The organism is Hyphomicrobium methylovorum, assembly GCF_013626205.1.
In the GTDB taxonomy this organism is placed as follows: Bacteria; Pseudomonadota; Alphaproteobacteria; order Rhizobiales; family Hyphomicrobiaceae; genus Hyphomicrobium_B; species Hyphomicrobium_B methylovorum.
The window spans coordinates 1,819,495-1,877,165 of sequence record NZ_QHJE01000001.1 but is presented as its reverse complement, the minus strand read 5'-3'; the positions used below and the strand labels follow the sequence as shown (position 1 = coordinate 1,877,165).

Sequence of the window (57,671 nt, the reverse complement as noted above, 5' to 3'; positions counted from 1 at the left end):
GTCAATCGCGCGACAGTCTTTTTCTCTGGTTCTCCGTTTCGTTCGCAACCGACGCGTGCACACGCTTGATGCTGGGGCTCGGGCACATTGCCGACGAACAGCAACCGTTTTTCTATCTCGCCCGCCTCGCGACGTTCTGCTTCATCATCATCGCGATCGTTCAGAAGAATTGGCCCCGCCGCAACGGCTCTTGAAAAAGCGCCTTGCCGCGAATTCAGCGCCGTAACTCGCGCCAGGACGGTGGAAAATCGTCCTTTTTAATGCTGCGGCCCGCCCAAATCACTTACATCTCGAAAGTACAGTTGCCCCTCAAACCCGGCGTTCCGCAATGACGGCTGTCCTAAACCCCGCCACTGAAGTGTTGCAGGAATTGGCCCGGCGTATTCGCGAGGGGGACTTACGTTCAGCGATCGATGCTGGCCAGCTCGCGAAACTCGCTCACGAACTGAAAACGCCGCTGACTGCAATTGTCGCCGCTGCCGAAGTCATGCGCGACGAGCGGCTCGGCGCCATGGGAAACAGCCACTATCTCGGCTACGCGGCAGACATCCACGAAAGCGCAACCCACGCGCTTGACGTCATCGCCGCATTGCTTGCGGAAGGAAGCCGCCCCGCATCGGTATCGCCGCAACCGCGCAGCATCGATCTTGGTACGCTCGTCGAAAGGACGGTTTCGACGGTACGCGCATTGGCCGAATCGCGCGGCCTCGCGCTTGTCTTCGACCGGCCGCCGAACGAGACACACGTCGCAGCCGAACCGACCGCGCTCCGCCAAATTCTCCTCAACCTGTTGACGAACGCGATCAAGTTCACGCCACGCGGCGGCGAGGTTCGCGTAATTGTCGAAACCCATGCAGACGGACGAGCGCTGCTACAGGTGCGCGACACGGGTTGCGGAATGGATGGCGGCGACAGGGCAATCGCGCTCAATCTTCCCAGCTCCGAGCTTTGGCTCACCAGCAATGGAATCGGCCTGCCCCTCGTCGAACAGCTCATTGACGAAATGGGCGCTGAGTTCGCTTTGGACAGCACACCCTACGAAGGCACAACGGCCTCGATCACGTTCGCGTGCCCGCCGCGCGAGCCATCTAAAACGGCGCTGTAGGGCGAGATCAGCGACTGCAGCTACCCAATTGAAACTTATTAAAATTCTAATGTGAAGATCCTGCTTCGCAAACTGTTGACCACTCCATTGCGATCGCGGTAGCTCATTCAACGGCGCTCATTCGGCGCCCACGCCGATTGCGGCGTTAACCGATACCGGGGCCTTGAACCTCGCTTATTGGAGCTGAGAATGACTCGAACCTGCACCGCGCTTTCCCGCGTTGACGCCCGAAGTGACGCCGCCTCTCAGGAGGGTCGCTTCCATGGCTAATTCTCAACCGGCCACTCGCCGCGAAACATCTCGCCCATCCGCTGAAGTTGTACCGTTGCCCGCGAAGGCGCCGGAGCGCCTCGTCGGTATCGGTTTCCGTTGCTGGCTGGCTGGCCTCTCCACCGGCGACATCAAGTGCTGGGAAGATGCCTGGAACTCGTTCTCTGGCATTCTTGGTCCTGACCAGGCGAAGGCGCTGCTGCTCGATCTTTCGAAGTTCGTGCGCGCCGTAAAAGCCAACGCTCAGCGCGATATCGAAATCTCTCCCTCTGGCTGCCGCAGCTTCTGTCGCGACGAATGCCTCGCGATTTCAATTATCGCGGCTTGCCAGCATGACGAGCGTCAGGCTCTGACGGCTTCCGCCGCTGCTCTGATTGGCTCGGAAGATATCGGCGACACGCTCAACGGCGCACAAGCGCTTGCGGCGACGCTGAGACAAGCAAATCAAATGCTCTGCGCCGAGTCCGTTTGCCCGGCAACGTGCGGTCTACGCGCAAAGCGCCGCCGCCTGATGTAGTTGGCGGGCGCGGCAACGCGCCCAACACACTTCACTTCAATTGCGATCCAGATACGCCTGCACCTCTTCAGCCGTACGCATCCGAGCGTCGGACGAAAGATGCAGGCCCGTTTTCGTACGCCGCCAAAGAACGTCTTCGGCCTGCGTAGCCCATTCATCGGCCTTGAGATACGAAATCTCCCGAGCGGTCAGCCCGGCACCGAAGTCTGGTCCTAAGTCAGCAAACGATTGTGCGCCGTCGAGCACGCGCACACTGCGCGTTCCGTAGCGGCGTGCGAGCCGCGCAAGATAGGCCCGCTCGAAACCGCTATTCGCCGTCACGAACGTGTCGAACCAGCTATCGAATGTATCGCACTGCAAGTCTCCGCCCGGTAATGGCGTCGACGCCGTCGTGCTAGCGCGCGCGCTCGGGAAGTAACGAACGAGCATGTTCAGAACTGCTTCGGATAGCCGCCTGTATGTCGTGATCTTCCCGCCGATGACATGCACGACGGGCGCGCCAGCCTCATCTATCAGCTCCAAACGGTAGTCACGCGTAACAGACGACGCATCCGAACTGCCATCGTCATCAAGCGGACGCACACCGGCAAATCGCCAGACGATATCCGCCTCACAAAGGGGCACACGGAGAAACCGGTTTACCGCTGCAATCAGATACCGGTCTTCCTCGACGGTTGCCCGAGCGGCGTCAGGCTCGCCCGCAATCGCCTCCTCCGTCGTCCCGATAAGCGTGAATGACTCTTCAAACGGCATCATGAAAACAACGCGGCCGTCGTCGTTCTGCAATGTGTAAGCAGCCTCACCCGTGCCGATGCGCGGAACAACGATGTGACTGCCCTTCACCAATCGCAGCTTTTTGCGCTCACGCGCCGCAACCGGAAACAAGTGCGCAACGTCTTCGACCCAAGGTCCCGCTGCATTGACAACCGCACGCGCCGCCACGCGTCGGCTATCCGCTCCAAGCGTAACGATCCAGACGCCATTTTTCTGACTGAGCGCCCGAACCGGACAGCGCGTTTCGATACGTGCACCCGCTTCCCGCGCAGCAATTGCGTTGAGAACGACGAGCCGCGCATCATCAACCGAGCAATCCCAATAAGAAAATCCGTTCGTGAATTTATCGCTGAGGACCGAGCCAGCCGGATCGCACGCCAGCTTGATTGCACGCGAACCACCGAGCGCCTTTCGCGCCGCCAAATGATCGTAGAGAAACAGCCCCGCACGGATCACCGCCCGATGGCGCATACCGGGAACGTGAGGAAGAACGAAACGCAACGGACGAATAATATGCGGCGCTTTTTCTAAAAGGACCTCGCGCTCCGCGAGCGCTTTCCGCACCAGGCCGAATTCATTGTGTTCGAGATATCGCAGACCGCCGTGAATGAGTTTGGAGCTTGCCGACGACGTCGCGCCGCCGAGATCACGTGCCTCCGCAAGCAGTACACTCAGCCCGCGGGTTGCAGCATCCGCGGCGATGCCTGCACCGTTGATCCCGCCGCCGATTACAACCAGATCGAAGATGTCATCGGGCATGCGTCGCCACCGCTCCTATCGATCGGGTGGCAACAATAGGTGAATCGCGAAGCAACGCGAAGGCTTAGACCGGGTTTGAAGCCCGCCTCGGATCGCGCGCGAGCAGGCTTGCCAGAATTCCAGCTACGATGGCGGCCGGAACGGCAATGAGGACGATCGCGGCGGATCGCAATCCCCACCAATTCGCGATCGTGTACGCATGCTTCATCAGCGCATCGTTTGCCTTCGCCGCAGCCAGCGGATCGGCAGCCTGCAGAACCGCCGCTTCCAGATTGGCCAGTCGTTGCGCCGCCTCCGGCGCAGCGTCAGACCAGAAGCCAGCGACCTTGAAGAACTGAACCGGCATGAGTTCAACGCCAATCAGATAGAGCGCCGCGATGCCACCGCCGACGACCATGGCCGCGAGCGCGCCCGACCGATTCATATGCCGCCAATGAAGACCCATCACGACCGGCGCGAACAACCCGGCCGCCAGCAGCGCGAACCCCTGCGCCGCCAGAATTCCGCTGCTCGTCGTCGACACAGCCGCAACGATCGACGCAGAAATCACGACCAGCGCGCCGACCAGCAATGCGCGAAAATCAACATCGATCTCGTCGGCACTTCCGTTGACGCGGCTCTCCGCTTCGGCCGTCATCAACCCAGCCAACAGCGCGTTGCCCACAAGGAGCGACGCGAGAAGCGCCGCCAGCGCCATCGGCATCTGAAGGTAGGATGAAACTCCGCCGAGCATCGGCGCAGCACCCACAAATCCATCCGTCGCGACTGCAATATCCTGAAGCCGGAGGAAGCCGCGATGACCGGAGGCGCTGCCGCAAGCCGCAACGATATCCGCTGCAACGGACGTCGTCTTTCCGCAAATCTGAACCCAGCCGAGGCCGCTTGCATCCGCAAAGGATTGCGGCAAAGCGGCCGTTTCGATCGCCTTCCCCAGCGCGCTTTCGATCGCCGTGTGATCGTAGATCGCAAGAAGCGGCAAGCTAAGCCCGACGATTGCAACAATCACCAAAGTCGTCGCGCTTCGCCGCACCGCATCTCCGGGCCCCACAACCGATTGCGACAGGTGCCGGCCGAGGAGATATGGCGCCACCGCGAGGCCAAGCGCCACCGCGAGAAGCAGCCCGGCAAAGTTCTTCATCGGCAATTGCAGAAACGGTGATGCCATCGGCGTCAGCGATTTGACGTCCGACAGGCGATCGATGATGAGCGTTTGGCTGAGATTGGCGAGGTGCTCCAACGCCGCCCCAATGCCGAGATGAAGCAGGGGCGAACCTACCGCAACGGCAAGCCCAACGAACGAGAGCAAAAACCCAGCGAGTACAGTCAAAAATCCGAGGCCCGCGAGCCGTTTCACCGAAAGCACGCTGCCCAGCAGCCAGACACCGGCAACCGCAAGCGAGACGAGCGTGACCGCCGACATGTACGCGGTCCAGGTCACGCCCTGCAGCGCATAAGCGCCAGCCTTGATATCCGCCGCCAGAATAAGAACGGTCGCGGCAGCCATGAAAATGAGGGCGAGCTTTCTTGGCGCACCGCCGCCGTAGCGAACCGTGAAAAACCCGCTGATGGATCGAACTGGGTAAAGGACGAAACGGGGTGCCGCCAGAATGGCGAGAAGCGCCACGCCGCCGACGAGACCCAGTGGCAAAGCCAGCCCGTCATATCCAACGGCGGCGACGTACCCGGTATATCCGATGAGAACCGCCGCGCCGACGATCTCACCAGCAAACACAAGCGCAGGCCGAATGCCTTCGCCCTCTGGCTTTCCGCCTGCCAGCCGCGAGTACACCAGCACAAGCGCGACGAGCCCCAGCGCTGCACCTTGCGCGGTAATCCAATAGCCAACCGGAGCGCCACCGACGCGGAAGAGATTAAAACTGAGAGCAAGGAGCGGCAGCCCAACAACAAGAACCAGCCAGACCGCTACACTGATCAAGATCAACCGGCGCGACGGTCGACTCGCGCCGGAAATGTCCCCTTGCCCCATATCTTCCATTCCTCCCGCCGTAGGGGCGCTTTTCAGCGAGAAACGCGGTGCGATCAAGGCAAGGCGTTGTCTAACCACTGGGAGCTTAGGCGCGCCGGACGACGGACACTATGGAGAAAACCATGAAGCCATAGACCGCGACCTTGCTTGATCGCTCTACCGCAACCGTGACCCTTCCCCAGAAACACATTTGGGGTGGCACGACGAAGCGCACCACCCCAATTGTTTCGTCCCTAGACTTGGACCTTTATTTTTGTTTTTTGTCTGCTGGCGACCGGTCCGCCGTCACAAGCGCGGGCACCATGGACTATCGCGACTTATGCGTCAAGTCACCGCGCGACATAAAAAATTTGAGATTTTACGACATCCAATTGTCACTCAATCCCGGCGCAAGGCATCAGTGATCGTGGGTGTGTTGCGCCGTATCGCCGCTTCCCGGCTGACCCTTAAATCCATGCGGACCCATCGCCCCCATCGGCTCAACCGTTGCCTTTACAGAAACCGGTCCGGCTTTCTCAAAATTGAGCGTTAGGTCTACCGAATCGCCTTCCTTCAGCGGCTGTTTGAGATTGAACAGCATGATGTGATCACCCATCGGCTTGAGCATATGCGACGAGCCCGCCGCGATGTCTAGCCCCTCCAGGCGGCGCATCTTCATGACGCCATTGTCCATAATGTGCGTGTGAATTTCGACCCGTTCGGCAGCCGGCGACGACGCGCTTGTCAGCCTGTCCGACGTCGATGCGTCTGTCTTGATTTCGAGGAAAGCTGCACCGACATTTGCGCCTGTCGGCGTTGCCCTCACCCACGGGTGCGAGATCGTTACGCCTTTGCTCGACACCTCGTGAGCCGAGGCGGCGGCTGGGACAGCCAGCAAAAGACCGAAAGCTAGGACTAGTGCGCGCATAGAATTCCTCCTGCCAGCATGTTCGGAAAACTTACAGGTTATCTTCCTCCTAAGGCATGCGGCACGAGGCGCTTTCCTACGGGACCTGCCTTAATCGCGAGGCTCTTAACCTAACGAAAGCGGGATTTGTGCTAGGACTCTCGCGGCGCAATCGGCATCGGGTCTGAACTCTTGTCCTCCCCCAAACGCATTCTTCTCATCGTCTCGGGCGGCATCGCAGCCTACAAAGCCCTCGAACTGGTTCGGCGTCTGCAGGACCGCCGGTATCGGGTGCGCGTTGTCATGACCAAAGCCGCAACCGAATTCGTTACGCCGCTGTCGTTCTCCGCGCTGACGAACGACCGCGTCTTCACGGATCTTTTCGATCTCGATGACGAGCGCGAGATCGGCCATATCCGCCTCGCGCGCGACCATGACGCAATCGTTATTGCTCCGGCGACGGCTGACCTCATCGCGAAAATGGCAGGCGGCCACGCGAACGATCTCGCAACAGCCATCCTCCTCGCAACCGACAAGCCCGTCCTCGTCGCCCCGGCGATGAACCCGCACATGTGGCAGCACCAGGCGACGCGCCGCAACGTCGAACAGCTCAAGCGTGACGGCGTCCGCTTCATCGGTCCGGCAGAAGGCGAGATGGCCGAAAAAGGTGAAGCAGGCCCCGGCCGCCTTGTCGAAGTTCCTGAGCTTGTCGCCGCCATCGAGTCTCTGCTCTCAACGGCGAGCCCGATCGAACCGCAGTCTCTCGCGGGTCGGCACGTCATCGTGACAAGCGGACCGACGCACGAGCAGATCGATCCTGTCCGCTATCTTGCCAATCGCTCGTCTGGCAAACAGGGCTATGAACTTGCTACAGCCGCGGCACGGCTTGGCGCACGCGTTACGCTCGTCTCAGGGCCCGTCACGCTGGCGGATCCAGCGGGTGTCACCGTTGTCCGCGTTACGGAAGCCGCAGAGATGCAGCGCGCGGTTGAGGCGGCACTGCCCGCGGACATTGCAATATTTGCAGCCGCCGTCGCCGACTGGCGGATCGCCTCGCCGAGCACGGCAAAAATCAAAAAAAATGCGGACGCCGCGCCGCCGACACTCGTTCTCGCTGAGAACGCCGACATTCTGAAAGAAATCGCTCACCGCAAAACGAAGCGCCCTGCGCTCGTCATCGGCTTTGCCGCGGAAACGAACGACGTGCTTGAGCACGCCAAACGAAAATTGAAAACAAAAGGCGCCGATTGGATTGTTGCAAATGACGTCTCGCCCCAGACCGGCATCATGGGCGGTGATCGCAATACCGTACATCTACTCACGGGCGCCGGTATTGAAAGCTGGCCAGACATGAGCAAGGCCGACGTCGCCCGCCAGCTCATCGCAATGGCCGCTAAACACCTTGCAGCAAAGCGAGCTGCCGCCGAATGACACCACGTAAATCGCCGTCACGACGACGCGCTGCCATCGTCAATATCCTTCGACTTAAGCATGCCGAAGGCCTGCCGCTTCCCGCGTACCAAACCGCCGATGCCGCCGGATTCGATCTGCTCGCGGCATTGCCAGCGAAAGAACCCCTCGTCCTCGATCCCGGCAAGCGCGCGCTCATCCCCACCGGCCTGGCTTTCGAACTGCCGCCGGAGATGGAAGCACAAATACGTCCGCGCTCGGGCCTCGCCGCCAAATTCGGCATCACCGTCTTGAATAGCCCTGGCACGATCGATGCGGACTATCGTGGCGAAGTCGCTGTCATTCTCATCAATCTCGGCGAAGCTCCGTTTACGGTCGAACGCGGCGAGCGCATCGCGCAAATGATCGTCGCGCCGGTATCTCGCATCGCGCTTCGCGAACGTGCGATACTTTCGCCTACGAAACGCGGCGCAGGAGGATTTGGCTCGACTGGCACAGCCACCAGATCCTCTCCGGAACCGAAAAGAGAGAACGCAGTTTCAAAGCGAGCTCGAACATCGCAATCAAAATCCCGCATTGCACCCGCGCCGCGAAAGCGCAAAGGCAAAAAAGTGCAATAGTTATTGGAATTTATGCGGTCAGCGCCTCTTGAGGCGCGCACGTGAACCTGCCAAAAACAGGCTTGGCCTTCCATCGCACCGAAACCCTAAGAAGTGCACATCGAGACATCCATGACAAAAACTTCTGAGATAAAAACTCTCGCCGCCACAAGTACCTGGGGCCGCGGTCGAGTTTACGAGAACATCGCCGAAACCATCGGCCACACGCCGCTTGTGCGGCTCTCGCGCATCAAAGCTGCAGCGAACCTCAAAGCCGATATTCTTCTCAAACTGGAATTCTTCAATCCGCTGTCGTCGGTGAAGGATCGCATCGGCGTCGCGATGATCGACGTTCTCGAAGCTGAAGGGCGCATCAAGCCGGGTAAAACGGTTCTTGTCGAACCAACGTCTGGTAATACGGGCGTCGGCCTTGCGTTCGTCGCCGCTGCGCGCGGGTATCGGCTCATTCTCGTGATGCCCGAAACGATGTCGATCGAGCGCCGCAAAATTCTCACGCATCTCGGCGCAGAGCTGGAACTGACTCCGGGCGCGGGCGGCATGCCGTTCGCTTTGGAACGCGCCGCGGAAATCGCGAAATCGCTTCCGGACGCAGTCATTCCCTCACAGTTCGAAAATCCGGCCAACCCGCTCGTGCATGAATTGACCACGGGCGAGGAAATCTACAACGACACCGGCGGCAAGATTGATGCACTCGTTGTCGGCGTTGGCACGGGCGGCACGCTGACGGGCGTCGGCCGCGTTCTCAAAAAGCGCGTTCCGGGCGTGAAGATCATCGCCGTCGAACCGACGACGAGCGCGGTGATTTCCGGTCAGCCGAAGGGTCCGCACAAAATCCAGGGTCTGGGCGCGGGCTTCATCCCCAAGAACCTCGACACAGACTTGATCGACGAAGTCGTGACCGTCTCAAGCGAAACGGCATTCGAGGTTTCCCGCCAGGTTGCAAAGCTCGAAGGCATTCCGGGTGGCATATCCACCGGCGCCAACGTGGCGGCCGCAATTGCGATCGCCGAACGTCCCGAGTACGCCGGCAAAACCATCGTTACGGTTGCGCCGTCGTCCGCTGAGCGTTACTTTTCAAGTGAACTTTTTGTAGAACCGCCGGCCAAAACCTAGGGCCGAGTTTGAGGAGCCCATGGCGACACTCACTGCCGAGGAGGTGCAACGGTATAAGCGCCACCTCGCGCTGCGAGACGTCGGTGCTCCCGGGCAGCAAAAACTCAAGGCGGCTCGCGTCCTCGTCGTAGGCGCGGGCGGCCTTGGTTCCCCAGTCGCCATGTATCTCGCCGCGGCCGGCGTCGGCACCATCGGCATCATCGACGATGATCGCGTCGCAGTAGATAATCTGCAGCGCCAGATCGCCCACACTGTCAGCGATACGGGCCGGTTGAAGGTGGAAAGCGCGCAGGACGCAATCCATCGCATCAATCCGCTCGTAAAGGTCGAAACGTTCGCAGAGCGCCTCAACGCCGCGAATGCCATGAGTGTCATCCAGAGCTTCGACATCGTTGCGGACGGCTCCGACAACTTCGCGACGCGCTATCTTGTGGCTGACGCCTGCTACTTTGCGAAACGGCCATTGGCTTACGCGGCACTCGGATCGTTCGACGGTTACATCTCGCTCTTCAAGCCGCACGAGACGGATCCTTCCGGAACTCGCTACCCGACGCTCCGGTGTCTCTTCCCCGAACCGCCACCCGCGGGCCTTGTCGCAAATTGCTCGGAAGTCGGCGTGCTTGGCCCCATCGCCGGAGTCATCGGCACGCTTCAGGCGACGGAAGTTGTAAAGGAAATCCTTGGGCTGGGAGAAAGCCTCGCCGGACGCCTTTTGATCTACGACGGACTAGCGACCCGCTTCGAGACCGTGGGAATCGCCTGGGACCCCGAGAATCCTCTTTCAGGCGCGAATCCAACGATCTTCGATCTTTCCGCCCATCAGACCCCTGACGGCCGAACCTGCGCCGCTGAGTAGCCACGGCAAGAATCCCTATTTCGCTACCCGCCCTCCGCTGAATGCTCGATTTCGTGCGACGTTCAGTGCATATCTTTCGCCTCTACGCCTGAAATACCGCAGGAGCGTCTGTGCCGCCGCTGTTCGCGAATATCTGGTTCCTGCTGAAGGAATTGCTGCGCGTGCCAGTCGACATCCTCCTGGGCACGGCGAGGCGCAGCTACGTTGTCTCCGCATACGTCGCCGCGCCAAAAGACATTTGTTGGGACGTCATCTCCGCCCACAAGATCCGCCTTGAGGGCTCGCCGTCCGTAGAACTCGATACCGAGCCCGATGCATCCCGCCCAGGCGTGTACGTCGGCGTCTGCAAATTCGACGGCCGGTCCATTCCATTCGCCTACCAGATTGTAGACGAGCGCGATGGCGAAGCCCTGACGGTGCGGCTACTGACGGACGAATCCGACCCGATCTATCACCTCGGCGAAGATTACCTCGCCGCCGTCGCGCTCGTGGGCGATGAGCGGAACGCGATGATTACGAACACCTGCGAGCTGACGCACACGCGCTTCTTCACGCGGCTCATCATGCCGCTCACCGTGCTCCGCAACATCAGCGCTCTCAAGCGCACAGCCGAAGCCCGGGCGGGCACAAGCGAGGCCATAGGCGGTAAGCAGATCAAGAACGCATTGATCACCGGAGCACTCACCTTCGCGAGCTTTTTCGCTTTGTTCGGCGGTTCCATCGCAATCAGTCTTCTAATCGTCATTCTGCTCCACGAGATCGGCCACGTGATCGCCATGCGATGGGCGGGCATCACCGTTCGCGGAATCTATTTCTTGCCCTTCTTCGGTGGCGTCGCCGTTGGCGAAAGTGCTGGCTCAAACCAGCTGACGCGCGGCCTCGTCGCCCTGATGGGGCCGGGCTTCAGCATGCTACCGACCAGTGTTTTCCTGCTGCTCAGCCTGCAAAATGGCGACCCGACGCTCACAAACCTTGCGTTGATCAGCGCGCTTCTGAACGGCTTCAACCTTCTGCCGATCATGCCGTTAGACGGCGGCCGCGTGCTCGAAGCTCTGATGTCGCGGATCGGCAATGCAGCAGCGCGAGCCGTCCACGCCATAACGATGTCGGCAGGCATCGGGCTCGCTGCAGTCTTTGGGGATTATCTGCTGGTGGGGCTGCTTCTCATCATCGCGCCCTCAATCCTCAGAACGCCGGGAAACTCGGACACGGACTGCGCGCCGCTCAACCGCTCCGAGTTGGCGTGGCTCACGATAGCCTACATCGCAGTATTCGTATTCTACATCGCAGTGACGATGCAGATCTGGGCGGGAACACCGCTGCCCGCCGACTGATCGGCGGGCCAGACATTGTTTTAGAACATCGCCGGATGAACGCGGTCAGGCGGAGCATGACCGTCGGCAAATGCCTTGATGTTGATGATCACCTTCTCGCCCATGTCGATCCGGCCTTCAATCGTCGCCGAACTCATGTGCGGAAGAGCTACCACCCGATTGGAAGCCAGCAAGCGCGGATTGACCGCCGGCTCGTGCTCGAACACGTCGAGTCCGGCGCCTGCGATCGCGCCCGTTTCCAGCAGACGCGCCAGCGCGTTCTCATCGACGACCTCACCGCGCGCGGTGTTGACGAGATACGCCGTCGGCTTCAGCAGCTTCAAACGCCGCGCCGATAGGAGATGATACGTCCCCGGTGTGTGCGGGCAGTTGATCGAAACAATGTCGACACGCGTCAACATCTGATCGAGGCTCTCCCAGAAGGTTGCCTCGAGTTCCTCCTCGATCTCTTCACCGAGCCGGCGGCGGTTGTGATAGTGGATCTGCAGCCCGAAAGCTTTCGCGCGCCGCGCAACGGCCTGACCGATGCGGCCCATGCCGACGATCCCAAGCCGCTTGTTATAAATCCGACGCCCAAGCATCCAGGTGGGCGACCATCCCTGCCACTTCGTAGCCGGGTCGCGCATATAGGCGGCGCCCTCTGCGAGACGACGCGGCACGGCCAGGATAAGCGCCATCGTCATATCGGCCGTGTCTTCCGTAAGAACACCCGGCGTATTGGTGACGAGAATACCGCGGTTGCGAGCGGTATCGAGATCGACGTTGTCGACGCCCGTTCCAAAGTTCGCGATCAAGCGCAGCTTCGGTCCAGCCTGCGTCAGCACCGAGCGATCCACGCGGTCCGTGACAGTCGGCACCAGAACGTCGGCAACGCCCGCCGCTTCGATCAGCTGGGCTTGTGTAAACGGCTTGTCGTCGGCGTTCAGCCGGGTATCGAACAGCTCACACATGCGCGTTTCCACGACGTCGGGAAGCTTGCGCGTGACGATGACGACCGGTTTCTTCTGTGCTGCTGGCATTCGCTTTCCATCGGGGGAGGGCATTGCAGGGCCGCCACAGGGCGTCTCCGCTTGAGATTGTGCGGCCCCGTGTCTATCAGATGGCCTTTGCGAAGACAAAGTCCTGTTTCAATCAGCATTGCCAATGAGACCGTTCGTCATGCCTTGGCGAACCAAGAGGCCTCCGAATCGTCGCCAATGACCACTTCTCCTCTTCCGTGCCTGAAAATTGTGCCATGGGCATTTCGCTGGGCTCGGGTTCTAACACTTTTCGCTTTAATAGCGACGAGCACAGCTCTGCTTACGCCCTCTCAAGTGCGCGCGCAAAATACGGACAGCGCCGCTCCCGTGGGAAGCGGCCTGCCACTGCCCCGCTTCGTGAGCCTCAAATCCGATCGCGTGAACCTGCGAAATGGTCCCGGCACGGATTATCCAACCGGCTGGGTCTTTCGCAGGGCAGGTCTGCCGCTTGAAATCGTCAAGGAATTCGAAGGCTGGCGCAAAGTCCGCGATGCAGAAGGCGCGACGGGCTGGGTGCTTCAGTCGTTCCTATCAGGCCGCCGAACGGGCCTCGTCGTGCCGTGGGACCGCAAAGCAGGCGCGCCGCCCGCAATCGTGCCGATCATGGCAACCGATAGCGACCGCGCTGGCGTCGTTGCAAATGTTGAAGCAGGTGTGATCGCCGACATCCATTCGTGCGACGGCCGCTGGTGCCGTGTCACAGTGGGGAAATACGTCGGCTATATTCTTCAAAAGAAGTTATGGGGCGTCTACGAAGGCGAGACGATCAAATAGAACCGCAGCCAGCAAAACCGGCTGCGCTGAACGTAACGTGCGATCGTTATTCCTTCGACGCGTCTTTCGTGAGCCGCACAACAACGTCGACATGCGTGATGCGCATGCCCGCGGGCGGCTGCGGCAGGCCCTCGACGCGGATCGCATCGCCGGGAATATCCATAAGCTCGCCGTTGTTTTCGATCAGGAAGTGGTTGTGGTTCGACGTGTTGGTATCGAAATAAGCTTTCGAGCCCTCGATCGCCAACTCACGCACGAGACCCGCCCGCTTGAACTGGTGCAGCGTATTGTAGACGGTGGCCAGAGAGACATGCTCTCCCAGCGCCGCAACTTCGGCATGCAGCTGCTCTGCGGTCACGTGACGATCACCATTGCCGAACAGGAGCCGCCCTAAAGCAAGGCGCTGCCGTGTCGGGCGCAAACCGGACTGGCGCAGCAAATCGGGAACGACCGCGTTCATTGTCACATCAGGCTCTGTCGATGGGTTATCGTGCATTTCCGTTTGAACTACCGCGTTGAAAGTCCCACGTTCACTCCGGTCAATCGTATGTAAGAACTGTACCGGTCTCAAGAAAGTATACTGTGATGCGGCAAAACCCGCAACTTGCGACAAAAATCCCAGATCTTTCAGCGGGCGCGCTACCTACAAAGGGGAATCTGCCGATGCTAGGCGTCAGCCATGGTGTGTGTTAGGAGCCCTTGCTGACGCGCGGGCAGCGTCAAAAATCAATCGAAACGCCGTCGCGCCGCCGAGCGCAAGACGAGGGATTACATGGCGGAACGCCGCTCAAGCTACGAATTCGAAGACCTTTTGGCCTGCGGCCGCGGCGAGCTATTCGGCCCCGGAAACGCGCAGTTGCCTCTTCCGCCGATGCTGATGTTCGACCGCATTTCCGCGATTTCGGACACCGGCGGAGCTCATGGCAAAGGCCAGATTGTTGCTGAGCTAAAGGTCGCAGGCAATGAACGGCTCGATTGGCTTTTCGCCTGCCACTTTCAGGGCGATCCCGTCATGCCGGGATGCCTCGGTCTGGATGCGCTGTGGCAGCTCACGGGCTTCTTTTTGGGCTGGACGGGTTTGACGGGCCAGGGCCGTGCGTCCGGCGTCGGCGAGGTCAAATTCATGCGCGAAGTCACGCCCGACGTGCAGCGTCTCGAATATGTCATAGATGTGAAGCGAGTCATTGCCCGGAAGCTGAAACTCGCGGAAGCAGATGGCGTCCTGAAAGCTGACGGCGAGATTATATACACAGCCAAAGATCTGAGGGTCCTACTCAAGTCGAGTGAAGGCACTTAAGCGTTGCGCGTTGCCCCGATTGCCTCGCGGGCTATGCACAAACCGCAGGAGATTAGGAGCGCATGCGGCGCGTTGTTGTTACGGGAATGGGCATCGTTTCCTCGATTGGAAACAACACCCAAGAAGTTCTGGCTTCGCTGAGGGAAGCGAAATCAGGAATTTCGCGTGCCGAGAAGTACGCTGAACTCGGCTTCAAATGCCAGGTCCACGGTGCTCCCCACATTGAGTGGGAAAGCATGGTGCCGCGGAAACCGCGCCGCTTCATGAATCCGGGCGTGGGCTGGAATTGGATCGCGATGGATCAAGCGATCCGCGATGCCGGTCTCGAACAGACGGACGTCGTCAACGAACGCACCGGCGTCATTGTCGGCTCCGGTGGCCCGTCCACGCGCGCCATCGTCGAAGCCGCCGAAACAACGCTCAAGAACACGAGCCCGAAAAAGATCGGACCGTTCGAAGTTCCAAAGGGCATGTCCTCCGGACCTTCCGCGGCGTTGGCGACCGCCTTCCAAATCAAGGGCGTCAATTATTCGATCTCGTCTGCATGCGCGACGAGCGCGCACTGCATCGGGAACGCCACCGAACTCATTCAGTGGGGCAAGCAGGACATCATGCTTGCTGGCGGCTGTGAGGAACTCGACTGGACGCTGTCCGATCTGTTTGACGCCATGGGCGCAATGTCGACCGGCTTCAATGAGGCTCCGGAAAAAGCAAGCCGCCCCTACGATAAGGATCGCGACGGCTTCGTCATCGCGGGCGGAGCTGGCGTTCTCGTGCTCGAAGAGCTTGAGCATGCGAAAGCACGCGGCGCAAAAATCTACGCTGAAGTCACCGGCTACGGCGCAACGTCTGACGGCTTCGATATGGTCGCGCCCTCCGGCGAAGGTGCGGAGCGCTGCATGCGCCTCGCCATGAAGGGCTTCAACGACAAGCCGCTTCCGAAGATCGATTATATTAACCCACACGGAACCGGCACGCCGGTTGGCGACGCCCGCGAGATCGATGCAATCCGCGCCGTATTCGGAATTGACGGCCCGCCGATTTCCGCCACCAAGTCGCTGACTGGGCATTCGCTCGGCGCAATTGGCGTGCAGGAAGCAATTTTTTCAATGCTTATGATGAATAGCGGGTTTATTTGCGAAAGCGCGAATATCGAAGAAATCGATCCAGCCTTTGCAAATATGCCAATTGTGCGTAGTCGTATCGACAACGCCCAGCTTAACTGTGTCATGTCGAATAGTTTCGGATTTGGCGGAACTAATGCCACGCTAATATTTGGCCGGTACGACGTCTGAAGACACATCGCATCGTCTGGCCCTGGCCGGACATTGCGGAGCGGCAGGCGTTTAATGAGTATGAGAGTTTATAAGCGCGGCAGCGGCTGGTATGACGTGCGCGGCCGCACATTCGGTGACAAAGCGAGGCTTCCTATGACCGATTTCGATATCGCTAAACCCGGTCCTCTAATGGCGGGGAAACGCGGTCTCGTAATGGGCGTCGCCAACGATCGATCGATCGCTTGGGGTATTGCTCGCGTACTCGCGGGACAAGGCGCCGAATTGGCATTCACATATCAAGGCGGTGCATTCGGCCGACGCGCTGCGCCGCTCGCCCAATCGCTCGGTTCGAAAATTATCGAGGAATGCAACGTCCTCGATCTCGCGAGTGTCGATAACGTCTTCAAGCGCATCCAGGAAGAATGGGGCGGCATTGATTTCGTCGTTCACGCGCTCGCCTATTCCGATCCAAAAGAATTGGCTGGCCGCTACGCCGACACCACGCGCGAGAACTTCATCAACTCGATGGTGATTTCGTGCTTCTCGTTCACCGAGATCGCGAAACGCGCTGCTGCGTTGATGCCGAACGGCGGTTCGTTGATCACGTTGTCTTACGGCGGCGCAACCCGTTGGGTGCCGTCTTACAACGTCATGGGCGTCGCCAAGGCAGCCCTCGAAGCATCCGTGCGGTATCTCGCGGCGGATCTCGGCCCGCAGGGCATCCGCGTCAACGCGCTGTCTGCCGGACCGATGCGCACGCTCTCCGGAGCCGGTGTTTCCGATGCGCGCGCCATCTTTAATTTCCAGCGCAACAACTCGCCGCTTCAGCGCACGCCGACACTCGATGACGTCGGCGGCTCCGCCCTCTACCTACTCTCACCGATGTCGGGTGCGGTTACGGGCGAAGTGCACTTCGTCGACTGCGGTTACAATACCGTATCGATGCCGTCGCTGGAGAGCCTGAAAGAGCTCGACGCCGAAACGCCCGCAAGCCGCTCGCCGTCAGCCGCTGCCGAGTAACTGGCAAGGCCCGAGCGGTGCCGTTGACGTCCGTCCTCGGGCGTCGCAAACACTCGGGCCATGATCGGCGTTTTTGATTCTGGCCTCGGCGGACTGACGGTCCTGCGCGCACTCGTTGAGCGGTTCAAAGCCGCTGACTTCGTTTATCTCGCTGACCACGCGCATGTGCCGTACGGCGACCGGCCGTCTGAAGACATAGTCGAATATACCCGCGCCTGCTCCGAAGACCTGTTCGAGCGGGGCGCAAAGCTCGTCCTGCTAGGCTGCAATACGGCCACGGCCGTCGCCCTCCGGCGGCTGCAGCAGGAATGGCTTCCAACAAGCCCGTGGGCCGGCTCGCACAACATCCTGGGTATCGTCGCCCCGACGGTCGAAGCGGCCACGCAGACGCCCTGGGCGGTCACCGCGCCCCAATACCCGCAGAAGTACAACACCGACACGATCGCCGTCTTCGGAACGACGCGCACCGTCACGGCAGGCGTCTATCCGGATGAAATCGGCAAGCGCTGCCCGAAGGTCACGGTCGTCCAGCAAATCTGCTCGGAACTGGCAGGCGCCATCGAGCTAAAGCGGCCGGAGCAGGAGCTGGACGCCCTCGTGCGCGCTGGCGTGGATGCCCTCCTCGGCCAGACGAGGCAGGTGCCGCCGCATCGCGCCATACTCGGCTGCACGCATTTCCCGCTCGTCGAGCATATGTTCCGGAAATACCTGCCGCCGTTCACCCGCATTCTCTCGCAGCCGGAGGTCGTGGCCGACAGCTTCGAAGATTATCTCGCGCGCCATCCAAGCTATCTCGGCAACGGCAAGGAACGGGGAACCCTGACGCTTCTCACCACAGGTGACCCCGCCGAAGTCAGCGAACTGGCCCGCGTCTTCTGGCCGGACGTGCCACCCTTCGCCAAAGCGTGACGCGCTTTCAACGCTCATCCTCCCATCTGCGAACCGGAGCCAATCCTCGATTGGCTGCCCGATGAGAGCTGACTAGGTTGCCCATGCAGTGTTTTCCCATGGGAGAAAGTCATGAAACACGTGTTCTCGTTTGCGGCGGCGGGCGTCGCCGCCGGTCTTATGATGGCAGCGATGACCGGCCCGGCCGCTGCCGCAGCCAGCCTCGCACCGTTGAAGACGATCAATCTCGAAAGCCAGTCGATGGTCGATCAGGCGCACTTCTGGCACCGCACATGCCGCCGCGGTCTCAACGGTTGGCATAAGCACGTGAAAGGCGTCGGGCGCGTTCAGTGCACGAACCAAAAATGCAGACACGGCAAATGCTACTGGTACTGACATCGTCAGCCAGCACAAATGAAAAGGCCACCGAGATCCGGTGGCCTTTTTTATTTCTGACGTGAATGCAGCGCGCGTTAGTTGCGATCGCGACGAGGACCACCGCGGCCACGACCACCACCGTCACGGCGCGGCGGACGGCTCTCGAACACTTCTTCCGGCTCGCCCTCGGCGCGCGGAATTTCCTGTCCAGTAGCCTGATCGACGATCTTCATCGACAAACGCGTCTTGCCGCGATCATCAAAGCCGAGCAGCTTCACGTAGACTTCCTGGCCTTCCTGCACCACTTCGCCCACCGTCTCGGGACGGCCCTGCGAAAGCTGCGAGATATGAACCAGACCGTCCTTCGCGCCGAAGAAGTTCACGAACGCGCCGAACTCCATCACCTTGACGACCTTACCCTTGTAGATCTGGCCGACTTCCGGTTCCGACGTAATGCCGCGAATACGAGCCAGCGCCTTGTCGATCGACTCGCGATTGGCCGACGCGATCTTCACCGTGCCGTCGTCTTCGATATCGATCTTAGCGCCCGATTCCGCAACGATTTCGCGGATGACCGAACCGCCCGAACCGATCACTTCGCGGATCTTGTCGACCGGAATTTTGATCGTTTCGATGCGCGGTGCGTATTCGCCGAGTTCTTCGCGAGCACCCGTCAGCGCCTTCGACATCTCGTTGAGGATGTGAATACGTCCGTCATGCGCCTGATCGAGCGCGATGCGCATGATCTCTTCGGTGATGCCCGTGATCTTGATGTCCATCTGCAGCGACGTGACACCGTTTGCGGTGCCGGCCACCTTGAAGTCCATGTCGCCGAGATGATCCTCGTCGCCGAGAATATCCGACAGCACGACGTAGTCGTCGCCTTCCTTGATGAGACCCATCGCGATACCTGCGACCGGCGCCTTCAGAGGAACGCCCGCATCCATCAGCGCGAGAGACGATCCGCAAACCGTCGCCATCGATGAGGAACCGTTCGACTCGGTGATCTCCGAAACGACGCGCAGCGTGTACGGAAACTCTTCCTGGCTCGGCAGCATCGGATGGATCGCGCGCCAAGCGAGCTTGCCGTGACCGATTTCGCGACGACCGGGCGAACCCATGCGGCCCACTTCGCCAACCGAGTAAGGCGGGAAGTTGTAGTGCAGCAGGAAGCGCTCTTTCTTCGTGCCTTCCAGGCTATCGATGTACTGCTCGTCTTCGCCGGTGCCGAGTGTTGCAACGACGAGCGCCTGCGTTTCACCGCGCGTGAAGAGCGCCGAACCATGCGTGCGCGGCAGAACGCGAACTTCCGAAAGGATCGGACGAACCGTCTTCAGATCGCGTCCATCGATACGCTGCTTCGTCTTCAAGACGTCGCCACGCATGATGTCCATTTCGAGTGCCTTGAAGGCGTCCGAAAGAAGAACCTTCTCATCCGGGCTGTCGCCAACGGTTGCAGCGAGACCTTCGGTGATCGCCTTTTTCGCGGTGCCGATGAGATCCTGACGCTTGCCCTTCTCCTTAGTGGAGAAAGCTTCTCTGAGCGTTTTCTCGCCCAGCTTCTTGACGTCAGCTTCATACTTCGTCTTGTCGGGAATCTTGATGTCCCACGGCTCTTTCGCGGCTTTTTCGGCAAGGCCGATAATCGCCTGAATGACCGGCTGCATGTGCTTGTGGCCGAACATCACGGCTTCGAGCATCTGCGATTCCGGAAGCTCTTTCGCTTCCGATTCAACCATCATCACTGCGTCCGTCGTACCGGCGACGACGAGATCCAGCACGCTGTCCTTCATCTCGTCGATCATCGGGTTCAGCACGAATTCGCCGTTAATGACACCAACGCGTGCCGCCGCGATCGGGCCGAGGAACGGCAGACCGGAAAGCGTGAGCGCAGCAGAAGCGGCAACCATGCCGAGAATATCGGGATCGTTTTCGAGGTCATGCGACATGACCGTGACGACGACCTGAGTTTCGTTCTTGAAACCCTGGACGAAGAGCGGACGAATGGGGCGATCGATGAGGCGCGACGTCAGCGTCTCCTTCTCGGTCGGGCGTCCCTCGCGCTTGAAATATCCGCCCGGAATCTTACCCGCGGCGTAGGTGCGTTCCTGATAGTTTACGGTCAGCGGGAAAAAATCGATGCCGGGTTTTGCGGAGCGTGCGCCGACGACGGTGGCAAGTACCGTCGTGTCACCGTACTGGGCCATGACGGCTGCATCGGCCTGCCGGGCATAACGGCCCGTCTCCAGCTTCAGCTTGCGGCCACCCCAATCAACTTCGACACGATGAATATCAAACATGTTCATTCTTTCGTTTTCGCTATTTCTGTTCGGTCGGACATGCGCATCGACCTCGTGCCGAATGCGCGACGGCCGCCGGCACTGAGAGCGCCGACGGTTCTGCAGGTCTGAAAGGTCTGGGCCTTGGCCATAACTTCCGCCCGTGCTTCGAGCAGTGGCGGCGAGGCGGATTAGCGCCGGATGCCGTTCTTCTCGATGATCTTCTGATACCGTGCGTTATCGCGCGCCTTGACGTAGTCGAGGAGCTGACGGCGCTGGCTGACAAGCTTCAACAGACCACGACGCGAGTGGTTGTCTTTCTTGTGCTGCTTGAAGTGATCTGTGAGTTCGTTGATGCGGTGCGTAAGAACCGCAATTTGAACCTCGGGCGAACCCGTATCGTTGGCCTTCGTCGCGTTGTCCTTGATGACGGCCGTCTTCGCCACACGTCTGTGCGGTGCAATCTGCGACATCGGTTCTCCTTTCGGAATTGGAGTTGAGAAAAGCGGCCACGGCCGGGATGTCGTCCAGCAGGGTCGCAAACGAAATCCGCGCGGGAACTGGCCCGCGCGAAGTGCGCTACTTATACATGAAAACCCTTAGGTTGCGAGGCTTCGCGGACTTTTTATTTATATAGAAACATCAAATACTTAGATCTATGGCTAGTACGCCAGCGCGAGGGAAAGAACCTCAAGGTCGACTTTCGCGTCGTCGCCGTCCGCGATCAACCAACTGGCCGACAGGCCGGTCCAGGCCACGATCCAATCGATCAAGCGGAACGGCTCGATGCCCGCGAGTTCGGCGACGGTCTCAATACGCTCGGCAAATATCTCCTTCCGCACGGCAACAGGCGGCGTAGGCCACTCGATGTCCGGATTGCAGAAAATGTTTGCATAGTCGAACCCACGTTCGCCGATGAGGCCTTTGGGATCGATCGCGAGCCAGCCTCGCGTGCCGAAGTCGAGAATGTTTCCGTGATGGACATCGCCGTGCAACGCCACGACGTCGCGCGGCTCATTCAGAAGCCTAGTTGCCGTAGCGGCTGAACGAGCGAGGGTATCATTCAACGCGGCTGCGGCACGGAGTGGCTCGAACCACGCGTCCAGCGATGTCAATTCCGGCAATGCATCCTGGCGCGGCGCATGAAGAGCTTCCAGCACTCCGCAGATAATGCGCGTCGCCTCAAGATCCTGGCCGCCCTGAGACATCGCCAAAAGAGAACGCGATCCGGTCGCCCGCTCGAGAAGCAGAGCTTTATGATCGAAGGCAAAAACGCGCGCCGCGCCCTGGCCATTCCACCAGAGCATCATCGACGCGCCTTCGGCTGCTTCTTCCGTCATCGCAACGCGCAGCATTGCTGGCTGTTGAGATTGCAAAACCGGAAGAAGTTTCGCCGTGCGCGTTACGATCGCCTCGCCATCCGGAACAAGGTTCCATTCCCGGACGTAGCGTTCGAACTCTTCATTCAAGATCGGCAGAGACGTTGCTGATCGCGGCGCAGACAATCCACGTCAACCCAGGTTGAAGACGCGCGTCGGATGCAGCGCACCCTGAGCCAACTCGCCGAGCGCGATCAGACGACCCTTCGATGTTGCATAAGCAGGGCCGGAAAGAACGGGCGCATCTCGACCGCGGATCAAAACCGTCTGCCCGCGCGTCAAGCTGGCGGCATCACTCTGCGAGACCAGCAGTTCCGGCAACGCCGACAATGCAGCTTCTACCGGCTGCAACAAACTCAAAGGATCAGCGCCGTCTTCGCTGTTCGCGGCCGCTTGCAGCGTTTCCAGCGACACCGCCGCAGCTTCGTGGAATGGACCAACCCGCGTCCGGCGCAAAGAGATCACGTGCCCGAAGCAACCAAGCAGCCGGCCGAGATCACGCGCAAGCGCACGCACATACGTTCCCTTGCCGCAGCGCGCTTCGAAGACGCTCGTCAAAGCATCCGGCATATCGACGAGATCGAGACTATCGATGAAAACCGGTCGCGCATCGAGAACCACGGTCTCGCCGTCCCGCGCCAGATCGTATGCCCGAGCACCATCGACCTTGATGGCCGAATAGCACGGAGGCACCTGCATGATCTCACCGCGGAACTGCGGCAGCAGCGCTTCGATTTCGGAAACCAGCGGGGCCTTGTCGCTCGTCTGCGTAACCGCGCCTTCCGTGTCGTCCGTTTCGGTCTCGGCTCCCCAGCGCACCGTAAAGCGGTAAGCTTTTTCGCCATCGACCGCGAAGGATACAGTCTTCGTCGCCTCACCAAGCGCGATCGGCAAAATGCCCGTCGCCAGCGGATCGAGCGTGCCCGAGTGTCCAGCCTTCTGCGCATTGAGCAGACGGCGCACCGCACCAACAGCCTGCGTCGACGTCATGTTGATAGGCTTATCGAGCACCAGCCAACCATGGACTGGCGCTCCCTTCTTGCGGCGTGCCATTCTTTTATCTTCCTGTGTCTTGCCGCACTTTGGGACTGTCGAGCAGGCGATCGATGCGCGTCGCTTCCTCGAACGTTTCGTCCTCGCGGAATCTGATATCGGGCGCGTAACGCAGATTGAGCGTGTGCGCGACTTCGGCCCGAATGTATTTGCGGTTCCGCGTCAAGGCTTCAACGACCGGACCGATATCGGTGCCGCCAAGGGGCATCACATACGCGGTCGCGAGTTTCAGATCAGGCGAAACGCGCACCTCCGAAATGGTGATGACATGCCCGGCCAGAACGTCGTCGTGAATTTCGCCCCGCGAAAGCATCTCCGCCATTTTGTGTCGGATCAGTTCGCCGATACGCAACATGCGCTGCGACGGCGCTTTCGCGCTTGAGCGTGATGATTTTCTAGTCATTTCGCACCCGCCGCGGATTCGGACCGCGCTCGGCCTCTTAATTCAATCATTGAACCTTCGGCTCAAAGCCGGGCGGCCATTACGCGGCCACCGCGGCGAGCCCTGTCCTAGCGTTTCCGCGCGAATGAATCCGCGCGGAATAGATCGCGAGGACGACTAGAGACTTCTCGCGATCGTCTCGACCTGGAAGCACTCGATCTGGTCGCCTTCGCGGATGTCCTGGTAGTTCGCGAACGACATACCGCATTCCTGACCGGAGACAACTTCCTTCACGTCGTCCTTGAAGCGTTTCAGGACAGCAAGCGTACCTTCGTGAATGACGACGTTGTCTCGCAGCAAGCGCACCTTCGCGCCGCGCTCGACCTTGCCTTCGGTCACGATGCAGCCCGCAACCTTGCCCGCCTTGGACATGGTGAAGACCTGCTTGATCGTCGCGTAACCAAGGAAAACTTCGCGCTTCGTCGGCGCAAGCAATCCGGACATCGCCGCTTTCACTTCATCGACGAGATCGTAGATGATGTTGTAATAGCGAATTTCGACGCCCTGAGTTTCGGCCGCCTGCTTCGCCTGCACATTGGCACGCACGTTAAAGCCAACGACGATGGCCTTCGCAGCAGCGGCGAGCGCAATATCCGATTCCGTGATACCGCCGACGCCAGAGTGCACGATCCGCGCTTCCACTTCATCGTTGCCGATCTTCTTGAGCGAACCGGCAATCGCTTCGACGGACCCCTGCACGTCGCCCTTGACCACAAGCACAAATTCCTTGCGACCCGCATCCTTGAGCTGCTGCATCATCTGCTCGAGCGAGCTCTTGATGCCGGCCGATCCAAGCGTCTCCCGACGCTTGCGCATACGGTAATCCGTGAGTTCGCGTGCGCGAGCCTCGTTCTCGACGACGGCAAACTGATCGCCTGCTTCCGGTGCCGAGTCGAAGCCCAGCACCTCTGCCGGAACCGACGGCCCCGCCAAGGCGATGTTCGAACCGAGATCGTTGAGCAGCGCACGAACGCGTCCCCACGCCGTACCCGCAACGATGATATCACCGACCTTCAGAGTACCGCGCTGAACGAGCACCGTGCCGACAGGACCGCGGCCGCGCTCAAGCTTCGCTTCAATCACGATACCCTCGGCGCTGCGGTCTGCATTCGCCTTGAGATCGAGAATTTCTGCCTGGAGGTGAATAGCCTCCAGAAGCTTGTCGAGGTTGGTCCGCTTCAAAGCAGAAACCGGCACTTCGAGCGTTTCACCGCCCATGCTTTCGACAACGATCTCCTGCGAGAGAAGATCGGTGCGAACGCGGTTCGGATCAGACTGTGGCTTGTCGATCTTGTTGATCGCCACGATCATCGGAACGTTGCCCGCCTTGGCGTGATTGATGGCCTCGATCGTCTGCGGCATGACGCCGTCATCCGCCGCAACCACGAGCACGACGATGTCCGTCACCTTCGCGCCGCGCGCACGCATAGCCGTAAAGGCTTCGTGGCCTGGCGTATCGATGAACGTGATCTTGTCGCCATTCGAGGTCTGCACCTGATAGGCGCCGATGTGCTGCGTAATGCCACCCGCTTCGCCCGAAACGACGTTTGCCGAACGGATCGCATCAAGCAGCGAGGTCTTGCCGTGGTCGACGTGACCCATGATCGTAACGACAGGCGCACGCGCTTCGAGCTTAACGTCGTCAGCATCCTTATCGCCAACGAAGCCAATTTCGACGTCCGCTTCCGAAACACGCTTCGGCGTATGGCCGAACTCCTGAACGATGAGTTCCGCCGTATCTGCATCGACCACGTCGGTGATCTTATGCATTGCGCCTTGCTGCATCAGGTAGCGGATGAGATCGACGGCGCGTTCCGCCATACGATTAGACAGCTCTTGAATCGTGATGGCTTCAGGAACGGTCACCTCGCGCGAGATCTTCTCGCGAGGCTGCTGAATGCCCATCGCTTTCAGCTTTTCCTTCTCGCGCTTGCGCTTGAGCGAAGCGAGCGAGCGCACCTGAGCTTCACGGTCGAAGTTCGTGATCGTGAGCTTCTGGCGCTGACGTCCGTCGTCGTTGGTCTTAACGGCCGGGCGCGGAACCTTCACGCCGCCCGGACCGCGCTTGCGGCTGTCATCCTCTTCCACCTGCTCACGCACAACGGTGGGGCGGACGGGACGCATTGGCTTTTCGACAGCCGGTGCTTCCGGAGACGCAGGCGCACCACCGCGGCGAGGCGGAGTCGGCAATTCAATTTCGCGCGGCCGTCCCGCGGCGCGCGGCATATAAGCCGGATTCCCTGTCGGGCGGCTCTGATTGCGTTGGAATGGCGGACGTCCGCCGTCACGTGCGGCCGGAGCTGATTCGGTGCGCTCGCGCGGCGCCGATTCACGCGACGGTGCAGGACGCGCTTCAACTGCCGGAGCAGGAGCTGGAGCGGGCGCAGCCGGTGCTGCGGGCTTCGCTACGACAGGTTCAGCCGGAGCGGCCGGTGTTTCTTCGCGAGCCGCAGGCGGCTCAGGCGGACGAACCGGCTCAAAGCGAACGGGCTCGACATCTGCTCTTACTGGCTCTTCCGCACGGGCAGCTGCCAGCGCGCGTTCACGCGCGGCGCGTTCTTCCGACGAGAGCGTGCGTCCCTGAGATGACCCAGCGCCTGAAGACGGACGCGGCGGCGCAACCGGCGGCGCCTTGGCAACCGGCTGAACCTTCTCGATCGTCGGCGCGGCGACAGGAGCCTCACCCTCGGAGCCTAGGCGGCGCGTCTTCTTCTTCTCGACGACAACCGACTTCGATCGGCCGTGGCTGAAGTTCTGCCGCACATGTCCAGACTCAACCGTTCGCTGTAGCGACAGCGGCTTGCGCGCGCCCACGCGAAGGGTTTTATCGGTCTGGTCGTTCGAATCCGTCATGCGTTATCCGTTCAGCCTTCGCTCTTAGCTTCAGAAAAATCCTTAGCGGCATCTGTCACGGAGGACTGGTAGCGCGACAAACGCTCCGCTTCCTCGAGAAACCGTTTCGACAGGCCTCCGGGTGTAAGTGCAGCATGTACCACACTTCCCCGCCCTATGGCCAAACTCATTTGCTCTATGGTCAGCACCTGGACGATAGGTGCCAAAACGCCGCGAGAGCCTTGAATTGCCTTAAATTTCCGGTCGATCTTGGAACATCCATCGGCCGCGGCATCGGTGCCGTGAAGCACCACCGCAACAGACCCCTTGTCGAGAGCTGCGAAAACTTTCTCGAAGCCCGCAATCGCAAGCCCCGCCTTATTGGCAAGAGCAAATATATTCGCGACCCGCTTAACCAGCAGACTTTCGACCGTCTGAGCGAGATCCGCAGGCACGTCCGCTTTCGTCTTTAAGCTGCGCGCAAAAGCATTTGTGCGCACAGCCGTCTCGACGACGGTCTTAATGCCGCTGACCCACACGCCGCGTCCTGGCAAACGCCGGTCAATATCCGGCACCACGACGCCTTCGGGCGACAACACGAACCGGATGAGAAGAGACTTATCGAGACTTTCGCGGCTGACGGCACAGCGACGCTCCGAGGCGGGAGCGATGCTGTCGCTCTCGTCTTGCAGAAGCCGATGTTGCTCGTCTGTGATCACGTCTCTCGTCAGCCTTCCCGAACATTCCTCGTCAACCCTGAGCGCCAGCGTCTTCCGACGTGGCTTCAGTGTCTTCGGAGTCAGCCGCAGCCTCTTCCTTTTCCAAATCTTCTTGCTTGATCCAGCCTGCGTGAACACGCGCAGCCATGATCATGTTCTCAACGTCCGTGCGCGATAGCTCGAAGCCGTCGAGGAAGCCCTTATGCTTGACGGCTTCCGCGTCCTTTTCCTTCTTGCGCTCGGTCCAGCCGATCAGCTCGTCCGTTGCACAGTCGGCAAAATCTTCAACGGTTTTGACGCCGTTTTCGCCCAACGCCACCATCATCGCTGTGGTAACGCCCGGGATTTCCGCCAGTTCATCAGCAACGCCAAGCTCGCGACGCTTCGCGTCACGATCGGCTTCCTGCTGCTCCAGATATTCGCGCGCGCGGCTTTGAATCTGTTCGGCCGTGCCCTCGTCGAAACCTTCGATGTGGGCAATTTCCGAAAGATCGACGTACGCCACTTCCTCGATGCTCGCGAAGCCTTCGGTAACGAGAAGCTGCGCGATGACCTCGTCGACATCGAGCGAGTCCATGAGAAGCTGCGTGCGCTCAGCGAATTCTTTCTGCCGGCGCTCGCTCTCTTCCTGTTCCGTCAGAATATCGATGTCCCAGCCGGTCAGCTGCGAAGCAAGACGCACGTTCTGTCCGCGCCGCCCAATCGCAAGCGAAAGCTGCGCTTCCGGAACGACGACTTCAATGCGGTTTGAATCCTCGTCCAGAACCACCTTCGTGACTTCCGCCGGTGCCAGCGCGTTCACGATGAAGCTCGCTGCATCGGGATTCCACTGGATGATATCGACCTTCTCACCCTGCAATTCATTGACGACCGCCTGCACGCGCGCACCACGCATACCGACGCAAGCGCCGACCGGATCGATCGAGGAATCCTTCGAAATCACGGCAATCTTCGCACGGCTGCCCGGATCGCGCGCAACCGACTTGATCTCGACGACACCGTCATAAATTTCCGGAACTTCAGCGCGGAACAATGCCGACATGAATTCGGGACGCGCGCGCGTCAGGAAGATCTGCGGGCCGCGCTGCTCGCGGCGCACGTCATAGATGAAAGCACGAATGCGATCACCGAGACGGACGTTCTCACGCGGGATCATTTCATCGCGGCGAATGATGCCCTCGGCGCGTCCAAGATCGACAACGACGTTGCCGTATTCCACGCGCTTGACCGTGCCGTTCGTCGTATCTCCGACGCGATCTTTGTATTCGGCAAACTGGCGGTCGCGTTCGGCTTCGCGCACTTTCTGCACGATCACCTGCTTCGCGTTCTGCGCGGCAACGCGGCCAAACTCGAGCGGCGGCAGCGTTTCGGCGATCATATCGCCAGCCTTCGCATCGGGATTGCGCTTCTGCGCATCAGCGACGGTGATTTGCGTCGCGTCATTCTCAACTTCGTCGACAACAGCAAGCACGCGCGTCAGCTTCGCTTCGCCGGTCTTGGGATCGATCTCGCAACGAATGTCGTTTTCCGCTCCGTAGCGCGACTTCGCAGCCTTCTGGATTGCATCTTCCATCGCTTCGATAACGATCTTCTTGTCGATCGTCTTTTCGCGCGCGACGGCGTCGGCAATTTGCAAAAGCTCAAGCCTGTTGGCGCTGATGCCTGCCATGGCCATAGATCAATCCTCCAGATCGTCTTCGTCGAGTTCGGCGCCGTCTCCGGGCCGGTTAGAGTGGCGTTCCTTCGCCCGCGTCAGCGCTTCTCGAACCAGTTCGTCAGTCAGAACCAGTTTTGCGTCTGCGATGAGATGCACGGGTAAACCAAGATGCTGCACACCCTCTTCGCCGGTGTCAGCCGTAATGCGAACTTCACCGTCCTCGAATCCATCGAGAACACCCTTGAACTTGCGCCGCCCATCAACGGGCTCGGTCAATTCGATTTTCATCTCGTGACCGGCCCAATCCTCGAAATCGCTGGGTCGCACCAGCGGCCGATCGATACCGGGAGACGAAACTTCGAGTCGATACTTTCCAGAAACCGGATCGGCCACGTCGATAACCGGCGAAATGCGCTTCGAGATCGCCTCGCATTCATCGATGGTAATTGAGCCATCGGGGCGTTCGGCCATCAGCTGCACGATTTTATCCGCGGCCCCGCCTTGAACCTTCACGCGGACCAGCCGGAATCCCATCTCTTCGAGAACTGGCTCGACAATCGCGGCAACATCGGCTGCAACGCCGGTTTCGCGCAGAAAGCGGCGCGTATCGACGGCAACCTCAGGCGACGGTGTGTCGGTCTGTTCGTTAAGGGGCATTCGTGAGCTTAAAGTCCGTTTGGAGCGGGCCCGGAGGTCCACTCTCAATTTCGATTATCGAGTCTTGGAATTAAGCCCTAAATAGGCGAGATCGCCGGATAACGCAAGGCTTCAGCGCATTTCAAATCTTAACGAAGCGGAAATAGTATCGCCGCCGACCCGCGTCTTCGGCTTTCGCCTCATACCGTGTGCCCGGCCAATCATCCGGCCGAACGCGCCAATCCTCGGGGCTTTCGGCCTGCCATAGGAACCGCGCCTCGTCGCGAAAAGATTCAAGCATCGTCCGCGCATAATCGCCGATATCGGTCGCCAGACGCAATTCGGCGCCGGGCTTCAGCGCATGCGCCAGCAAATCTAAAAGCGCCGGATTGACGAGCCTGCGCTTGCGGTGCTTCCGCTTCGGCCAAGGATCGGGAAAGAGGATGAACGCCCGGTCGAGAGAAGCCTGCGGCAACTGCCGCAGAACATCGCGCACATCCCCCATGTGAATGCGGACGTTTTCCAGAGCGCCGTCAGTAACCGCGCTCAGCACCTTGATGACACCGTCTTCGTAGGGCTCGCACCCCAGAATACGAACGCCGGGATTGTTCCGCGCCTGCCAAAGCAGATGCTCGCCCCCGCCAAAGCCGATTTCAAGCCACGCGGTGCCGCCGTCAGAAAATTCCGCGACGTCGAAGCCAAATCGCGGAAGATCATCGCGCAGCAAATCCGCCTGACGCGGACTTGGCTTTCGCCCACGCCTGCGTCCGAAGGATCGAAGTTCGCGTCTATCGTCCGTCGTCATGCGATTGTCACCAATGAAAAACGGCCGCTTTCGCAGCCGCTTTTATAGTCCGAAAAGCCGCCGCCGGACTTAACCGATGGCCTTGCTGATTGCCGGGGCAAGATCCGTCTTCTCCCACGAGAAGCCGCCATCCTTGTCAGCCGGACGTCCGAAATGTCCGTAGGCCGACGTTCTTGCATAGATCGGCTTGTTGAGATCGAGGTGCGCGCGAATACCACGCGGCGTCAGATCCATCACGGTGCCGAGCACTGCTTCGATAGCCGCTTCGTCCACCTTGCCGGTTCCGTGCGTGTCGACGTAGATCGACAACGGCTTAGCCACACCGATGGCATACGAAAGCTGGATCGTGCAGCGATCGGCAAGGCCCGATGCAACAACGTTTTTCGCCAGATAACGCGCCGCGTAGGCCGCAGAACGGTCAACCTTCGTCGGGTCTTTACCCGAGAACGCACCGCCACCGTGAGGCGCGGCACCGCCGTAAGTGTCTACGATAATCTTGCGTCCCGTCAGGCCCGTGTCGCCATCCGGACCGCCGATGAAGAATTTACCGGTCGGGTTGATATGCCAGATCGCATCATTGCCGATCCAGCCGTCTGGCAGAGCCTTGCGCACATACGGCTCGATGATATCGCGAACCTGCCGCGAACTCAGATCTTCAACGACATGCTGATGCGAAACGACGATCTGCGTAACGCCGACCGGCTTGCCGTTCTCGTAACGCACCGTAACCTGGCTCTTGGAATCGGGACCGAGCTTTGCTGCGTCTCCGTCCTTCGCCTTGCGTGCATGCGCGAGGTCTTCCAGAATTTTATGAGCGTAGTAGATCGGCGCCGGCATCAACTCCGGCGTTTCGTTGCAGGCATATCCGAACATGATGCCCTGATCGCCTGCGCCTTCTTCTTTGTTCGTCGGCTGCAGCGCATCGACACCGGCGGCAATATCGGCTGACTGCGAATGCAGCAGAACTTCGATATTGCAGTTCGCCCAGTGGAAACCATCCTGCTCGTAGCCGATATCCTTGATCGCTTGGCGAGCGAGATGCTGGATCGACTCGACCGTGACGCCCTTCGGCCCGCGCGACTCGCCTGCGATAATGACCCGGTTCGTCGTCGCCATCGTCTCGCACGCGGCGCGAATGCCCCAGGGATCGAGCTTCTCTTTCGCACCTTCGCGATAGAAGGCGTCAACGACTTCATCGGAAATGCGGTCGCATACCTTGTCCGGGTGGCCTTCAGAAACGGACTCGCTCGTAAATAGGAAAGACTTTCGCGCCACTGTGGCCCCCACGGTTGAAGGTGATGTTTCTGACGTGCACTGCGGAAGGATGTCTGGCCGGTGTATCAGGTGCGGCCCTTCGGAAAAGCGCAGGTTTGTCGCAGCCTTGTGGGCAACGGTCAACTGAGCACCGAATTCCGCACCCCTTTGTAAACTGGAATTCTAAAAATAAACGGCTGGGCCTTAGTTCTCGTCGCCCGCCAGCGACCGCACCAGCTCAACGATGGACCGGCGCACCTTCGGGTCCGCGATCCGGGCAAACGCCTTGTTCAGCTCCAAACCTTCCCGTGTGCCGAGAAAGTCTACGACGTAGCTTTCGTCCGGCTGTTCAGCAAAACCTGCAGCAGGCACCCCCGCGGTCTTCTGCGCGCCGCTCGGCGCTTCATCGTAGAAGAACTGCACCGGAACGCCCAAAACCTTGGCGAGATCGAACAGTCGGCTGGCGCCGATACGGTTGACGCCTTTCTCGTATTTCTGAACCTGCTGAAACGTCAGGCCCAAATGCTCACCGAGCTTCTCCTGACTCATTCCCAGCAGCATGCGGCGCAAACGAACGCGTGAACCGACATGAACATCCATAGGGTTCGCTCGGCGCGATCCGCGAGGCGCAGCCCCGCTTGCTTCTCCGTCGAACGATACGTCGTTTTCCATCACGCACAGCCAAGAGTTAAATCAGATTAGGTTCCACACTTCGTAGGTGCATGAACTGCGTGCGTCAACTTTCGAAAGGATCCGCGACAGTCTGATCAAGCACTTGATTAACGGGTACTTCTACGTATTCCCGCTGCAAATCCCGCGAACAACACGAGCACCAACACCAACATCCAATCTCCGGCGCGCGCATAAATCGGCGGTGAAACGGACGCAGGCAGCGCGCTATCGATGGAACCGCGCACGTTGAGCAAAAGTTCGTGCAGCACGCGTCCATAAGGATCGATGACAGCCGAGACGCCGTTGTTGGCTGCCCGCACCAGAGGTGTGCCTTCTTCCACGGCGCGCACGCGTGCTTGATAAAAATGCTGATACGGACCGATCGTATTTCCGAACCAGCCATCGTTCGTAACATTGATGATGAGCCCTGGCCGCTCGCTGCCCTGCACCGCAGTTCCTGGAAACAGCACCTCGTAACAAACAAGCCCGAGAACCGGCGGCAATCCGGGGATGGACATCAGAGGGCGGGGAACTTCGCCCGCTGAAAACGATCCACGGCCATACGTGAGTTTCTGGAGACCAATCGCGGAAAGCATTGGTTCGATCGGTAGATATTCGCCGAACGGCACAAGCTTGATCTTGTCGTAGATCGCGACAACATCCGCGTGCTCATCGAACGCAAGAATGCTGTTGAGCGCGCGCGTGCCGGTCGGCACGGGCTGGCCCGGAACAAGATTGGGATCGTGGCGCAGCGCACCAGTGACGAGCGTCGTCCCCGACGGCACTACGGACGCAAGAATATCTAGCGCTTCCCGGCTTTCGAGCGGAAAGAACGGCATCGCCGCTTCCGGCCAGATGAGATGCGTAACGCCGGCAAGCGCATCCTTCGTCCCATCCGGAGCCTGAAGCGACAGAGCGATGTGATCGTCGAAAATGCGGCGCTGAAACTGCGGCATCCACTTTTCACGCTGCGGAACGCTCGGCTGCACGATCCGCAACTTGACGCCAGGAACGACCGCCTGCGGCTCCGCGAGGCGCCAGCTTCCGTATCCAAAAAGCAATCCAATCGGCAGCAGCGAAAACGCACAAATCCGCAAAACAGTTTGCCGACTGAGACGCTCCCGACTGTCACCGAGAATGACAAGAGGCGCAGCGAATACGACCAACGCAATCGCAGTCAACGCGTAGCTTCCAAATATCGCCGCGCTCTGCATGAGCGGCAGCGGATACGTCAGCGCGTAGCCCGGCAGGTTCCAGGGAAAGCCCGTAAAGAGATGGCCTCGCAGCCACTCGAACGCGGCGAGCGAAATCGCGAAAACAAAAATCCGCGCGACATCGCCGCTACTCTGATCGCGTGGCCAGAAACGCTGAGCCGTCGCAGCAGCAGCAGCCCAATACAAGGCAAGCCCTGCCGGAAGAAGCGTAATAGCGAATGGAATGAGCCATGCGAACTTGTCCGCCTCGACAAGAAACGCTTCACCAACCCAGAACAGGCTGAAAAAGAAGTAGCCAAATCCGAACAGCCATCCAGACGTTGCCGCCTGGCGCCATCCTGAACTTGCATCGATCAGCCAGATGAAAACCGGCAGCGTGAAAAATAACACGGGAGACGCGAAAAACGGCGCGAATGCCAATGCCGAAAGGCTACCTGCGGCAATGGCGAGAAACGCGCGCGTCCACCCAATCGAGCTCACCACCTTGGCCCTCAACGCGGCCATGAGCGGCAGCTTTTCCGCCGCGCGCTCCATTATGCCTTGAGCGGTTCGGCGGCGGCCTTCGCGGTCGGCGGAACAGTGCGCGCCGGATGTATCTTGAGCTTCTTCACGCGCCGCGGATCAGCATCGAGAATTTCGAACTCGATTCCGATCGGATGGTGAATGAGTTCGCCGCGCGCGGGCACGCGGCCCAGCATCGAGAAAACCAAGCCGCCGATTGTGTCGACCTCGTTCTCCTCGCGCTCCGGAACCAACGTCACTCCGAGGCGGGCCTCCAATTCTTCGATCGGCGTGCGCCCAGCCGCGATGAGCCCCAGCTTCGGATCGACCACGATGTTGATTTCCTCGTCGTCGTCGTGCTCGTCCTCGATGTTGCCGACGACCTGCTCGACAAGGTCTTCGATCGTCACAAGGCCGTCCGTGCCGCCGTATTCGTCGACAACGAGCGCCATGTGGATACGCGTCGATTGCATCCGGATCAACAGATCGACGGCTGGCATTGACGGCGGCACATAGAGAATCTGACGCCGGATCTTCACCGTCGTAATGGGGCGGCTGAGATCGAGATTCTTAAGTTCGAGGATGCTTGGCATGTCCGCGGCAGCCTCGGTATTGCCGTTCGTTGGACGGATCGGCTTGCCAACCGCTTCCGACATCAGCCAGCGGAACAGATCCTTGACGTGGATCATGCCGCGCGGATCGTCCAGCGTTTCGCGAAACAACGGAATGCGCGAGACGCCCGCATCGTCGAATGTCTTCAGCAGTTCCGAAATCGGCTCATTTTCATCGAGCGCGGTGATGTCCGGACGCGGCACCATGATCGAGGCCACGCGGCTTGTGCCGAAGCGCAGCAAACGCTCGAGCATTTTCCGCTCGGTATCGGTGAAGCTCGTCGAGGCATCCTCTTTGAGCGCACCCTCTAGCGCGTCGCGCACGCTCTTTGGAACAGTAAAGCCAAGCTTGGCGCGCAGGACCTGCAGCCAGCCATGGGAGCCAAACGATCGCCCCTCCTCGGAAAGGGAGTCGCCTGCAGGTCTGTCGTTTGAGTTATCGGTCATGGCCATGAATGATGGAGCCGGCTACTCGCTTTTACCGGTTTCCAGCGCGCCAGTGTAGGGATTCGCGATACCAAGACTGGAAAGTATAGAAATTTCAAGAGCTTCCATTTTCTCAGCCATGTCTGCGGTTTCGTGATCATAGCCTAAAAGATGCAAGATGCCATGCACGACGAGATGTTGCACATGCTCCCTTAACTGCAAATCCTGCTCTTGAGCCTCGCGAACGACCGTCTCGTGCGCCAAAATGACGTCGCCGATGAACCCCGGCGGCGCGCCAGCTCCGGCCGGAAACGAGAGGACATTGGTCGGTTTCGGCTTGCCGCGGAATTGCCCGTTGAGCTGCGCCACAACCTCGTCTGATGAAAGCGCCACGGCCACCGACCCAACCGCCCCTTCGATAGGCGCCTTGGCAACGGCCTCCGCCGCCTGAGCGATCAGTGCTTCGGCATTCGCCAAGTCGGACCAGTCACCGTCATCATCGAGAACTTCGACGACAAGCGCTTGAGCGTTAGTGTCTTGAACGGAAGGCATGTGCGTTTATTTCGGCTTCTCATACGCGTCGACGATCTTCGCAACGAGATCGCGTCGCACGATGTCGGCAGCGGCAAAGCGCACGATGGAAATATCATCCACCTGATCGAGCAAGTCGACAGCCTCGACCAAGCCCGACTTGGTCCCGGGCGGCAAATCGATCTGCGATGGATCGCCGGTGACGACCATCTTCGAACCTTCACCGATACGCGTCAGAAACATCTTCATCTGCATGCTGGTCGTATTCTGCGCTTCGTCCAGAATGACGAACGCATTCGAGAGTGTGCGTCCGCGCATGAAGGCCAGCGGCGCGATTTCGACAACGCCCGTTTCAATATCGCGTTCCACCTTTTCCGGCGGCAACACATCGTATAGCGCATCATAAAGCGGACGGAGATAGGGATCGACCTTCTCGCGCATATCGCCCGGAAGGAAGCCGAGGCGCTCACCCGCTTCAACGGCCGGGCGCGAAAGAATGATGCGTTCGACCAAGCCGCGTTCAAGGCAGTAGGCCGCGAAAGCCACCGCAATGTACGTCTTGCCGGTGCCCGCTGGCCCGAGACCGAAAACCAGATCGTGTTTCTCGATCGCGCGCATATAGGTGCTCTGCGTCGGCGTGCGTGCCTTTACGACCCGGCGCCGCGTCGCGACCTGGGCCTGACCATCGCCGGACGTTCCTTCAGAGCGCGCATGGCGGATCAAGCCATCGATATCGCCTGCGCCGACCGGCTCGCCTTTCGAGATGCGTTGATAGAGTTTTTCCAAAACGTCCCGAGCCACAGCACAGGCGGCCGCTGGCCCCGTCAAGATAACGACATTGCCGTGCGCATGCGCGTCGATGCCGAGGCGGTCTTCTATGAGCGCAAGATGGCTATCGTATTCGCCGAGCAATTGTGGAAGAAGGCGATTGTCTTCAAAGGGCACCATAACTCGAGCGGCATTTTGATCCGGCTTGTTCGGCCGTTTAGATGCTGGCGCAGGCGCCCCTTTGAATGCTGCCAATCGCGAACTCCTTTTCGCTCTAAGTCTCGAATCGGCTCGAACCGAATTTAGCACGTCCAATAAACTGCCCCGAGCCCGAGATATCGTCAACGCACCGGTTTTAACCGTCCATCTACGTCCACTCTATGCCGCCGCGATGACACCCGAAAGTCCCGAACGGCGGGTATCATCGATCGCAACCCGCGCCGTCCGGCCGACCAGATCGCCGGGACCCACCGCATGCACGAGCTGTAAATGGGGAGACCGGCCGACAATTTCGCCTGACTTCCCGATGCGCTCAAAAAGCACAGGAACGGCATTGCCGAGGCTTTGCGCATTGAATGCGGTCTGCTGGGAGTCGAGCACGGCCTGCAGGCGCTGCAGCCGCTCTCCTTTGAGGGGCTCAGGCACCTGTCCGTCACGGCCCGCCGCCGGTGTCCCCGGCCGCGCGCTGTACTTGAACGAAAAGGATTGCGCGAACCCAACAGCCTTAATCAGCGCGATCGTCTCTTCCGCGTCTTGGTCCGTTTCCCCCGGAAAGCCGACGATGAAATCGCTTGAAAGAGCGATGTCGGGCCGCGCTTTGCGCAAGCGCGCGATGATATCGATGTACTCGGCCGCACTATGTTTGCGGTTCATCGCAGCGAGAATCCGATCGGAGCCCGACTGCACCGGAAGATGAAGGAATGGCATCAACTCGCGAACCTCAGCATGAGCCGCGATCAGTTCGTTATCCATGTCACGCGGATGGCTCGTCATATATCGAATGCGTTCTATCCCACCGATGCTCGCCAGAACACGGATAAGCTCGGCAAGGTTCGCGCTCCGTCCGCCCGCACCTTCGCCGTGATAGGCGTTGACGTTCTGACCGAGCAGAACAAGTTCCTTCGCGCCAGCGTCGGCAAGTTCGCGCGCTTCCGCCTCGATCCGCGCAACCGGACGCGAAAATTCCGACCCGCGCGTGTACGGAACGACGCAAAACGTACAGAACTTGTCACACCCTTCCTGCACCGTCAGAAATACCGACGGCGACGCAATGCGCCGTGGCGCTTTCATCCGCGTGAATTTCTCGTCGCCTGGAAATTCCGTCTCGACGATGTTCGTACGCGTCGATTTACTGCGCGCGACGAGCTCCGGCAGCTTGTGATAGCTTTGCGGCCCGATAACGAGATCGACCGCAGGCTGACGCGTCGTGATCTCCGCGCCCTCGGCCTGCGCAACGCAACCCGCAACCGTGATGACGGTTTCCTTGCCGTCCTTACGGCGGCGCTCCTTCATGTCTCGCAACCGCCCGAGATCGGAATACACCTTCTCGGCAGCCTTCTCGCGGATATGGCAGGTATTCAGAATGACGAGATCGGCCGCCTCAGGATTATCCGTCTCGCCATATCCCTCGCGCGCCAGCGATTCCGCCATGCGCTCGCTGTCGTAGACATTCATCTGGCAACCGAACGTCTTCAGAAAATAGCGCTTCGGTTCGGCGTCTTTCACGTCACTCGTCACTTGGTCGACCTGAGATTGATTGAGCCCCGCGCATAGCACAGATGGGACCGATTATGTCCATTTCTCGCTACTTTGCCGCGCAAGAACGCGCTTTTCGCGCCGCGCATCCTCCGTCGGCTCAACCGGAATGAGGTCCGGATCGCCTGGCCGCCCCCGCAGCAGCCCAACGACATCGCGCCGCACCGCCCGCTCGCTCTCCAATGCCAGCGTCTTCCGGCTTCCATACGCGCTGAGCGCAACCGGCGCGCCAATCTTAATCGTAGCCGTCAGCCCGCCGGATTTGAGCACCCCCCACGCGTGCGACGTCATTTCCATATCGCCATACCAGCCGATACGGGGCCGGTCCGCACGCGTCACCGGAACGCCGCGCATATGCGTGTAAACGACGGCAACCGTCTGCACCGCCACGCGCGACGAGAGATCCTCTCCCAATCCTTCGACGGCGCCGAATAGCGAGGTCTTGAACGGCAGCACTCGGTTTCCGTCACTCGATGTTCCCTCGGCAAAAAGAATGATCGCGTCGCCTTCGGTGAGCCGGCGCGAAATTTCCCGCGCACCATCGCCAGCCGCTTGCCGTCGCGTGCGATCGACGAAGACGGAGCGTTGCAGCCGAGCCAGCGCCGAAACAAAGGGCCATCCGCCAACTTCCAGCTTGGCAACAAACGACACGGGAGCAACGGCGGAAAGCACCGGAATGTCGAGCCACGACGTGTGATTGGATACGAGCAGTACCGGACGATCGTGCGCGACCTCGCCCTCGATCTTCAACGTCACGCCGATGATTTTGCAAACCTGCCGGTGATACCAACGCGGAAACCGCCGCGCGCTATTCGGCGCGAGCCGCAGCAGAACGGCCTGCACCGGCATCAGCGGCACCGTCAGTCCGAGAAACGCGGTCAAAGCGGTGAACCCACGTACCGATCCCGTAGCCATCGGTGCCCCTCAAGCTTTGCGTCCCGCGCTTTTCTTCTTCGCGATCGGAACGCCGTAAAGCTCCAGCCTGTGCCCCACCAGTTCGAAGCCGAGTTCTCTCGCCACGCGCTCTTGCAAAGCCTCAATGTCCGGGTTTGAAAATTCGATCACCCGCCCCGTATCAACGTCCAGCAAATGATCGTGATGCTCTCGCGGAGCCGCCTCGTACCTTCCGCGCCCATGCCCGAAATCGTGCCGCTCAAGAATTCCCTTCGCTGAAAATAGCTTCAGCGTTCGGTAGACCGTAGAAAGCGAAATCCGCGAATCGATCGCATTCGCCCGCCGGTGCACTTCTTCAACGTCGGGATGATCTGTAGCGTTCGACAGCACTTGCGCAATCACGCGCCGCTGTCCCGTCATGCGCAGCCCATGCTCGACGCAGCGCGATTCAATCGGCGTATCTTTCTTCGTCACGGACATGATCATCTATATTCGATCAAGCGGGGCGGGAGCGCTGAGCTATTCGTTATAGGCAACGAAACAGCGGCTCGTCTACCGGAAGCGGCTTATCACGCCCTAAAGCGTCAGGGCCATCGTCAAAGCATCCACAGCCGCGTTCCCTGGCCGCACATAATAACGCTTCCGGCGGCCCACTTCCTCAAAGCCTAGCTTCCGGTAAAGCGCGAGCGCGGCCTCGTTGTCTTCCGCAACTTCGAGAAAGATGCGTTTCGCTTCTCCACGTCGCGCAGCACGCGCCAGACCTTCGAGAAGCCCCATGGCCAGCCCAGCGCGCTGCCAATTCGGCGCAACGCCAATCGACAGGATTTCGGCTTCATCGGCCGCAAGCTGACCAATGATGAATCCGATGATCGCCTTCGGCGAACCGGCAACAGCAATCAGAGATGTCGCCGCCGGATGCTCGAGCAGCGATTTAATGGCAGCCGCATCCCACGCAGGATCAAACAGCTTGGCATGCAGTCCCGCAATTTCTTCGGCCCGCTCAGGCGAAGCCCAAAGCATACTGGCGTGCTTCACGTTGCGGAACGGCATGACATTCGATGTCATACACCCACCCTGACAATCGAACTTGGTGAAGGTGGTTTTGCGTCCGGAGCCCTAAGATAGAGCGGCCGCAACGTCTCTGTCAGCGGAAGCTCACAAGCGGGAAACAGCACGTCGAGCGCGTCTGGCAAAAGATCCGGCAGAATGTCGTGAGCTCCAACGCCTGACGCGCGCGCCGCGTCGGCAACAGCCTTCGCTCCCGAACCCGCAACAACGATCGGCTCACTTCCGAGCGTCTCCGCCGCATCAGCAATGCCTCGGCAGCTTGGCGGCACCAAAGTCGCCAACGAATGGCGATCGAAGACTTCGAGATAAACTTCGCCCCGGCGTGCGTCCGTCGCAATGGCGACGCGTCGCGTGGGTGCCGACGGTATGCGCGCGCTCATGGCCATAAGCCTTAGGCTGGACAGCGCCACGATCTGCGCACCGGTCGCCAGTGCCAACGCGCGAGCCGCCGAAACGCAAATCCGCGTTCCAGTGAATGTGCCCGGTCCGAACGTCACGGCAATCCGATCGAGTGCCGCAAATTCCAATCCGGCTTCCGCCATCACCATTTTGGCCATTGGCAGCAATTGCTCAGCATGCCCGGTTTGCATCGGCGCATAGGCAAATGAAATCGAGGGAGTCAGAGTCCTGAGCCCGCGGCCCGCCGCCGCGGAGCAGGCATCAAAGCAGCTGTCCAGCGAAAGTACGTTCATTTCAGGATGCTTATACGATCTTTGCTATCTCGTCGAAATGAAATCGGGGTGTTCTCGGACGAACGCCAGATGGGTCGCCATATCCCACATTGCAGAGGAAATTCGACTTTATATCGGTTCCCGAGAAAAATTCTTCATCCACACCGTTATTGTTAAATCCGGACATCGGCCCACAATCCAGCCCCATTGCCCGTGCCGCAACAATGAAATAGGCGCCTTGCAGACTGCCGTTTAGAAAAGCAGTCCGCTCCGTATGCGCTTTGTTTCCGGTGAACCAGCTTTTTGCATCTGCGGCCGGATAAAGGCGCGGCAGATGCTCATAAAATTTGAGATCGTAAGCAAGGATCGCCGTCACCGGCGCTGCCATCGTTTTCTCCAGATTGCCCTGGCTCAAATGGGGACGCAGGCGCTCCTTGGCTTCTTTGGATTTTACAAAGACAATTCGAGCGGGCGATGAATTGGCGCTCGTCGGCGCCCATTTCAAATGATCGACGATTTGCTTCAGGAGGTCGTCATCGACGTCCCGAGGTTGCCATTTATTGTGGGTCCGGGCCGCATCGAACAATTGCTCGAAGACGGCGCGGTCAAGCGCATTAGCCATCTCGCCGCTCCATCAAGTCGTATTGGCACATAAAAAGAAACCCGCCGAAGCGGGTCACTTTCTTATGTGATGCTTAAACCGGCTCTACCGATTGCACATCCGGACAGAAATGTTTCAGCAGGTTCTCAATGCCGTGACGCAAAGTCGCTGTCGAACTGGGACAGCCCGAGCACGCACCGCGCATATGGAGATAAACCACGCCATTCCGGAATCCGGAAAAAGTAATGTCGCCGCCGTCTTGCGCAACTGCGGGGCGAACCCGCGTTTCTAGAAGCTCTTTAATCGTCGCAACGGTTGCTTCGTCTTCCGGATCGTAGCTCTCGCCCGCGCCGTCGTTAGAGCCTTCATCTTCCGTTGTCGGAGCACCAGACATGTAGTGTTCCATGATAGCTCCCAAAACCATCGGTTTCAGGTGCTGCCATTCGATCTTGCCCTTGGTCACCGATATGAAGTCGGATCCGAGAAACACGCCATCCACGCCGTCGATCGCAAAGAGGCGCGTCGCAAGAGGCGAAGCAGTCGCGTCACCTTTCGAGCGGAAATCCGCTGTGCCCTCGTCAAGAACGTTCCGGCCAGGCAGGAACTTCAACGTAGCAGGGTTCGGCGTCGCTTCAGTTTGGATGAACATATCGGCTTCTCGCTCGGGTTCGCTGGCATGACGTCACTCGCGCCCGAAAAGGCCAGCAGCGTTAGAATTTTTCTAATATAGGGAGACGACCTGGAACTGTCGAGGCGCGGCTCCGTCCCCGGTTACCGAACACCTTACGCCAAAGCCTTGATATCCGCGAGGGTCAGGTGCCCCGGCACAATCGTCACAGGCACAGGAAACCCGTCCGGCGCACTTCCCGCAGCCAGCGTCGACACCAGCGTGCCGAGTTCCTTTGGCTCCGCTGGAGCACCCACGACGAGGATCGCGATGTCCTCATCCTCGGCAATAAGCTTCAGAATTTCATCCGCTGGCCGCCCTTCGCGGATGAAATCCTCAGTCTCGACGTTTTCGAACTCTGCGTTTGCAAGCTTCCGCCGGAATAAACGAAACAGCGCTTTTGCCTTTGTCGTCTCTTCCTCGAGTTGCACCTGCCGCACGCCGGTCCAGTTCTGCAACTCTCCCGGCTCGAAGACGTAGAGCATCGCGATACGACCGGTAGCGCGCTGAGCACGGCTCGCAGCGTAATAGAGCGCCGCCTCCACCTCCTGACTGTCATCGACGACAATCAGGAACTTGCGCGTATGGCCGGGCTCGGAAGAACGGCGTGGTTTCATGGGTTCCGATGCTGCCATTCCTTCGAGCGCCTCGCAACCTGTCGCCCTAGCCTATCAACTCCGAACGAAGCCGACGATATCCTTCACTTTGTCCATGATTGGAGCCGCGATCACCCGCGCGCGCGCCGAACCGTCTGCAAGCACCCGGTCAATCTCCGCCGGATCGTCCATCAAACGCTTCGCCTCGTCTCCGATCCGACCGACTTTTTCCGTCGCGACTTCAGCGAGCGCCTTCTTGAAAGCCGAAAATTGCTGCCCGCCGTAGTCACCAAGAACTTTCTCGACGGGCTCGCCCGTCAACGCCGCATAGATGCCAACGAGGTTCTCCGCTTCGGGACGTCCCGCAAAACCGTCCTTATCCGCCGGCAGCGGTTCGGGATCAGTCTTTGCTTTCTGGATTTTCTTCGCGATCGTATCCGCGTCATCCATGATGTTGATGCGGGAAAGATCCGATGGATCCGACTTCGACATCTTCTTGGAGCCATCCCGCAAGCTCATCACGCGTGTGGCCGGACCTGTAATAACGGGTTCGGGTTGCGGGAAGAAAATCCCGTCCGCGAAACCGTGCTCCACGATCTCCTTGCCGAAGTCGTTGTTGAATTTCTGCGCGATGTCGCGCGCCAGTTCGAGATGCTGCTTCTGGTCTTCGCCAACCGGCACATGCGTGGCGCGATACGCAAGAATATCGGCCGCCATCAGGTTTGGGTACGCATAAAGCCCAACCGACGCTTGCTCCCGATCCTTGCCCGCCTTCTCCTTGAACTGCGTCATGCGATTGAGCCAGCCAAGGCGCGCCACGCAGTTGAACACCCACGCAAGCTCCGCATGCGCGCTCACCTGCGATTGATTGAACAGGATGCTCTTCTTCGGATCGAGACCGGCCGCAATATACGTCGCCGTCACCTGACGGATCGCGCTCTTCAACTCGACCGGATCTTGCCAGACCGTGATCGCATGCAGATCGACGACGCAGTAAATGCAGTCGTGCGTCTTTTGCATCTCGATCCAGTTTACCATCGCGCCGAGATAATTTCCGAGGTGCAGGCTGCCGGTGGGCTGCATGCCTGAAAAGACGCGCGGCTGAATTTGCATGGGATGTCCAGTCGAAGAGATCGGTTATAGCGGATGAGCGCGCGTTATCGCGTGAGCACGGTCCTGAGGCAAGCGCCTTCAGCCGCCCTTGCCACGGCCGACAAAGCGCCCGAGCTGCCGCAGCGACATGACTCCGGTGGCAAAAATGAAGGCACCGAACACGGCCAGCCCCGTACCGACCTCAATCGCCAGCGCCGCGCCCTTCCGCAGGAAACCAGCGTCGCTCGCGAGATGGGGCTGGAGCATATGGCTCACCATCAGCAGCACGCCGGCCATGAGAACGCTGGCGAGCGCAATCAGCGGCAAATTACGTTTCAACCGGGCATCACCCACGAAATCCTCCCGCTTCGCGAGGGTCGACCAGAGCAGATACGCGTTCAGCCATCCCCCAAGCGTCGTCGCAATGGCGATGCCGAGCTGAGGCATGATGCCGAGATGCCGGAACAGAAAGAACAGCACGATCGAACCAACCGTATTGGCCGTCAGACTGATGGCCGCGTAGCGCATCGGCGTCGTCGTATCTTCGCGCGCAAAATAGGCGGGCGAGAAAACTTTGATCATGACGAACGCGGGCAGGCCGAGCGCAAAGATCGAGAGCAAGACCGCCGTTGAGTCCGTATCGCTCGCCGTAAACGCACCGCGCTCGAACAGAACACGCACAATGTCATGCGGTATAACCGCGAGCGCCAGCGCCGCCGGTATCGTCAGAAGCAACGCAAATTCCAGCGAACGGTTCTGGCTATCCAACACGCCCGCCCTATCGCCTGCCCGCAGTTGCCGCGCCACGTCTGGAAGCAGAACAATGCCGACGGCAATGCCAACGATCGCAAGCGGAAGTTCGTAAATCCGATCGGCGTAATAGAGCTGCGAAACGGCGCCCGGCTGCATCGACGCGATGACGGTGCCGATGGCGATATTGATCTGCGTAACGCCACCAGAAATGACACCAGGAATGCCAAGACGAACGAGATGGCGAACATCTTTCGTCCACCGCGGCCGCTTGAAACCGAGCGTAAATCCCGCCTGCCGCATTCCCCACATCAAAAGTGCAAGCTGCAGAATGCCGGCAACAAAAACGGCCCAGGCCTGAATAACGCCAGCTTCCGGCTCAGCACGGTAGCCGAGCCAAAGTGAGATCAGCGTCGCGATCATCATGACGCCGTTGAGCACAATCGAAACCGACGCGCTTTCAACGAAACGTCCCATCGAATTCAGCGCGCCAGACATCAGCGCAACGAGGGACATGCAAAGCAGATACGGCATCGTGATCTGCGTCAGCAGCACCGCAAGATCGAATTTCTCGGGCACCGAGTCGAAGCCGGGCGCTAAGCCATACATCAAGAATGGCATCGCCAGTTCGGCGACGATCGTTACGATCAGCAGCACGAACAAAAGGCCCGCCATGGCGTCTTCCGCAAACGTGCGAGCGGCGTCGCGGCCTTCGCCTTCCAGCTTCTTTGCGAAAATCGGAACGAACGCCGAGTTGAACGCGCCTTCGCCAAACAAACGGCGAAACAAGTTCGGAAACCGGAACGCAACGACAAACGCGTCCGCCACCCAGCCGGAACCGAGCGTTGCCGCGATCAGAATATCGCGCATAAACCCGAACACGCGGCTGAGCAGCGTCAACCCGCCAACGGTTGCGAAGGACTTATAGAGCTTCATCGCGACAGCGAGGTAATGGGGTTCTCAACCCCGCGCAAGCGATTCCCGTCGATGTACACCGAATGCCCCCCGTCATCGCGCTCGCTGTCTCCGACGCGCACGCACTCGCCGTTTCTCCTCGGTCTTTGCGGCGGAAATCAAAGCACCATCCTCCGTCCCCAAGAGCGGCGCCTCACCCCGGTCCCCTTCCAGCACAGACTGAAGACGCTCTCTAATCACGCCCTGCCGGATATCACTGACAATCTGATTGCCGACGAGATCGGTCACATAGAAAACGTCGACCGCCTTCTCGCCAAACGTCGTCACGTGCGCCGATGCGATATCGAGCGAGAGATCGGACAACGCCGACGTCAACTCATACAAAAGCCCCGGCCGGTCACGCCCCGAAACCTCGATCACCGTCAAACGTGAAGACAGCGCATTGTTGATGATCACTTCAGGCTCGACCGTAAAAGCTTGGACGCCGCGCACACGCTCGCGTCGCTTTTCCAGCAGGTCGGAAAGGCGCTCCTTCCCGTCGAGCAATAGTTGAATGGTCTGCGAAATACGCCGCGCGCGCCGCAGCTCATCCTCGTCGTTATCAAATTCGCGGTTGAGAAGAAACGTATCAAGCGCATACCCGTCGCGCGTCGTCGTGATGTGAGCACCCGCGATATTGGCGCCGGACGCCGCGCACGCTCCCGCAAAAAGCGCAAGCAATCGCGCATGGTTCGGCGCAAACACCGTCAGCTCTGTAATCGCGGTGAACGAGTCCGTTGACACCGTCGTCGCGAGCTTCGACTGCGACTGCTGCGCTTCGCGCATCACCTTGGCGTGCGCCGTCTGCATCGCAAGATCAGTGCGCAGCCAATAATTCGGATAGTGACGCGCGATAAATTTATCTACGTCAGCCGTCGACCAATCCTTGAGCGCGTCACGCAACGCGGCCTGGGAAGACGCGATGACCTCACTACGCGGCTGCTGCGTATGCCCGCCCGCCACCAGCGGTTCCGTCTCCTGATAAAGAGTGCGCAGCAACTGGCCCTTCCAGCCGTTCCAGACACCAGGACCAACCGCCATGATATCGGCGCACGTCAACACCAGCAAAAGCTTCAATCGCTCCGGGCTCTGCACGATACGAGCGAACGCCCGGATCGTATCGGGATCCGAAATGTCGCGCGAATGCGCGAAGTTGCTCATCGTCAGATGTTCTTCGATCAACCAGGCGACGAGTTCCGTTTCGCGCGGCGACATTCCCAAACGCGGACAGACCTTCCGCGCAATACGCGCGCCAACGGTCGAATGGCTTTCCTTCCGACCCTTGCCAATATCGTGCAGAAACGCGGCAACCAGCAACGCGCGTCGGTTTTGAATTCCTGGGAATACCGCCGTGCTGAGCGGAAGCTCCGTCGCAAGCTCGCCGCGTTCGATCGCGCACACGTTTCCAAGCGTCAGCAGCAGATGCTCATCGACGGTGAAGTGATGATACATATTGTATTGCATCATCGCCACGATGCGTCCGAACTCCGGCAGAAACCGTCCGAGAACGCCCGCTTCATTCATTCGCCGCAAGGAAACTTCTGGATCGTTCTTTGACGTCAGCAACGACAGAAAGATCTGGTTGGCCTCCGGATCTTGTCTCAGATTGTCATCGATCAGCCGGAGCGACGATCGCAGCAGACGAATGGCATCGGGGTGCAGGTAAATCCCCATGCTGGACGCCTGCGCAAAAAATCGGATAAGATTGACAGGATCGCGCTTGAAGACATCAGGCCCCGCCACATTGAGGCGATCATTGTCCACCCGAAAATTCGTCCGCTGGCGAATATCGCCACGCGTCTTCCAATTGAGCGGACTGAGCAATCGCTTGTAGCGTGGCGCCGATTTCAGTTGCTGCATTTCGAGCGCGCCGCAAAGGATCGTCGTCAGATCGCCAACCTCCTTTGCGATAAGGAAATAGTGCTTCATGAACCGCTCGACCGCGCGCAATCCGCTGCGGTTCGTATAGCCGAGGCTCTGCGCCATCGCTGGCTGCACTTCGAACGACAGCACCTCCTCCGGCCGTCCCGTCAGAAAATGCAGGAAGCAGCGAACACGCCACAAAAAGTCTTCACACCGCCGGAAGGTCTGCACCTCCTCCGGCGTATAGATTCCAGCAGCACCCGCAGCCGCACCGACTTCCTGTCCGAAGATGTATTTCGACAGCCAGTGCAGCGTGTGCAGATCGCGCAAGCCGCCCTTGCCGTCCTTGATGTCAGGCTCGACCTTGTAGCGGCTCTGCCCAACACGGCGCACGCGATTATCCCGCTCGGCCATCTTCGCGTCGATGAATTGCCGCTCGGTTCCGCGAATGACTTCGTCCCGGAAGCGTCGTTCGAACTCGGCGAAGAGTTGCGCGTCGCCTAAGATCAGCCGCGCATCGAGCAGCGCCGTGCGGACGGTGATGTCGCTGGCACCAAACTTCAGGCATTGCTCAATGGTTCGGGTCGCGTGCCCCACCTTGAAGCCGAGATCCCACAGCACGTAGAGAATGTATTCAGCGACGCTCTCACCCCAAGGGGTCTGCTTGTAGGGAAGCAGAAACAGAAGATCGATATCCGAGCCCGGCGCCAGCAATCCCCGGCCATAACCACCCGTCGCAACGATCGCCATGCGCTCCGCATCGGATGGGTTCGTCGCGCGATATACATGCGCCACTGTGTAATCGTAGATGAGACGGATCAGTTCGTCCTGAAAGGTGCAGATGCCCGCCGCACAGCGCCGCCCGTTGCCATCAACTTCCAGCGCCTCACGCGCCGCTTGCCGCGCGCCCTTCACCAACTCCTTCAGTCTCTCAACAACCAGCGGCCGCGCTTCTGTTGCTGAAGTACAGGAATTGAATAGCGCCGTCAGAGCTCGACGCTCTTCCATTCCATCGAAATAGGGCGGCGGGATAAGCCGCGGAAGGGCGTCCTGGGTCAAGGCGTCTTCTTCGTGGTTTCGGCAAGCGCTTTCAGCTCATAGAGCTTTTCCAGCGCAGCCTTCGGCGTCAGTTCGTCAGGATGCATGGCCGCGAGCATCTTATCAACGGCGGTGAGAACTCTAACCTCCGGCTCGGACGCCGGGCGGGTTGCCGAAAAAAGCGGCAGGTCGTCAATGCCATCGTCTCCGCTACGAGCCCGCCGGTCAGCCTTTTCCAGGCGGTTCAGAACCTCTTTGGCACGCCGGACGACAGCGGGCGGCAATCCAGCAAGCTTCGCGACCTGAATTCCGTATGAGCGATCCGCCGCCCCGGCTTTAACCTTGTGCAGAAAAACGATGGTATCCTGCCATTCGGTCACATCGATCGTGACGTTGGCGATGCCGTCCAGCCTGCGCGCCAGCGCCGTCAGCTCATGATAATGCGTCGCGAACAACGCCCGCGCACCCGTAACCGAATGAAGATATTCGACCGTCGCCCAGGCGATCGACAATCCATCGAACGTCGCCGTGCCCCGCCCCACTTCATCGAGAATAACCAGCGACCGCGCACTCGCCTGATTGAGAATAGCGGCCGTCTCCACCATCTCGACCATGAACGTCGATCGCCCACGCGCAAGATCGTCCGACGCACCGACACGTGAAAACAATCGGTCCACTACGCCAATATGCGCGGATCGCGCGGGCACGTACGATCCCATCTGCGCCATCACCGCGATCAGCGCGTTCTGCCGCAAGAAGGTCGATTTACCCGCCATGTTCGGTCCGGTGACGAGCCAGATGCGCGCGTCGGGAAGCGCAGCAGCTTCCGGCGCAAGCTCTTCGCCTGAACGGCCAAGCACACAGTCGTTCTCAATAAAGGCCGCGCCGCCGGACCGCGCCAGTGCCTGCTGCACAACCGGGTGACGTCCACCGCGAATTTCGAACGCCACACTCTGATCGACGACGGGGCGCACGTAGTCCTGTTCGCGCGCCAGCTCCGCGAGCCCCGCAACGACATCGAGTTCCGCAAGCGCCGAGGCAACGCCACCGAGGCTCGCAGCAGCGTCAGCGATTTGGTCCGCAAGATCGGTGAAAACATCTTGCTCTATACTGAGCGCACGCTCGCTCGCCGACGCGATAAGGCCTTCCGTCTCGATCAACTCCACCGTCGAAAAGCGAACCGCATTGGCCATCGTTTGACGATGCCGGAACTTGTCTGAGAGGGGCAGAGATAGCAGCGGCTTGGCATTGAGCTGCGTGACCTCGATGTAAAACCCGAGGATGTTATTGTGCCGGACCTTGAGACCTTTGACGCCCGTTTCTTCAATGTAGCGGGCTTCATGTTCTGCCATCACCTTCCGGCTGTCATCACGCAGAGACCGGGCCGCATCAAGATCGGCATTGAAACCATCGCGAACAAATCCGCCGTCGCGCCTGAGCAGCGGCGGCGTATCGACGAGCGCGGCGCGGAGCGCGTCGAGAAGACCGTCCGGCGCCATTCCCAGCCGATCACGCACATTCGCCAACTCAGACGGCAATCCAAGTCCGGCACGCGGCGCGCGCAAAAGTGTTGCGGCTTGCGCAGCCACCTCCAACGCGTCTCGCACTGCTCCGAGATCGCGAGGCGAACCTCGCCCGAAACCAAGCCTTGGCAGAGCACGCGCCAAATCCGGCGCCGCACGCAACGCTGTCCGCAGCCCGTTGGTCAGTTCGCTGTGGTCGAGCAGGTAACCGACCGAATCGAGCCGCGCTTCGATCGCCTTCGCGTCCGTCAGCGGGCTCGCGAGTCGCGACTGCAGCTCGCGCGATCCAGCGCCAGTCACAGTCCGATCCATTGCCGCTAGCAACGTGGATGATTTTTCGCCCGACGAGGCTTTGACAAGCTCGAGACTTGCCCGACTCGCAGCGTCGATAAACAGCCGCGCATCCCCCGCCTTGCGCGGCGGACGCACCATCGGCTTGGCGCCCTTCTGCGTAAGATCGACATACTTGAGCACAGCACCGGTCGCCGCAAGTTCAGACCGCGAAAACTGTCCAAAGCCCGCAAGATCCGCAACGCCGAGACACACCTTGAGATCGCGCTCGCCGGACTTCGCATCGAAATAAGCTGACGGAATCGGCGTTGCCTTACCGCCCGAGTAATCGATCGCGCGCGCAAAATGCGAATCCGCCAGGAGCGAGTCGGGCGCTAGCACCTCACCCGGAGCAAGACGCAGCAGTTCCCCCGCGAGGTCCAAACCCGAGAGCTCTCCGATTTCGAACTCGCCGGTAGAAATATCGATCGACGCCAACGCCAGACGCGCTTCACCCACCATCGCGCCGAGTTCATGCGGCGTTTCGCAATAGACGGCAGTCAGGTAATTGCGTGATCGCGCGTCGAGTAGCGCGTCTTCCGTAAGCGTGCCCGGCGTAACCAGCCGCACGACGTCGCGCTTTACAACGGACTTCGCACCGCGCTTCTTCGCTTCCGCCGGATCTTCAAGTTGTTCGCAGACAGCAACGCGGTATCCCTGCTTAATCAACCGCTGCAGGTATTCATCGGCGCGATGAATCGGCACGCCGCACATCGGAATATCCTGCCCCTGATGCTTGCCCCGCTTGGTGAGCACGATCGAGAGCGCTTCAGACGCAACCACTGCGTCGTTGAAAAACAGCTCATAGAAATCGCCCATCCGATACCAGAGAAGGCTATCGGGATTTGCGGTCTTGATTTCGAGGTACTGCGCCATCGCAGGCGACGTTTCGATAGTCGAGGAACCAGCCATGCCGACGCGCACGTCTGCCGCCTCATCACCATCCGCCAGATCGGTCGGCGCCGGATTGCGCTTATCTTGTGCCCCAAGACTCGCCATCGATGTTTTATTCTCGCCCACCCAGCGGCCGCCGACGAAATGCGCTTCGCCCGCTTAAACCCAAGCTCTTCCTTATGTCGGAGGGGTGGCGCTCGCAACCGGCCGCGCGCCGGGCTTCGCAGCATAGGCGGCAAACCGTGCACAGCCGGGCAAACTCAACGGTGGATTATCGGCCAGCCGTGGCCGAGCGGCGTCACACGGACGCCGCTTAAGCGTCGGCAGCGATTCGACTCTTGGTCTCGGCAGGCGCGCCGTAATGCTCGAAATAGCGCGGATCTATGTTCTTCACCGGCATGATAATCAGAACATCCGTCGTTCCGAACTGCTGGTCGATCACAGCGCCGTCGCCAACGTACGCCCCAAGCCGGAGATAAGCCTTTATCAGCGGCGGCATCGTCTTCAAAACAGCCTTCGTGTCGATGTCTTGAAGCGGCATCCGGTCCATCGGCACGAACAGGCGGTCGTGAGCCCGGCACCGCCACTCGACCGGAGCAAGCGCACGGTGATGCAAAAAGCTCAGTGCCATTTTGTGCGCATCGGGATCGGTTCCAGCGAAGCTTGCGCAGCCGATCATGACGTCGATGCGGTTTTCTCGGACATACGTCCAAAGCCCGTGCCAGAGAAGTTCGAGCGACCGCTTGCCGCGATATGGCGCAAGCACACACGATCGTCCAAGTTCCATGAACCGCTCAGTACGCCCCTTCGCACCCAGCAGAGGCGCAATGTCGTACTCGCTTGAAGAGTAGAATCCCGGACCGCGCTCCGCCACGTCCTGGCGAAGGATCCGATATGTTCCGATCACCTTCGGCCGCTCGGGCCTTCCGCCGCGACCAGCGCGCGTTTCGTCAAGATCCACGACAAGAAGATGATCGCAGATCGCGTCATACGCGTCCTCATCGCGCCGCCGAAACTGCGCCAGGCGAGTCGGCGTTGCGGACATCTCTTCGTAGAAAACTTGATAACGAAGGCGCTGCGCTTGCTTGATCTCAGACCAGGTGCGCGCCAGCCGCACTTCGAGATTGCCCGCGCGGCCGTAAATCTTGGGCTCGATGCTGCGCGCAAAGACGTTGAGACGCTGCGCCGGAGATCGCAAGCCAGCTTGAAGAGCAAGCGCTGCGGGAAATTTAGCCGATAAACTCGCGCGACGTCTGCCGCGCTCTGCAATCGCCTGCCACATGGCCGAACCACACCCCTGCCAATCTAGGACGAGGGGTTAGCATGATTCCGTGACAGATTTGAGTTACCTCCCAGCCTTTTGCTGGGGTGGCGCGGATTCCGCTTCGCTTGGAACCCAGCGCAGAAGGATCTCTTGCAGGTCCTGCGCCTCAAAAGGCTTTGCCAGATAGTCATCCATCCCAGCTTCCAGGCAGCGGAGACGATCCTCCGGGAAGGCATTGGCCGTCAAAGCAATGATCGGCGGGCAGACAAGACCTTGATGCTTCGGATCGCTGAAGAACTTCTTGATCGTCGCGGCCGCCGTTATGCCGTCCACCTTGGGCATGAGCACATCCATCAGGATGAGATCGAAGCCCGGCGTCTGATGCTTTACGGTCTGCCACACGGCCGCGATTGCGGCGCGGCCATCATCCACAATCGTCACCTTGCCGCCGATGCGCTCGATGATTTTGCGAATGAGAAGGGCGTTGATGCGGTTGTCTTCAGCGGCCAGAACGGTGAACTGCGTCGGCAACCGGCGAAGCGTTTTCACCGCAGCCACTTCTATGCCCTTGTCGGCCTGAACATCGCCAGCAGGGGCGTCCTTTTCGTCGACGAAGCTCGCCATCAGATATGTCGTAAAGGTCGCGCCGCAATCCGGTACGCCGGATGCGATCACATCGCCGCCCATCGCGCGTGCGAGGCGCCGCGAAATCGCAAGCCCAAGACCCGTGCCGCCCGGATGGCGACGCGTTTCGACTTCGCCCTGTTCAAAGTCATTGAATAGCTTCTGCGCCATCTCAGGGGAAAAGCCGACGCCAGTATCCTTCACCTCGATCGCGATCTTCATCGATCGCGAGTCACCACCCGGAACTTCGGATATGCTGAGCCGCAAGGCCACGCCGCCCTCGTCGGTGAACTTGACGGCGTTCGCCAACAGATTGAGCACGATCTGTCGGACGCGCATCTCGTCGCCTCGCACCCAGTTCGGCACCGCGCCGACGATGGTGGACGTAAACGACAACCGCTTCGCAGCAGCTTCGGGCGCCAAGAGCCGCATCGCTTCTGAGATACAGCCCTTGATCGAGAAGACCTCGTTGGCAATGTCGAGGTGCCCGGCTTCGATCTTGGAAAAATCGAGAATGTCATCGATCAGTCTCAGCAGAGCATGCGCTGAGTCTTCCACAATTCGAACGCATGTCCTCTGCTCGGAATCGAGATGCGTATCGCGCATGAAGCTAATCATGCCGAGAACACCATTCATCGGCGTGCGAATTTCATGGCTCATCGCCGCCAGGAACCGAGACTTCGCCCGGCTCGCCATTTCTGCTTGATCGCGCGCGGTCTTGAGCTCGCTTTCGATCTCACGTTCGAGCGTCACATCGCGCCCAACGCTTTGAACCTCCAGCTCGCCGTCGTCGCCTTTAACGTCGCGCAAATCCCAGGCAATCCAGCGTTTGCCTTTCCGCGTCGTCAGCAACTCGATCGTGCGGCGAACACTCGGCGTGATGGTCGGCAAAGGCTCAGAGAGATGCACCGGCGGATCGAATGGAGATCCAATCACATCGCCGGAACGAACCTGGAAGGCATCGCAGAAAGCCTTATTCGCGAACATAAGCCGCCCATCGAGGGATCGACGAACGACGAAATCCTGCTGCGCATCCAGCAAGTCGCGATAATAGGTGGCGCGATCCTCAAGCTTCCAATGCGCGTCCTTGATCTCTTCAAGTTTCTCGGTCTTCGCATCATCGTAACGCTTGAAGTAGCGCTGCAATGTGCGCTCGAAGCGACGCGACTGAGGAAAACTGAAGAACCCGCCGAGAGCAAGCAGCGTCACACCTGCGAGAGTGCAAATCGCAGACGCATCGTATGCGTACAAGCTGCCAAACAGACCAACCGCGGACAGCAGAATGCCGGCGACGAAAGAAACCAACGCCACCGAATACCAGTTGTCCAATTTCCGCCGACTGCGGGAAAATCGATCGGCCTTCGGACTACGATTTGCAGACCGGGCTTCGTTAGAATTTGGAAGCAAAGTTGTCGCCCCTGAAACTGGGGCCACCCTCGGCTTCTTCTATTTGACGGAATCTAAACGAAGTTGGTTAAGACGAGAAAATGATCAAATTTTATCGTCATTATGTACGGGATCTGACGCTTAGCATTGATATTCTGATAATATCTTCAGCTCACCGTCGCTTCAGATCATCATCGGTCAACGGGCGAGCCGCATCCTCGATCATGAGCGGAACTCCGTTGCGGATCGGAAACGCTAATCCGGCCGCCGTGGAAATGAGTTCGCGCGCCGCCGCATCGTAAACCAATCGTGTCTTCGTCAGCGGGCAAACGAGCAACTCAAGCAGCTTCGGATCGACGACAGTCTCAGAGTCGCTGCGCGCATCCTTATCGTCTGCCATGGCCACGCTCTTTCATCACCGACATCACTGCAGCGTCGTGCCACTGCTTCCGTTTGAAGCAAGATCGATTTCTGCGAGGGCCACTAGAACTTCCGCCCGCGCGCGAAGATCCTTGGCTTCAAGCAGAGCCTGTTTTTCCTCGGGGCCATAAGGACACATGACGGAAAGCGCGTTGATCAGAAACTCGTTCGAAGCGCGCTGAATCGTATTCCAGTCCGTCTTCAGCCGGTTCACTTCGAGATACGTCTTGAGCACGCGCAAAAGATTTTGCCGATCAACTTGCTCTTCGCCGAGCCCCTCAGTCAAATCGCTCGCAAACCGGTCGTAAGACGCGCTCTTGATCCGGTATGGCTTGTCCGTTTCAGCCTCAGCGAGACAATCGAAACGCATGATACCGGTGAGCGTGATAACGAGACGCCCATCGTCGAGTTCCTGATAGGACGTCACGCGTCCCGCGCATCCGACGGAACGCAGACTGACTGTCTTTTCGATCGGGCTTTCCTGGTCATCATCTCCTGAGACGATGGGCTGCAGAATGCCAATGACGCGCGCACCCGACATCACATCTTCGATCATCTCAAGATAGCGCGGCTCGAAAATATTGAGAGGAAGCGTTGCGCGCGGCAAGAGAATGGCGCCCCGAAGCGGGAACACCGGGATCCTGGCCGGAAGGTCTGCTGGGCGTTTATACCGATCGATAAGAGTCACTTCAAAACGTCTCCGCCATATCCAAGCCGATCATCGGAACAAGATTGACGCCAAACGCCGTCGGCCCTCCGAAACCAAAGGATCCTTCGGTCCCCACGCTTCAAAAAATTGCAGGAGCTGCTTGCGTGCGGCTTCTTCATTCCATGCGTTATCGAGCTTGATGAGATCGAGAAGCAAACCGAGAGCCTCGCTGCGCTCTTCGCTTGCGGCCAATGCAACGGCAAGATCGAACCGCGCCTGACGATCGTCCGGATCGCTTTCGACGCGTTGGCGCAACGCGGAGAGATCACCCGCTCCCGAACTTTTTTCAGCAAGCTGAATGGCAGCCTCGACGCTGCGAACCGAAGCGATATCGCGCTTGTCTGGCGGCACAAGACCAAGCGTCTGCTTGGCGCGACCGCTATCTCCGCTCTTGAGATAGCAGGACGCCAAACCAGCCAGCGCTTCCGCATTGCTGCGATCTTCCTGCAGAATGGTTGCGAAAATCTCCGCTGCCCCCTGCAGATCCTGTTGGTCCACAAGCTCCTGCGCCGCACTCAGCAAAGCGCCGATGTCGTCTTGCACGTCTGCTGCAACAAGCCGATCGATAAACGCCTTCACGGAGCTTTCGGGCTGTCCGCCGACAAAACCGTCGATCGGCTGTCCATCACGAAACGCAACGATTGTCGGCAGCGACTGCACGCGAAGCTGCGCCGCGATGGCCTGGTTCTCATCGACATTGACTTTGACCAGCCGGACCTTGCCGGAATACGAACGCACGACCTTTTCGATCACAGGCGTCAGCTGTTTGCAGGGGCCGCACCACGACGCCCAGAAGTCGACGACAACCGGCACCGTCATCGAAGCATCGATGACGTCGGCCTTGAACGACGCCGTCGTCGCGTCTTTGATGGTTGCGCTTGCGCCGGCTGCACCATCGCCGGAATTTATCGCACCGAATTCCATATGTCTTATCTCCTTGCCGCTGCCGCAACATCGGAAGCGGTCAGTGTCATGATCTGCGGATCATGCCCAGTTGAGTGAATGAACCGCAAAAGGTCGTCGCGCGCAATGTTGGTCGTCGCGGTGTTTTCGAGAGGATGGCAATTCCATCGCTCATCGGTCATCAATGCGTCATCGAGCACCATTTTGACACGATGCTCAACATCATTGGCGATCGCAAACGCCGTGACCGACCCCGGCGTCACCCCCAATACGCTCAGCAGCAGATCGGGCTTCGCAAAAGAAAAGCGCCCCGTACCCAGCCGCTTGCCCAGCGATTTGAGATCCACGGTCGTCGAGCTTTTAGCGACAACGAGGACAAGCGCACCTTTGTCACTTTTGAGGAAGAGGTTCTTCGTCGAGGCACCCGGCAACGCCAGATCGACGGCGCTGCTGTCCTCAACAGTATGCACCGGCGGGTGCTCTATGGTCGTCGTCTGAAATCCCAATTCTTCGAAACGGGCCATCAACTGCGCACGCGAGAGCGGCATCTGCGGGGAAACCTCCAGTAATGCTGGCCAGAAGCCCCCAAAAGCGACAGTCGAACGGCCGCGTCATCTGAGGCCATTTCGGGCACTTGCATTGCCTTAGCACATGCGCCATAAGGCGTGTCTCGCGGCGCCGCAAGTCGCCGAATTTATTGGATCGCGGGTGTAGCTCAGGGGTAGAGCACGACCTTGCCAAGGTCGGGGTCGAGGGTTCGAATCCCTTCGCCCGCTCCAAATTCAGGGTCACCCCACCCTGTTGCACCAGATAACCTGTCGCACCGGCATTGGTTTCAGGCGTATTCGCTGCACGCTGGCGGGTAGGTTCTCACCAAATCACTGTAGTTCTGGCTCGGGTGCAGCACGCTCGTCCCCTCACCCTCATTCGCCATGCGCCGGTCAGACTGGCTTAACCGTCTGAAACCTTTCTTGCGCAGGTCCGTCGAGGGCTATTTATCCTGCAGCCAAGTCCGCAAGCCATATGACCCTGAGCGATCCGATCCTGCACCCCTGCACCGACCCGTGCTCGCGCAGCACCGAAAGAGGCCAACCATGAGATCAGTTTTCGTCGCGCTCGGCTTTGCCGTCGCCGCCCTTTCATTTGCAATGCCCGCGACTGAAGCCAACGCAAACGGCGCGCACAAAACTTATAAGGCGCATCCCGCCCGCAAGGCACACGTCGCCAAGCGTCACCACTATCGTTTCCCGGCACGTCCGCGCCACACGCGTTACGGATACGGACGGCCCGGCCCCCGTTACGGATACGGCTTTGGCTTCATGACCTACAAAGGCGATCCATTCTATCGCGACGACTACTACGACGGACGCGGCTGCCACTACCTTCACCGCCAAGACTTTTGCCGTGGACGCAAATCGCTGGATTGGCTGCGCTTCCATTAGAGCGTTCACGATCGTCACGTCGCAAAAACAATGAAAGCGCTGCGTTCAATTACGCAGCGCTTTCTCATGCATTGATCCGTTCTCGAACTTCTTGAACGCGCCGCACCTGCGCCTAGCTGGCGCCATCATCATTCGGCATGTTGGCCTCGATGTCATAGGAGGGC

At 59.6% G+C, this 57,671-nt stretch carries 54 protein-coding genes, 1 tRNA gene and 1 pseudogene (2 of these 56 only partly in view); 16 read left to right on the top strand and 40 right to left on the bottom strand.

What is annotated here, in order from left to right; translation table 11 throughout:
* The 3 genes from DLM45_RS09160 to DLM45_RS09150 form a co-directional block, all read left to right on the top strand.
* A protein-coding gene (locus DLM45_RS09160; RefSeq protein WP_210269821.1) for a DUF5985 family protein crosses the window boundary here: on the top strand, positions 1–194 show its 3' portion. 82 nt of this gene lie to the left of the window's left edge; only the last 194 of its 276 coding nucleotides appear in the window; its start codon lies beyond the left edge, outside the window; the stop codon is at positions 192–194.
* 134 nt (positions 195–328) lie between these two features.
* Positions 329–1,105 carry a sensor histidine kinase gene (locus DLM45_RS09155; RefSeq protein WP_181336831.1) on the top strand — a complete coding sequence of 259 codons (777 nt, stop codon included), beginning with the start codon at positions 329–331 and terminating at the stop codon, positions 1,103–1,105.
* Positions 1,106–1,367: 262 nt separating this feature from the next.
* Positions 1,368–1,892 carry a hypothetical protein gene (locus tag DLM45_RS09150; RefSeq protein WP_181336830.1) on the top strand — a complete coding sequence of 175 codons (525 nt, stop codon included), beginning with the start codon at positions 1,368–1,370 and terminating at the stop codon, positions 1,890–1,892.
* A 36-nt stretch (positions 1,893–1,928) separates the two neighbouring features.
* Here DLM45_RS09150 and glpD read toward each other — a convergent pair whose 3' ends face one another.
* From glpD to DLM45_RS09135, 3 genes are all read right to left on the bottom strand, one after another.
* The gene (glpD, locus tag DLM45_RS09145) at positions 1,929–3,425 is read right to left on the bottom strand and encodes a glycerol-3-phosphate dehydrogenase (protein WP_181336829.1); all 1,497 of its coding nucleotides are present in this window, start codon (positions 3,423–3,425) and stop codon (positions 1,929–1,931) included.
* A gap of 64 nt (positions 3,426–3,489) precedes the next feature.
* Positions 3,490–5,412, bottom strand: a complete 1,923-nt coding sequence (locus DLM45_RS09140) for a sodium:solute symporter family transporter (RefSeq protein ID WP_181336828.1) — start codon at positions 5,410–5,412, stop codon at positions 3,490–3,492.
* A gap of 397 nt (positions 5,413–5,809) precedes the next feature.
* On the bottom strand, positions 5,810–6,319 hold the full coding sequence (locus tag DLM45_RS09135; protein ID WP_181336827.1) for a copper chaperone PCu(A)C: 510 nt from the start codon (positions 6,317–6,319) through the stop codon (positions 5,810–5,812).
* 171 nt (positions 6,320–6,490) lie between these two features.
* On the opposite strand from DLM45_RS09135, the gene coaBC reads away from it, so the two are divergent.
* The 5 genes and pseudogenes from coaBC (at position 6,491) to DLM45_RS09110 (ending at position 11,631) form a co-directional block, all read left to right on the top strand.
* The gene (gene coaBC / locus DLM45_RS09130) at positions 6,491–7,729 is read left to right on the top strand and encodes a bifunctional phosphopantothenoylcysteine decarboxylase/phosphopantothenate--cysteine ligase CoaBC (RefSeq protein ID WP_181336826.1); all 1,239 of its coding nucleotides are present in this window, start codon (positions 6,491–6,493) and stop codon (positions 7,727–7,729) included.
* Positions 7,726–8,202, top strand: a pseudogene (gene dut / locus DLM45_RS09125) (dUTP diphosphatase); the annotation flags it as partial. The gene coaBC and the pseudogene dut, both read left to right, overlap by 4 nt.
* A 237-nt stretch (positions 8,203–8,439) precedes the next feature.
* Positions 8,440–9,441 (top strand): cysteine synthase A, encoded by a 1,002-nt coding sequence (gene cysK / locus DLM45_RS09120; protein WP_181336824.1) that lies wholly within the window; start codon positions 8,440–8,442, stop codon positions 9,439–9,441.
* A gap of 19 nt (positions 9,442–9,460) precedes the next feature.
* Entirely contained in the window at positions 9,461–10,297 is an 837-nt protein-coding gene (locus DLM45_RS09115) for a HesA/MoeB/ThiF family protein (RefSeq protein ID WP_181336823.1), read from the top strand.
* A gap of 110 nt (positions 10,298–10,407) precedes the next feature.
* Positions 10,408–11,631: a site-2 protease family protein gene (locus DLM45_RS09110; RefSeq protein WP_181336822.1), complete on the top strand. Its 1,224-nt coding sequence runs from the start codon at positions 10,408–10,410 to the stop codon at positions 11,629–11,631.
* Between the two features lie 20 nt (positions 11,632–11,651).
* Here DLM45_RS09110 and DLM45_RS09105 read toward each other — a convergent pair whose 3' ends face one another.
* Positions 11,652–12,650 (bottom strand): 2-hydroxyacid dehydrogenase, encoded by a 999-nt coding sequence (locus DLM45_RS09105; RefSeq protein ID WP_181336821.1) that lies wholly within the window; start codon positions 12,648–12,650, stop codon positions 11,652–11,654.
* Positions 12,651–13,007: 357 nt separating this feature from the next.
* On the opposite strand from DLM45_RS09105, the gene DLM45_RS09100 reads away from it, so the two are divergent.
* A complete protein-coding gene (locus tag DLM45_RS09100) occupies positions 13,008–13,424 on the top strand; it encodes an SH3 domain-containing protein (protein ID WP_343062274.1) in 417 nt (138 codons plus the stop codon).
* Positions 13,425–13,470: 46 nt separating this feature from the next.
* Here DLM45_RS09100 and irrA read toward each other — a convergent pair whose 3' ends face one another.
* Complete coding sequence (irrA, locus tag DLM45_RS09095) at positions 13,471–13,884, bottom strand: iron response transcriptional regulator IrrA (protein WP_210269820.1); 414 nt, start codon at positions 13,882–13,884, stop codon at positions 13,471–13,473.
* Between the two features lie 312 nt (positions 13,885–14,196).
* Here irrA and fabA point away from each other — a divergent pair, with 312 nt between their 5' ends.
* The 5 genes from fabA (at position 14,197) to DLM45_RS09070 (ending at position 18,302) form a co-directional block, all read left to right on the top strand.
* The gene (fabA, locus tag DLM45_RS09090; protein WP_181336818.1) at positions 14,197–14,721 is read left to right on the top strand and encodes a 3-hydroxyacyl-[acyl-carrier-protein] dehydratase FabA; all 525 of its coding nucleotides are present in this window, start codon (positions 14,197–14,199) and stop codon (positions 14,719–14,721) included.
* 62 nt (positions 14,722–14,783) lie between these two features.
* Positions 14,784–16,016 (top strand): beta-ketoacyl-ACP synthase I, encoded by a 1,233-nt coding sequence (fabB, locus tag DLM45_RS09085; protein ID WP_181336817.1) that lies wholly within the window; start codon positions 14,784–14,786, stop codon positions 16,014–16,016.
* Between the two features lie 135 nt (positions 16,017–16,151).
* Positions 16,152–17,018, top strand: a complete 867-nt coding sequence (fabI, locus tag DLM45_RS09080) for an enoyl-ACP reductase FabI (RefSeq protein WP_181336816.1) — start codon at positions 16,152–16,154, stop codon at positions 17,016–17,018.
* A gap of 60 nt (positions 17,019–17,078) precedes the next feature.
* Positions 17,079–17,927, top strand: a complete 849-nt coding sequence (locus tag DLM45_RS09075; RefSeq protein WP_181336815.1) for a glutamate racemase — start codon at positions 17,079–17,081, stop codon at positions 17,925–17,927.
* A gap of 111 nt (positions 17,928–18,038) precedes the next feature.
* Positions 18,039–18,302 carry a hypothetical protein gene (locus DLM45_RS09070; RefSeq protein WP_181336814.1) on the top strand — a complete coding sequence of 88 codons (264 nt, stop codon included), beginning with the start codon at positions 18,039–18,041 and terminating at the stop codon, positions 18,300–18,302.
* A 77-nt stretch (positions 18,303–18,379) separates the two neighbouring features.
* Here the strand turns inward: DLM45_RS09070 and pnp are convergent, their stop codons facing one another.
* The 34 genes from pnp to DLM45_RS08900 form a co-directional block, all read right to left on the bottom strand.
* A complete protein-coding gene (gene pnp / locus DLM45_RS09065; protein ID WP_181336813.1) occupies positions 18,380–20,584 on the bottom strand; it encodes a polyribonucleotide nucleotidyltransferase in 2,205 nt (734 codons plus the stop codon).
* Between the two features lie 170 nt (positions 20,585–20,754).
* Positions 20,755–21,105: a 30S ribosomal protein S15 gene (rpsO, locus tag DLM45_RS09060; RefSeq protein ID WP_281365426.1), complete on the bottom strand. Its 351-nt coding sequence runs from the start codon at positions 21,103–21,105 to the stop codon at positions 20,755–20,757.
* Between the two features lie 120 nt (positions 21,106–21,225).
* Positions 21,226–22,068, bottom strand: a complete 843-nt coding sequence (locus tag DLM45_RS09055) for an aminoglycoside phosphotransferase family protein (protein ID WP_246317255.1) — start codon at positions 22,066–22,068, stop codon at positions 21,226–21,228.
* 6 nt (positions 22,069–22,074) lie between these two features.
* Positions 22,075–22,995 carry a tRNA pseudouridine(55) synthase TruB gene (gene truB, locus DLM45_RS09050; protein ID WP_181336812.1) on the bottom strand — a complete coding sequence of 307 codons (921 nt, stop codon included), beginning with the start codon at positions 22,993–22,995 and terminating at the stop codon, positions 22,075–22,077.
* Between the two features lie 4 nt (positions 22,996–22,999).
* Positions 23,000–23,398, bottom strand: coding sequence for a 30S ribosome-binding factor RbfA (gene rbfA, locus DLM45_RS09045; RefSeq protein WP_181336811.1), 399 nt, complete (start codon positions 23,396–23,398; stop codon positions 23,000–23,002).
* Between the two features lie 156 nt (positions 23,399–23,554).
* The gene (gene infB, locus DLM45_RS09040) at positions 23,555–26,290 is read right to left on the bottom strand and encodes a translation initiation factor IF-2 (RefSeq protein WP_181336810.1); all 2,736 of its coding nucleotides are present in this window, start codon (positions 26,288–26,290) and stop codon (positions 23,555–23,557) included.
* Between the two features lie 11 nt (positions 26,291–26,301).
* Positions 26,302–26,988: an RNA-binding protein gene (locus DLM45_RS09035; RefSeq protein WP_343062273.1), complete on the bottom strand. Its 687-nt coding sequence runs from the start codon at positions 26,986–26,988 to the stop codon at positions 26,302–26,304.
* A gap of 31 nt (positions 26,989–27,019) precedes the next feature.
* Positions 27,020–28,663, bottom strand: a complete 1,644-nt coding sequence (nusA, locus tag DLM45_RS09030; RefSeq protein WP_181336809.1) for a transcription termination factor NusA — start codon at positions 28,661–28,663, stop codon at positions 27,020–27,022.
* A 3-nt stretch (positions 28,664–28,666) separates the two neighbouring features.
* Positions 28,667–29,302, bottom strand: a complete 636-nt coding sequence (gene rimP / locus DLM45_RS09025; protein ID WP_181336808.1) for a ribosome maturation factor RimP — start codon at positions 29,300–29,302, stop codon at positions 28,667–28,669.
* A 121-nt stretch (positions 29,303–29,423) separates the two neighbouring features.
* Positions 29,424–30,086, bottom strand: coding sequence for a tRNA (guanosine(46)-N7)-methyltransferase TrmB (gene trmB, locus DLM45_RS09020; protein WP_181336807.1), 663 nt, complete (start codon positions 30,084–30,086; stop codon positions 29,424–29,426).
* Positions 30,087–30,155: 69 nt separating this feature from the next.
* Positions 30,156–31,361 carry a methionine adenosyltransferase gene (gene metK / locus DLM45_RS09015; protein WP_181336806.1) on the bottom strand — a complete coding sequence of 402 codons (1,206 nt, stop codon included), beginning with the start codon at positions 31,359–31,361 and terminating at the stop codon, positions 30,156–30,158.
* A 183-nt stretch (positions 31,362–31,544) separates the two neighbouring features.
* Positions 31,545–31,940, bottom strand: coding sequence for a helix-turn-helix domain-containing protein (locus DLM45_RS09010; RefSeq protein ID WP_246317253.1), 396 nt, complete (start codon positions 31,938–31,940; stop codon positions 31,545–31,547).
* Positions 31,941–32,119: 179 nt separating this feature from the next.
* Positions 32,120–33,730 carry an apolipoprotein N-acyltransferase gene (gene lnt, locus DLM45_RS09005; RefSeq protein WP_246317248.1) on the bottom strand — a complete coding sequence of 537 codons (1,611 nt, stop codon included), beginning with the start codon at positions 33,728–33,730 and terminating at the stop codon, positions 32,120–32,122.
* Positions 33,731–33,759: 29 nt separating this feature from the next.
* Entirely contained in the window at positions 33,760–34,791 is a 1,032-nt protein-coding gene (locus DLM45_RS09000) for a hemolysin family protein (protein ID WP_181336803.1), read from the bottom strand.
* 15 nt (positions 34,792–34,806) lie between these two features.
* Positions 34,807–35,316 carry an rRNA maturation RNase YbeY gene (gene ybeY, locus DLM45_RS08995; protein WP_181336802.1) on the bottom strand — a complete coding sequence of 170 codons (510 nt, stop codon included), beginning with the start codon at positions 35,314–35,316 and terminating at the stop codon, positions 34,807–34,809.
* Between the two features lie 6 nt (positions 35,317–35,322).
* The gene (locus DLM45_RS08990) at positions 35,323–36,318 is read right to left on the bottom strand and encodes a PhoH family protein (RefSeq protein ID WP_181336801.1); all 996 of its coding nucleotides are present in this window, start codon (positions 36,316–36,318) and stop codon (positions 35,323–35,325) included.
* Positions 36,319–36,441: 123 nt separating this feature from the next.
* The gene (gene miaB, locus DLM45_RS08985) at positions 36,442–37,788 is read right to left on the bottom strand and encodes a tRNA (N6-isopentenyl adenosine(37)-C2)-methylthiotransferase MiaB (RefSeq protein WP_343062272.1); all 1,347 of its coding nucleotides are present in this window, start codon (positions 37,786–37,788) and stop codon (positions 36,442–36,444) included.
* A 63-nt stretch (positions 37,789–37,851) separates the two neighbouring features.
* The gene (olsA, locus tag DLM45_RS08980; RefSeq protein WP_181336800.1) at positions 37,852–38,733 is read right to left on the bottom strand and encodes a lyso-ornithine lipid O-acyltransferase; all 882 of its coding nucleotides are present in this window, start codon (positions 38,731–38,733) and stop codon (positions 37,852–37,854) included.
* A gap of 9 nt (positions 38,734–38,742) precedes the next feature.
* The gene (locus DLM45_RS08975; RefSeq protein WP_181336799.1) at positions 38,743–39,192 is read right to left on the bottom strand and encodes a Fur family transcriptional regulator; all 450 of its coding nucleotides are present in this window, start codon (positions 39,190–39,192) and stop codon (positions 38,743–38,745) included.
* Positions 39,193–39,288: 96 nt separating this feature from the next.
* Positions 39,289–39,777 carry a ribosomal protein S18-alanine N-acetyltransferase gene (rimI, locus tag DLM45_RS08970; RefSeq protein ID WP_181336798.1) on the bottom strand — a complete coding sequence of 163 codons (489 nt, stop codon included), beginning with the start codon at positions 39,775–39,777 and terminating at the stop codon, positions 39,289–39,291.
* Positions 39,774–40,472, bottom strand: coding sequence for a tRNA (adenosine(37)-N6)-threonylcarbamoyltransferase complex dimerization subunit type 1 TsaB (gene tsaB, locus DLM45_RS08965; protein WP_181336797.1), 699 nt, complete (start codon positions 40,470–40,472; stop codon positions 39,774–39,776). The genes rimI and tsaB overlap by 4 nt, the downstream gene beginning before the upstream one ends.
* Positions 40,473–40,482: 10 nt before the next feature.
* Positions 40,483–41,073, bottom strand: a complete 591-nt coding sequence (locus DLM45_RS08960; RefSeq protein WP_181336796.1) for a malonic semialdehyde reductase — start codon at positions 41,071–41,073, stop codon at positions 40,483–40,485.
* A 73-nt stretch (positions 41,074–41,146) separates the two neighbouring features.
* On the bottom strand, positions 41,147–41,701 hold the full coding sequence (locus DLM45_RS08955; RefSeq protein ID WP_181336795.1) for a NifU family protein: 555 nt from the start codon (positions 41,699–41,701) through the stop codon (positions 41,147–41,149).
* Positions 41,702–41,835: 134 nt separating this feature from the next.
* A complete protein-coding gene (locus DLM45_RS08950; protein WP_181336794.1) occupies positions 41,836–42,336 on the bottom strand; it encodes a universal stress protein in 501 nt (166 codons plus the stop codon).
* Positions 42,337–42,390: 54 nt separating this feature from the next.
* Complete coding sequence (gene trpS, locus DLM45_RS08945) at positions 42,391–43,428, bottom strand: tryptophan--tRNA ligase (protein ID WP_181336793.1); 1,038 nt, start codon at positions 43,426–43,428, stop codon at positions 42,391–42,393.
* A 78-nt stretch (positions 43,429–43,506) separates the two neighbouring features.
* Positions 43,507–45,093: a murein biosynthesis integral membrane protein MurJ gene (gene murJ, locus DLM45_RS08940; protein ID WP_181336792.1), complete on the bottom strand. Its 1,587-nt coding sequence runs from the start codon at positions 45,091–45,093 to the stop codon at positions 43,507–43,509.
* Between the two features lie 72 nt (positions 45,094–45,165).
* On the bottom strand, positions 45,166–47,982 hold the full coding sequence (locus tag DLM45_RS08935; protein ID WP_425485233.1) for a [protein-PII] uridylyltransferase: 2,817 nt from the start codon (positions 47,980–47,982) through the stop codon (positions 45,166–45,168).
* Positions 47,983–48,029: 47 nt separating this feature from the next.
* Positions 48,030–50,864, bottom strand: coding sequence for a DNA mismatch repair protein MutS (gene mutS, locus DLM45_RS08930; RefSeq protein ID WP_181336790.1), 2,835 nt, complete (start codon positions 50,862–50,864; stop codon positions 48,030–48,032).
* Between the two features lie 208 nt (positions 50,865–51,072).
* The gene (gene olsB / locus DLM45_RS08925) at positions 51,073–52,041 is read right to left on the bottom strand and encodes a l-ornithine N(alpha)-acyltransferase (protein WP_181336789.1); all 969 of its coding nucleotides are present in this window, start codon (positions 52,039–52,041) and stop codon (positions 51,073–51,075) included.
* 63 nt (positions 52,042–52,104) lie between these two features.
* Positions 52,105–53,958: an ATP-binding protein gene (locus DLM45_RS08920; protein WP_181336788.1), complete on the bottom strand. Its 1,854-nt coding sequence runs from the start codon at positions 53,956–53,958 to the stop codon at positions 52,105–52,107.
* Positions 53,959–54,205: 247 nt separating this feature from the next.
* Positions 54,206–54,433, bottom strand: a complete 228-nt coding sequence (locus DLM45_RS08915) for a Trm112 family protein (RefSeq protein ID WP_181336787.1) — start codon at positions 54,431–54,433, stop codon at positions 54,206–54,208.
* Positions 54,434–54,457: 24 nt separating this feature from the next.
* Complete coding sequence (locus DLM45_RS08910; RefSeq protein ID WP_181336786.1) at positions 54,458–55,141, bottom strand: LON peptidase substrate-binding domain-containing protein; 684 nt, start codon at positions 55,139–55,141, stop codon at positions 54,458–54,460.
* 30 nt (positions 55,142–55,171) lie between these two features.
* The gene (trxA, locus tag DLM45_RS08905; RefSeq protein WP_181336785.1) at positions 55,172–56,086 is read right to left on the bottom strand and encodes a thioredoxin; all 915 of its coding nucleotides are present in this window, start codon (positions 56,084–56,086) and stop codon (positions 55,172–55,174) included.
* 5 nt (positions 56,087–56,091) lie between these two features.
* Positions 56,092–56,613 (bottom strand): prolyl-tRNA synthetase associated domain-containing protein, encoded by a 522-nt coding sequence (locus tag DLM45_RS08900; RefSeq protein WP_181336784.1) that lies wholly within the window; start codon positions 56,611–56,613, stop codon positions 56,092–56,094.
* Positions 56,614–56,769: 156 nt separating this feature from the next.
* On the opposite strand from DLM45_RS08900, the gene DLM45_RS08895 reads away from it, so the two are divergent.
* Both DLM45_RS08895 and DLM45_RS08890 read left to right on the top strand, forming a co-directional pair.
* Positions 56,770–56,844: transfer RNA gene (locus DLM45_RS08895), tRNA-Gly, on the top strand.
* 315 nt (positions 56,845–57,159) lie between these two features.
* Positions 57,160–57,507, top strand: coding sequence for a hypothetical protein (locus DLM45_RS08890; protein ID WP_181336783.1), 348 nt, complete (start codon positions 57,160–57,162; stop codon positions 57,505–57,507).
* Between the two features lie 112 nt (positions 57,508–57,619).
* On the opposite strand, the gene DLM45_RS16645 is transcribed toward DLM45_RS08890, so the two are convergent.
* A protein-coding gene (locus tag DLM45_RS16645; RefSeq protein ID WP_281365425.1) for a hypothetical protein crosses the window boundary here: on the bottom strand, positions 57,620–57,671 show its final stretch. 80 nt of this gene lie beyond the right edge of the window; only the last 52 of its 132 coding nucleotides appear in the window; the start codon falls outside the window, past its right edge; it ends in the stop codon at positions 57,620–57,622.

What these genes read in the sequence shown, in the direction of transcription:
- fabI (WP_181336816.1), top strand. Translation starts at nt 16,152, where the DNA reads ATGACCGATTTCGATATCGCTAAACCCGGTCCTCTAATGGCGGGGAAA.
- infB (WP_181336810.1), bottom strand. Translation starts at nt 26,290, where the DNA reads ATGACGGATTCGAACGACCAGACCGATAAAACCCTTCGCGTGGGCGCG.
- cysK (WP_181336824.1), top strand. Translation starts at nt 8,440, where the DNA reads ATGACAAAAACTTCTGAGATAAAAACTCTCGCCGCCACAAGTACCTGG.
- DLM45_RS08950 (WP_181336794.1), bottom strand. Translation starts at nt 42,336, where the DNA reads ATGAAACCACGCCGTTCTTCCGAGCCCGGCCATACGCGCAAGTTCCTG.
- ybeY (WP_181336802.1), bottom strand. Translation starts at nt 35,316, where the DNA reads ATGCCTTCCGTTCAAGACACTAACGCTCAAGCGCTTGTCGTCGAAGTT.
- murJ (WP_181336792.1), bottom strand. Translation starts at nt 45,093, where the DNA reads ATGAAGCTCTATAAGTCCTTCGCAACCGTTGGCGGGTTGACGCTGCTC.
- rimI (WP_181336798.1), bottom strand. Translation starts at nt 39,777, where the DNA reads ATGACATCGAATGTCATGCCGTTCCGCAACGTGAAGCACGCCAGTATG.
- DLM45_RS09150 (WP_181336830.1), top strand. Translation starts at nt 1,368, where the DNA reads ATGGCTAATTCTCAACCGGCCACTCGCCGCGAAACATCTCGCCCATCC.
- fabA (WP_181336818.1), top strand. Translation starts at nt 14,197, where the DNA reads ATGGCGGAACGCCGCTCAAGCTACGAATTCGAAGACCTTTTGGCCTGC.
- fabB (WP_181336817.1), top strand. Translation starts at nt 14,784, where the DNA reads ATGCGGCGCGTTGTTGTTACGGGAATGGGCATCGTTTCCTCGATTGGA.
- lnt (WP_246317248.1), bottom strand. Translation starts at nt 33,730, where the DNA reads ATGGCCGCGTTGAGGGCCAAGGTGGTGAGCTCGATTGGGTGGACGCGC.
- DLM45_RS08955 (WP_181336795.1), bottom strand. Translation starts at nt 41,701, where the DNA reads ATGTTCATCCAAACTGAAGCGACGCCGAACCCTGCTACGTTGAAGTTC.
- DLM45_RS08900 (WP_181336784.1), bottom strand. Translation starts at nt 56,613, where the DNA reads ATGCCGCTCTCGCGTGCGCAGTTGATGGCCCGTTTCGAAGAATTGGGA.
- DLM45_RS09070 (WP_181336814.1), top strand. Translation starts at nt 18,039, where the DNA reads ATGAAACACGTGTTCTCGTTTGCGGCGGCGGGCGTCGCCGCCGGTCTT.
- DLM45_RS08890 (WP_181336783.1), top strand. Translation starts at nt 57,160, where the DNA reads ATGAGATCAGTTTTCGTCGCGCTCGGCTTTGCCGTCGCCGCCCTTTCA.
- truB (WP_181336812.1), bottom strand. Translation starts at nt 22,995, where the DNA reads ATGGCACGCCGCAAGAAGGGAGCGCCAGTCCATGGTTGGCTGGTGCTC.
- glpD (WP_181336829.1), bottom strand. Translation starts at nt 3,425, where the DNA reads ATGCCCGATGACATCTTCGATCTGGTTGTAATCGGCGGCGGGATCAAC.
- olsA (WP_181336800.1), bottom strand. Translation starts at nt 38,733, where the DNA reads ATGGCTACGGGATCGGTACGTGGGTTCACCGCTTTGACCGCGTTTCTC.
- DLM45_RS09140 (WP_181336828.1), bottom strand. Translation starts at nt 5,412, where the DNA reads ATGGGGCAAGGGGACATTTCCGGCGCGAGTCGACCGTCGCGCCGGTTG.
- DLM45_RS09135 (WP_181336827.1), bottom strand. Translation starts at nt 6,319, where the DNA reads ATGCGCGCACTAGTCCTAGCTTTCGGTCTTTTGCTGGCTGTCCCAGCC.
- DLM45_RS09000 (WP_181336803.1), bottom strand. Translation starts at nt 34,791, where the DNA reads ATGGCCATGACCGATAACTCAAACGACAGACCTGCAGGCGACTCCCTT.
- tsaB (WP_181336797.1), bottom strand. Translation starts at nt 40,472, where the DNA reads ATGAACGTACTTTCGCTGGACAGCTGCTTTGATGCCTGCTCCGCGGCG.
- DLM45_RS08975 (WP_181336799.1), bottom strand. Translation starts at nt 39,192, where the DNA reads ATGTCCGTGACGAAGAAAGATACGCCGATTGAATCGCGCTGCGTCGAG.
- DLM45_RS09010 (WP_246317253.1), bottom strand. Translation starts at nt 31,940, where the DNA reads ATGGATGTTCATGTCGGTTCACGCGTTCGTTTGCGCCGCATGCTGCTG.
- DLM45_RS08960 (WP_181336796.1), bottom strand. Translation starts at nt 41,073, where the DNA reads ATGGCTAATGCGCTTGACCGCGCCGTCTTCGAGCAATTGTTCGATGCG.
- rimP (WP_181336808.1), bottom strand. Translation starts at nt 29,302, where the DNA reads ATGCCCCTTAACGAACAGACCGACACACCGTCGCCTGAGGTTGCCGTC.
- trxA (WP_181336785.1), bottom strand. Translation starts at nt 56,086, where the DNA reads ATGGAATTCGGTGCGATAAATTCCGGCGATGGTGCAGCCGGCGCAAGC.
- DLM45_RS08915 (WP_181336787.1), bottom strand. Translation starts at nt 54,433, where the DNA reads ATGGCAGACGATAAGGATGCGCGCAGCGACTCTGAGACTGTCGTCGAT.
- DLM45_RS09075 (WP_181336815.1), top strand. Translation starts at nt 17,079, where the DNA reads ATGATCGGCGTTTTTGATTCTGGCCTCGGCGGACTGACGGTCCTGCGC.
- nusA (WP_181336809.1), bottom strand. Translation starts at nt 28,663, where the DNA reads ATGGCCATGGCAGGCATCAGCGCCAACAGGCTTGAGCTTTTGCAAATT.
- mutS (WP_181336790.1), bottom strand. Translation starts at nt 50,864, where the DNA reads ATGGCGAGTCTTGGGGCACAAGATAAGCGCAATCCGGCGCCGACCGAT.
- trpS (WP_181336793.1), bottom strand. Translation starts at nt 43,428, where the DNA reads ATGCAAATTCAGCCGCGCGTCTTTTCAGGCATGCAGCCCACCGGCAGC.
- trmB (WP_181336807.1), bottom strand. Translation starts at nt 30,086, where the DNA reads ATGACGACGGACGATAGACGCGAACTTCGATCCTTCGGACGCAGGCGT.
- pnp (WP_181336813.1), bottom strand. Translation starts at nt 20,584, where the DNA reads ATGTTTGATATTCATCGTGTCGAAGTTGATTGGGGTGGCCGCAAGCTG.
- irrA (WP_210269820.1), bottom strand. Translation starts at nt 13,884, where the DNA reads ATGAACGCGGTCGTTCCCGATTTGCTGCGCCAGTCCGGTTTGCGCCCG.
- DLM45_RS09105 (WP_181336821.1), bottom strand. Translation starts at nt 12,650, where the DNA reads ATGCCAGCAGCACAGAAGAAACCGGTCGTCATCGTCACGCGCAAGCTT.
- olsB (WP_181336789.1), bottom strand. Translation starts at nt 52,041, where the DNA reads ATGTGGCAGGCGATTGCAGAGCGCGGCAGACGTCGCGCGAGTTTATCG.
- DLM45_RS08935 (WP_425485233.1), bottom strand. Translation starts at nt 47,982, where the DNA reads ATGGAAGAGCGTCGAGCTCTGACGGCGCTATTCAATTCCTGTACTTCA.
- DLM45_RS09155 (WP_181336831.1), top strand. Translation starts at nt 329, where the DNA reads ATGACGGCTGTCCTAAACCCCGCCACTGAAGTGTTGCAGGAATTGGCC.
- rbfA (WP_181336811.1), bottom strand. Translation starts at nt 23,398, where the DNA reads ATGACTAGAAAATCATCACGCTCAAGCGCGAAAGCGCCGTCGCAGCGC.
- DLM45_RS09115 (WP_181336823.1), top strand. Translation starts at nt 9,461, where the DNA reads ATGGCGACACTCACTGCCGAGGAGGTGCAACGGTATAAGCGCCACCTC.